The organism is Nostoc sp., assembly GCF_036918015.1.
Taxonomy (GTDB): Bacteria; Cyanobacteriota; Cyanobacteriia; order Cyanobacteriales; family Nostocaceae; genus Nostoc.
The window spans coordinates 1-57,671 of record NZ_JBALEO010000027.1; the positions used below are offsets into that span (position 1 = coordinate 1).

Annotated in this window: 39 protein-coding genes (1 of these 39 running past the window's edge); 15 read left to right on the forward strand and 24 right to left on the reverse strand. The window is 39.9% G+C overall.

What is annotated here, in order from left to right; genetic code table 11:
* Positions 1–263: 263 nt before the first annotated feature.
* A complete protein-coding gene (locus V7K61_RS06590) occupies positions 264–1,310 on the reverse strand; it encodes a serine/threonine protein kinase (RefSeq protein WP_335052027.1) in 1,047 nt (348 codons plus the stop codon).
* 324 nt (positions 1,311–1,634) lie between these two features.
* On the opposite strand from V7K61_RS06590, the gene V7K61_RS06595 reads away from it, so the two are divergent.
* Complete coding sequence (locus tag V7K61_RS06595; protein WP_335052028.1) at positions 1,635–2,954, forward strand: acetyl ornithine aminotransferase family protein; 1,320 nt, start codon at positions 1,635–1,637, stop codon at positions 2,952–2,954.
* 76 nt (positions 2,955–3,030) lie between these two features.
* The gene (locus V7K61_RS06600; RefSeq protein ID WP_335052030.1) at positions 3,031–3,945 is read left to right on the forward strand and encodes a DUF1338 domain-containing protein; all 915 of its coding nucleotides are present in this window, start codon (positions 3,031–3,033) and stop codon (positions 3,943–3,945) included.
* 170 nt (positions 3,946–4,115) lie between these two features.
* Here V7K61_RS06600 and V7K61_RS06605 read toward each other — a convergent pair whose 3' ends face one another.
* Both V7K61_RS06605 and nifJ read right to left on the reverse strand, forming a co-directional pair.
* Positions 4,116–6,623: a beta strand repeat-containing protein gene (locus V7K61_RS06605; protein ID WP_335052032.1), complete on the reverse strand. Its 2,508-nt coding sequence runs from the start codon at positions 6,621–6,623 to the stop codon at positions 4,116–4,118.
* A 548-nt stretch (positions 6,624–7,171) separates the two neighbouring features.
* The gene (nifJ, locus tag V7K61_RS06610) at positions 7,172–10,840 is read right to left on the reverse strand and encodes a pyruvate:ferredoxin (flavodoxin) oxidoreductase (RefSeq protein ID WP_335052034.1); all 3,669 of its coding nucleotides are present in this window, start codon (positions 10,838–10,840) and stop codon (positions 7,172–7,174) included.
* A 743-nt stretch (positions 10,841–11,583) separates the two neighbouring features.
* On the opposite strand from nifJ, the gene V7K61_RS06615 reads away from it, so the two are divergent.
* A complete protein-coding gene (locus tag V7K61_RS06615) occupies positions 11,584–12,741 on the forward strand; it encodes an endo-1,4-beta-xylanase (protein WP_335052036.1) in 1,158 nt (385 codons plus the stop codon).
* Positions 12,742–13,145: 404 nt separating this feature from the next.
* Here the strand turns inward: V7K61_RS06615 and V7K61_RS06620 are convergent, their stop codons facing one another.
* The 10 genes from V7K61_RS06620 to V7K61_RS06665 all read right to left on the reverse strand — a co-directional run bounded on the left by V7K61_RS06620 (position 13,146) and on the right by V7K61_RS06665 (position 25,545).
* Positions 13,146–13,970: a WecB/TagA/CpsF family glycosyltransferase gene (locus V7K61_RS06620; protein ID WP_335052038.1), complete on the reverse strand. Its 825-nt coding sequence runs from the start codon at positions 13,968–13,970 to the stop codon at positions 13,146–13,148.
* Positions 13,971–14,114: 144 nt separating this feature from the next.
* Positions 14,115–15,266, reverse strand: coding sequence for a glycosyltransferase family 4 protein (locus V7K61_RS06625; RefSeq protein ID WP_335052124.1), 1,152 nt, complete (start codon positions 15,264–15,266; stop codon positions 14,115–14,117).
* 107 nt (positions 15,267–15,373) lie between these two features.
* Positions 15,374–16,267 (reverse strand): glycosyltransferase family 2 protein, encoded by an 894-nt coding sequence (locus V7K61_RS06630; RefSeq protein WP_335052040.1) that lies wholly within the window; start codon positions 16,265–16,267, stop codon positions 15,374–15,376.
* 57 nt (positions 16,268–16,324) lie between these two features.
* Positions 16,325–17,341 (reverse strand): hypothetical protein, encoded by a 1,017-nt coding sequence (locus V7K61_RS06635; protein WP_335052042.1) that lies wholly within the window; start codon positions 17,339–17,341, stop codon positions 16,325–16,327.
* A 24-nt stretch (positions 17,342–17,365) separates the two neighbouring features.
* A complete protein-coding gene (locus V7K61_RS06640; RefSeq protein WP_335052044.1) occupies positions 17,366–18,637 on the reverse strand; it encodes a glycosyltransferase family 4 protein in 1,272 nt (423 codons plus the stop codon).
* A gap of 48 nt (positions 18,638–18,685) precedes the next feature.
* Entirely contained in the window at positions 18,686–19,915 is a 1,230-nt protein-coding gene (locus tag V7K61_RS06645) for an O-antigen ligase family protein (protein WP_335052046.1), read from the reverse strand.
* A gap of 18 nt (positions 19,916–19,933) precedes the next feature.
* A complete protein-coding gene (locus V7K61_RS06650; RefSeq protein WP_335052126.1) occupies positions 19,934–20,860 on the reverse strand; it encodes a glycosyltransferase family 2 protein in 927 nt (308 codons plus the stop codon).
* A gap of 24 nt (positions 20,861–20,884) precedes the next feature.
* Positions 20,885–22,207, reverse strand: a complete 1,323-nt coding sequence (locus tag V7K61_RS06655; RefSeq protein ID WP_335052048.1) for a flippase — start codon at positions 22,205–22,207, stop codon at positions 20,885–20,887.
* 112 nt (positions 22,208–22,319) lie between these two features.
* Positions 22,320–23,276, reverse strand: a complete 957-nt coding sequence (locus V7K61_RS06660; protein WP_335052050.1) for a glycosyltransferase family 2 protein — start codon at positions 23,274–23,276, stop codon at positions 22,320–22,322.
* A 61-nt stretch (positions 23,277–23,337) separates the two neighbouring features.
* The gene (locus V7K61_RS06665) at positions 23,338–25,545 is read right to left on the reverse strand and encodes a GumC family protein (protein WP_335052052.1); all 2,208 of its coding nucleotides are present in this window, start codon (positions 25,543–25,545) and stop codon (positions 23,338–23,340) included.
* Between the two features lie 1,166 nt (positions 25,546–26,711).
* Here V7K61_RS06665 and V7K61_RS06670 point away from each other — a divergent pair.
* The 6 genes from V7K61_RS06670 to V7K61_RS06695 all read left to right on the forward strand — a co-directional run bounded on the left by V7K61_RS06670 (position 26,712) and on the right by V7K61_RS06695 (position 31,249).
* Positions 26,712–27,095, forward strand: coding sequence for a hypothetical protein (locus tag V7K61_RS06670; RefSeq protein ID WP_334716438.1), 384 nt, complete (start codon positions 26,712–26,714; stop codon positions 27,093–27,095).
* Between the two features lie 72 nt (positions 27,096–27,167).
* Complete coding sequence (locus V7K61_RS06675) at positions 27,168–27,596, forward strand: bifunctional diaminohydroxyphosphoribosylaminopyrimidine deaminase/5-amino-6-(5-phosphoribosylamino)uracil reductase RibD (RefSeq protein ID WP_335052053.1); 429 nt, start codon at positions 27,168–27,170, stop codon at positions 27,594–27,596.
* 1,158 nt (positions 27,597–28,754) lie between these two features.
* The gene (locus V7K61_RS06680; protein ID WP_257235816.1) at positions 28,755–29,774 is read left to right on the forward strand and encodes an RpoD/SigA family RNA polymerase sigma factor; all 1,020 of its coding nucleotides are present in this window, start codon (positions 28,755–28,757) and stop codon (positions 29,772–29,774) included.
* 115 nt (positions 29,775–29,889) lie between these two features.
* Positions 29,890–30,384: an ureidoglycolate lyase gene (locus V7K61_RS06685; RefSeq protein ID WP_335052055.1), complete on the forward strand. Its 495-nt coding sequence runs from the start codon at positions 29,890–29,892 to the stop codon at positions 30,382–30,384.
* Between the two features lie 217 nt (positions 30,385–30,601).
* The gene (locus V7K61_RS06690) at positions 30,602–30,949 is read left to right on the forward strand and encodes a translation initiation factor (protein ID WP_289794806.1); all 348 of its coding nucleotides are present in this window, start codon (positions 30,602–30,604) and stop codon (positions 30,947–30,949) included.
* A 141-nt stretch (positions 30,950–31,090) separates the two neighbouring features.
* Positions 31,091–31,249, forward strand: coding sequence for a YqaE/Pmp3 family membrane protein (locus tag V7K61_RS06695; protein ID WP_069072139.1), 159 nt, complete (start codon positions 31,091–31,093; stop codon positions 31,247–31,249).
* Positions 31,250–31,521: 272 nt separating this feature from the next.
* Here the strand turns inward: V7K61_RS06695 and V7K61_RS06700 are convergent, their stop codons facing one another.
* The 4 genes from V7K61_RS06700 to lpdA form a co-directional block, all read right to left on the reverse strand.
* Positions 31,522–32,184, reverse strand: coding sequence for a carbonic anhydrase (locus V7K61_RS06700; RefSeq protein WP_335052058.1), 663 nt, complete (start codon positions 32,182–32,184; stop codon positions 31,522–31,524).
* Between the two features lie 112 nt (positions 32,185–32,296).
* Positions 32,297–32,548, reverse strand: coding sequence for a DUF5340 domain-containing protein (locus V7K61_RS06705; protein ID WP_094349807.1), 252 nt, complete (start codon positions 32,546–32,548; stop codon positions 32,297–32,299).
* A 243-nt stretch (positions 32,549–32,791) separates the two neighbouring features.
* Positions 32,792–33,682 carry an indole-3-glycerol phosphate synthase TrpC gene (trpC, locus tag V7K61_RS06710; RefSeq protein WP_335052060.1) on the reverse strand — a complete coding sequence of 297 codons (891 nt, stop codon included), beginning with the start codon at positions 33,680–33,682 and terminating at the stop codon, positions 32,792–32,794.
* Positions 33,683–33,810: 128 nt separating this feature from the next.
* Positions 33,811–35,241 (reverse strand): dihydrolipoyl dehydrogenase, encoded by a 1,431-nt coding sequence (gene lpdA / locus V7K61_RS06715; RefSeq protein WP_335052062.1) that lies wholly within the window; start codon positions 35,239–35,241, stop codon positions 33,811–33,813.
* A 428-nt stretch (positions 35,242–35,669) separates the two neighbouring features.
* Between lpdA and V7K61_RS06720 the strand changes: the two genes are divergently transcribed.
* On the forward strand, positions 35,670–37,445 hold the full coding sequence (locus V7K61_RS06720; RefSeq protein ID WP_335052128.1) for an SWIM zinc finger family protein: 1,776 nt from the start codon (positions 35,670–35,672) through the stop codon (positions 37,443–37,445).
* A gap of 473 nt (positions 37,446–37,918) precedes the next feature.
* On the forward strand, positions 37,919–39,664 hold the full coding sequence (locus V7K61_RS06725; RefSeq protein WP_442936296.1) for a ShlB/FhaC/HecB family hemolysin secretion/activation protein: 1,746 nt from the start codon (positions 37,919–37,921) through the stop codon (positions 39,662–39,664).
* A gap of 594 nt (positions 39,665–40,258) precedes the next feature.
* Here the strand turns inward: V7K61_RS06725 and V7K61_RS06730 are convergent.
* Complete coding sequence (locus V7K61_RS06730; protein WP_335052066.1) at positions 40,259–41,383, reverse strand: hybrid sensor histidine kinase/response regulator; 1,125 nt, start codon at positions 41,381–41,383, stop codon at positions 40,259–40,261.
* A 64-nt stretch (positions 41,384–41,447) separates the two neighbouring features.
* On the reverse strand, positions 41,448–42,755 hold the full coding sequence (locus V7K61_RS06735) for an ATP-binding response regulator (protein ID WP_335052068.1): 1,308 nt from the start codon (positions 42,753–42,755) through the stop codon (positions 41,448–41,450).
* A 1,260-nt stretch (positions 42,756–44,015) separates the two neighbouring features.
* On the opposite strand from V7K61_RS06735, the gene V7K61_RS06740 reads away from it, so the two are divergent.
* The gene (locus V7K61_RS06740) at positions 44,016–44,741 is read left to right on the forward strand and encodes a response regulator transcription factor (RefSeq protein WP_094349814.1); all 726 of its coding nucleotides are present in this window, start codon (positions 44,016–44,018) and stop codon (positions 44,739–44,741) included.
* 79 nt (positions 44,742–44,820) lie between these two features.
* Here V7K61_RS06740 and V7K61_RS06745 read toward each other — a convergent pair whose 3' ends face one another.
* A complete protein-coding gene (locus tag V7K61_RS06745; RefSeq protein WP_335052070.1) occupies positions 44,821–46,185 on the reverse strand; it encodes a lipid-A-disaccharide synthase-related protein in 1,365 nt (454 codons plus the stop codon).
* 139 nt (positions 46,186–46,324) lie between these two features.
* Here V7K61_RS06745 and V7K61_RS06750 point away from each other — a divergent pair, with 139 nt between their 5' ends.
* The 3 genes from V7K61_RS06750 to V7K61_RS06760 all read left to right on the forward strand — a co-directional run bounded on the left by V7K61_RS06750 (position 46,325) and on the right by V7K61_RS06760 (position 53,382).
* Positions 46,325–48,388: an outer membrane protein assembly factor gene (locus V7K61_RS06750; RefSeq protein ID WP_335052072.1), complete on the forward strand. Its 2,064-nt coding sequence runs from the start codon at positions 46,325–46,327 to the stop codon at positions 48,386–48,388.
* A gap of 433 nt (positions 48,389–48,821) precedes the next feature.
* On the forward strand, positions 48,822–51,056 hold the full coding sequence (locus tag V7K61_RS06755; protein WP_335052074.1) for a hypothetical protein: 2,235 nt from the start codon (positions 48,822–48,824) through the stop codon (positions 51,054–51,056).
* A gap of 13 nt (positions 51,057–51,069) precedes the next feature.
* Positions 51,070–53,382, forward strand: coding sequence for a COG1470 family protein (locus V7K61_RS06760; RefSeq protein WP_335052078.1), 2,313 nt, complete (start codon positions 51,070–51,072; stop codon positions 53,380–53,382).
* Positions 53,383–53,498: 116 nt separating this feature from the next.
* Here the strand turns inward: V7K61_RS06760 and V7K61_RS06765 are convergent, their stop codons facing one another.
* From V7K61_RS06765 to V7K61_RS06780, 4 genes are all read right to left on the reverse strand, one after another.
* Positions 53,499–54,701 (reverse strand): FtsW/RodA/SpoVE family cell cycle protein, encoded by a 1,203-nt coding sequence (locus V7K61_RS06765; RefSeq protein WP_335052080.1) that lies wholly within the window; start codon positions 54,699–54,701, stop codon positions 53,499–53,501.
* 241 nt (positions 54,702–54,942) lie between these two features.
* Complete coding sequence (locus V7K61_RS06770) at positions 54,943–56,391, reverse strand: sensor histidine kinase (protein ID WP_335052082.1); 1,449 nt, start codon at positions 56,389–56,391, stop codon at positions 54,943–54,945.
* 10 nt (positions 56,392–56,401) lie between these two features.
* The gene (locus tag V7K61_RS06775; protein WP_335052084.1) at positions 56,402–56,953 is read right to left on the reverse strand and encodes a heme NO-binding domain-containing protein; all 552 of its coding nucleotides are present in this window, start codon (positions 56,951–56,953) and stop codon (positions 56,402–56,404) included.
* Between the two features lie 304 nt (positions 56,954–57,257).
* On the reverse strand, positions 57,258–57,671 hold the 3' portion of the coding sequence (locus V7K61_RS06780) for a TenA family transcriptional regulator (protein WP_335052086.1). Its footprint extends 321 nt past the window's final position; only the last 414 of its 735 coding nucleotides appear in the window; its start codon lies off the right edge, out of view — the gene reads right to left on this strand; the stop codon is at positions 57,258–57,260.

The following is a 57,671-nucleotide window of genomic DNA, read 5'->3' on the forward strand; positions in this document are numbered from 1 at the left end:
TTCCGTTACTGGGGTGCTTGTGATTACAGGCATCCCTTTATTTTTTGCCCACCCTCTCACTTACTGATCGCTCACCTTTAGTCTAAAGTCCAGAACTAATGTGACTTGAAAACTAACTTTTGGAGTCGCAAAAGCAACTAATGTGACTTGAAAACTAACTTTTGGAGTCGCAAAAGCAACTAATGTGACTTGAAAACTAGCTTTTGGAGTCGCAAAAGCAACTAATGTGACTTGAAAACCAACTTTTGCGTAAGTCTAGCCTATTACCTATTTTGTGGTTTACCGGAAGATGATGGCGTTTGTTGTGTTGGGGGATTGGTAGGTGCTGATTTGTCTGGGAACCAATCTTTGAATAAATCTGTGCCGTCTTTGACTCCTGATATCAAGGCTGCGAATAATGCTAATACACCCATAATCTCTAATATCCACGCCCACAAGGGTTGTGTCCAAGGAAGTTTGGGAAGAGAAAAACCTGCTGTTTTGAAACCCAATTCTTTTAACCAGTCTTCCACTGTTTCGGGACGGTTGTCGGGTTGTAGTTCCATTGCGTGGAGAATGGCTTGATTGACGCGATCGCTAATCTTATCATTCAATTCTTTAGGTGGAATTAAACGCTTATTGTTATCTTGGCGCTCAATTGCACTTTCTGGCAGTTTTCCTGTTAATAAAAAATATAAAGTTGCCGCAAGAGAATAAATATCAGTCCAAGGTTTACGTCGCGCCTGTTGTCTAGGAGAGTTGGAATACAGTTCAATTGGTGTAAATTTGTCAACCAAGTTACCGCGACTTGACACTGGGTTATCAATAAATCTTCGTGCTAAATCGAAGTTTATCAAAACAACCTGATGCGTACCCGCCCGCAAAATGATATTTTCTGGTTTCACATTTCGATGTAAAAATCCTTGTTTATGCACTACTATGAGTGCTTTCCCAATTTGCTGGATATAGTTTAGGGCTTCTTTTTCAGGGAGAAATCCTCGCGGTTGGACAATCTTGGCTAAATTATCTCCTAGAATATGCTCCATGACCATGCATTTTAAATCACCTTCCTCGAAGGTATCAATGACTTGGACAATATTCGGATGTTTGCATATTGCTAGTTTACGGGATTCATCTGCAAAACCTGATTTTAAGCGATCGCGGTCTTCGTTACTTAATTGATTAAGCAAATTGGGATTCAATGTTTTAATCACAACATTCTTGCCATCCCGATCCTCAGCAAGATAAGTAATAGCGAAGTTCCCCTGTCCTAACTCTTGTTTAATTTCATACCGATCGCGGTGTAACTTTTGTCCAGATGCCCAAGTCATTGGTTGATTATCTCAGAGACTTTTATTAATTTTTGCATATAGTAATTCTCTGTGGATTTAATACACTTTCTTCCGTAAATCTTCTGTAGCTTCCACCCTGACATCTAATAGTGAAGCTGTTATGCTTGCTTCAAAAAATATAATATGACGCGATCGCAGAAGTTGTGTTATAAAAACGGGCAAAGTCTTACAAAATACGAAAATCTTGACTATGAAGCTTTTTCGTTAAATGCGTAATTTCCATACCAATGGCATCAAATGCTACTGTAACTAATCAAGCTTTAGCGTTTAATCATCAGTAATCTTTAAAAAATCGAAAAAATAATGTTAAGTATCCCTATTAACTTAAATTTACCTCGTACACCCAATTTAATAACTTCTTTACCTGGGCCTCGCGCTCAAGCAATTGTACAACGCGATCGCGCCGTAACTTCTCCTTCTTATACCCGTGATTACCCGTTAGTTGTATCTCGCGGTCAGGGCTGTATGGTAGAAGATGTGGATGGCAATGTATTTCTGGATATGACCGCAGGTATTGCCGTTACCGCCACCGGACACGCCCACCCGGAAGTCGTCAAAGCAATTCAAGAACAGTCGGCGCGTCTGTTGCACATGTCAGGGACAGATTTTTATTATGAGCCGATGGTGGAATTAGCGGAACAATTAGCAATTCGCGCTCCCTTTCCCCACCCACAGAGTAATGCTGTGTTTCCCGCAAAAATATTTTTCACCAATTCCGGGGCAGAATCTAACGAAGGAGCAATCAAACTAGCTCGATATTACACCAAGCGATCGCTAATCGTAGCCTTCTTAGGCGCATTTCACGGACGCACTTATGGGGCAATGTCTCTCACTGGTTCTAAAGTAGTGCAGCGAGCTAACTTTGGCCCTTTAGTTCCTGGGGTGACTCACATTCCCTACGGCACTCACGCTAGCTTAGATTACTTGGAACAACAGCTATTTACGACAATTTTACCACCGCAAGAAGTAGCAGCGATCGTTGTCGAACCGATTCAAGGAGAGGGTGGATATATCGTACCCGAAGATGGTTTTTTACAGCGAATTCGGGAGATATGCGATCGCCACGGTATTCTGATGGTAGTGGATGAAGTACAAGCAGGAATGGGGCGGACTGGTCGCTTATTTGCGATCGAGCATTGGGGTGTGATGCCTGATATCATTACCACTGCTAAAGGTATCGCCAGTGGTATGCCATTAGGAGCGATACTAGCTAGACCAGAGTTAATGACTTGGCCTCCTGGTTCTCACGCTACTACATTTGGTGGTAATCCCGTAGCTTGTGCGGCTGGTATTGCTACACTGCGACTGCTAGAAAGTGGTTTAATGACCAACGCTACCCAAATGGGAGAATTATTACAAGCTAGTCTTATCCAGTTGCATCAAAGATTTCCGAGAGTATCGCCGCCACGAGGTAAGGGTTTGATGGTAGCGGTAGATTTATTAGATGAACAGGGTAATCTCGATCATAAATTGCGCGATCGCATTATCCAAGAAGCTTTTTTACGCGGTTTATTATTGCTAGGTTGCGGTAAAGCAGCAATTCGTTTCTGTCCCCCTCTAGTTATCGACAGCGACCAAATTCAGATAGCCCTTCAGATTATCAGCGAGATTTTAAGTTCTTAAAATATTAGGGGAAGGGAGAAATAACCAGTGCTTAATGTCCAATGACAAATGACAAATGACAAATGACAAATGACAAATGACAAATAAAATAGCCCTTAATTTATGGAAATTACTTTGGCAAGAATACAGTGCCAGGGTAAATCATGCTCGTACCTACCAGCAAATGATTATTGCTGCGGGTGGAACTGTCGCCAACGACCACATCGCCTTTCGGTCTTTGCGTTTATTAGTAGATACTCCACAAGGTAAACTTAACTTAGGAATTGACTATCTTGGACAACTTGCAGAAGCTTTAGGTTATGTGGCGGCTGGAGAGTATACCTTTGCTCAAACTCATTTGTACGCCCGTCATTATCGTCATCCGCAGCAAGAGGAATTTAATTTACCCAAGCTGTTTATCAGCGAGTTGATTGTCGATGAATTGCCTAGCAATATTGCTCAACTCATCTTTAAAACAGTATCTTCAATCCCAAAGGAACTGACCTCACCCCTTACTCTTCTACAAAAAAACGCAGACTCAGAAACCATCGCCGAACAACTCCAACAAGTCTTCAGCCGCCCTTGGCAACCTCCCCAACGTTCTGTTGTTGAAGAGGTGAATCAGGCTACTCAGTATGGGGCTTGGGTGTTGCTGCACGGATATGCTGTCAACCACTTTACAGGCTACGTTAACGGCCAGAATACCCCAGAATATCCAGACATTGATACTACCGCTAGTGCTTTGGCTAACCTGGGTGTACCAATGAAAGCAGAGATAGAGGGAAATGTTGCTTGTGGTTTGCGGCAAACTGCAACTCAAGCAATAACAGAAATGGTGACAGTGTTAGATGATAACAGTGGTGCAGAAATTCAGATTCCTTGGACTTATGCCTATTATGAAATAGCCCAGCGCTATCTAATAGATGTGGAACCTGGAAAGCAGGTACTTTTTGATGCTTTTTTAGGAAGTAATGCCCAGCAATTGTTTGAAATGACTCGTCTATGTAAATAGCCGAGAGTTGTTATACCAATTAGAGAAAAGAATGCGACAAATAGATCATTTGTAGAGACGCGATTCATCGCGTCTCTACCCAAGTATGTGTTGCAATCATTAATTTAATTGGTATTAGTAAAGGATTCAATTTCAAAGTTCCGAGCTAGTAGTTTCGTGTTTTGGAAAAACTACGCTTGCAAGACAAAATCTGATGCTGTGACAGTTGGCGCACCAGTTAGAGTTGCAAATAAACCACCATTGCCAAAACCCGCCGCGCTGCCATTTTGGTTGTAGAACAACTGTCCACTCACAGGATCGTACACAATTTTCGCCGTGCTAGTCCCTGCTAAATGAGTGACTTGAAAATCACTGGCGTTACTAAAACCATTTCCTGGAACACAGGTAATGGTACTAAAGGAAGTTTTATCTAGTAAAATCTTGTCACCTTCAGAACTCTTAAAGTCACTAATGGTATCTACGCCAATTGCAGAGCCGTTAAAAGCAGCATTGGTGTTGTAAAGGAATATATCAGCACCAGCACCGCCAACGAGAGTATCATTACCTGCACTACCAATGAGGGTATCATTGCCAGCACCACCACGTAGATAATCGTTGCCACTCTTGCCATCGATGATGTCATCACCTCCCTGACCATTAATCACATCATTGGAATTGTAAAAACCCGTGATGTTATTGTTAAGGTCATTGAGGAATGTCACTGTGTTTTTGTTAAACAAATTGATTTGAGTGGAGTTAGCATCAAAGACATCAAAGCTGTCAGCGATGTTAGTCTGTCCATCAAACTCTATATTGCCTATAGCTGCTCTGCTATCTGACGCTGGTAAATTCTCCAGGTTTTCTAGTTGAAAGTTTTGTAGGATGACTTTGGTGTTGGCGATATCTTCAAAAGTGACTTCTAGATTGTCGCCATTTTGAGTTAATTGCAGATTTTTAGCAGTCAATCCACTACCTGTAAATTCCAACGTGTCCACTTGAGGAATTGCTGATACTGAAGCTTTTGAACCTTTGCCTACACCGCTAAAGTCGGTTATGGTGTCAATGCCATCGCCAGGGTGAAAGATAAATTTATCTTGACTACCGTTGCCTGTAAGGGTGTCATTACCAACATTGCCCTCAATAATGTTATTATTGGGCGTACCGATGAGAATATCTGCACCAGGCGTGCCCATTAAGATAGGCGTGACACCGATATTTTTACCGCCAAACAGCACGTAACTCTGCCCTGAAAATAAGCTGTTGGGGGAGGCAAATGGTGCCCCGATAATCAGGTCGTCGATGCCGTCGTCGTTGATGTCTCCTGCACTGCTGAGAGTGTAGCCTAAGTTGTCACCTGGATTGATGCCGTTGATAGCAAAGCCATTAGTGCCGTTAAGGTTGGAGAGGTCAAAACTGGCACTAAAACTGGACTTGCGGCCAAACAGCACATAGCTCTGCCCCGATCTGTTGCTGTTGGGGGAGGCAAAGGGTGCCCCGATAATTAGGTCGTCGATGCCGTCGCCGTTGATGTCTCCTGCACTGCTTACAGGATTACCTGACTTTTCATCTGGATTGATGCCATTGATGGCAAAGCCGTTAGTGCCGTTGAGGGTAGAGAGGTTGAATTGGGCACTAAAATCGGATTTGCTGCCAAATACTACGTAGCTTTGCCCTGAGAAGTCGCCGTTGGGGGAGGCATTAGATGCCCCGATAATCAAGTCGTCGATGCCGTCGCCGTTGATATCTCCCGCACTGCTTACAGAACTACCTGAAGTGTCATTTTCATTGATGCCGTTGATGGCAAAGCCATTAGTGCCGTTGAGGGTAGAAAGGTTAAATTGGGCACTAAAACCGGACTTGCTGCCAAACACCACGTAGGTCTGCCCTAATTGTTCGCCACTGGGGGCAATAGGTGCCCCGATAATCAGGTCGTCGATGCCGTCGCCGTTGATATCTCCCGCATTGTTGACAGAAGTGCCTGAGAAGTCATATCTATTTATGCCGTTGATCACAAAGCCGTTAATGCCGTTGAGGGTAGAGAGGTTGAGTTGGGCATCAAAACCACCTTTACTGCCAAACACCACGTAGCTTTGCCCTAAAGTATTGTTAGCAGGTGGTGCCCCGATAATCAGGTCGTCAATGCCGTCGCCGTTGATGTCTCCCGCACTGCTCACAGAACCGCTTGATAATTGGTCAATTGGATTGATGCCGTTGATGGCAAAGCCGTTAGTGCCGTTCAGTGTGGAGAGGTTAAATTGGGGACTAAAATCTTCTTTGCTACCAAACACCACGTAGCTCTGCCCTGAATACTTGCCGTTGGGGGAGGCAGTCGATGCCCCAATAATCAGGTCATCGATGCCGTCGCCGTTGATGTCTCCCGCACTGCTTACAGAATGGCCTGAGTCGTCACCTGGATTAATGCCGTTGATGGCAAAGCCGTTAGTGCCGTTGAGGGTGGAGAGGTTAAATTGGGGACTAAAACCATCCTTGCTGCCAAATACCACGTAACTCTGCCCTGAAGAAGGGGCGTTGGGGTCAGCATCTGGTGCCCCGATAATCAGGTCGTCGATGCCGTCGCCGTTGATGTCTCCCGCACTGCTTACAGAATTGCCTGAAGTGTCATATTTATTGATGCCGTTGATGGCAAAGCCGTTAGTGCCGTTGAGCGTAGATAAGTTGAAAACTGAATTTGCCATCATTTCTCCTGTATTAGTTTTTATGAGTTATTTGTCGTTAGTCACGATCAAAGATACAAGTACCGCAAGGACGAATTAAAAATTAAAAATCAATACAGCGTAAGCGTTTCATTAATTTGGAATAGGTGGTTTATTTATGCCGTGTTGTACTAGTACTTTGTTAAGCTAGTTTTGAAAGTTTGTAGTAAGCACTTCAGTGCTTAGAAAATACTTGTAGTGGATATTGCAATCTTCTTACAGATTATCTTGAAAAACCAAATTCAATATTTGCACGTTTATTGTCTAAAACTTAGGTTCAGCACAACTTAAACTACAGCGTTAGTATAAAAATAATGGTTTTACTAATCAGAATAATCATATTTGTAACGAAAATGATGATTTTACTAACCAAAATGGTGAGTTTGTAACGAAAATTACGATGTTTGTAACGAAAATAATGATTTTACTAACCAAAATGGTGAGTTTGTAACGAAAATAATGATGTTTGTAACAAAAATAACGACTTGAGTTACTCAAGTCGTTATTTTTATAACCAAAACTAGGGCTAATGTTCAGAGAATGTCGCGCTTTGCGAGATATTGGTACATTTGCCAACGTGCATCTACCTCAGCTTGCGCTTGTTCTAACAAGTGTTTGGCTACGTCTGGTTTACTCTTAGTGAGCATCTTGAAACGATTTTCTTGATACATCGAATGTTCTACAGATTGTGTAGGCGATCGCATATCCAATTGCAATGGATTCTTACCCTGGTTAAGCAACTCTGGATTATGCCGATACAGCAACCAACGACCTGATTCTACCAGAGTTTTTTGATGATTCATCCCTGTAGTCATGTTAATGCCGTGGGCGATGCAATGGCTGTAAGCAATAATCAGTGATGGGCCATCATAAGCTTCTGCTTCCAAAAATGCTTTGAGAGTATGTTCATCTCTGGCACCAAGGGCTACACTCGCTACGTAGACATTTCCGTAGGTCATGGCAATCATCCCTAAGTCTTTCTTTGGTGCGGGCTTACCACTGGCGGCATATTTGGCAACTGCGGCTCGTGGCGTGGCTTTAGAAGATTGACCGCCTGTATTAGAATACACTTCTGTATCCATCACCAAGATGTTGACATTGCGACCACTAGCAATTACATGATCGATACCGCCAAAATCGATATCATAAGCCCAACCATCACCGCCAACAATCCAGACGCTTTTTCTCACCAAGTAATCTGCAAGGGATTTGAGAGTTTGGATTTGAGATTTTAGCTTGGGATCGAAAGTGACAATTTCATCTAACTTCTGCTGCAACAGTTCTATCCTTTCCCGCTGTTCCCAAATGTCAGCTTCAGATTTTTGTTCAGCTTTCAGGATTGACTGGGTAAGGTTTTCATCTATTTCACTTCCCAACTGTTGCAACAATTCCGCCGCAAACTCAGCTTGTTTGTCGAGGGAGAGGCGAAAGCCAAAACCAAATTCGGCGTTATCTTCAAATAGATTATTAGACCACGCGGGGCCGCGTCCTTCGGTGTTGGTTGTCCAAGGAGTGGTAGGAAGATTACCACCATATATTGAAGAACAACCTGTAGCATTGGCGATGACGGCGCGATCGCCAAACAATTGTGTTAATAATTTTAGATAAGGTGTTTCCCCACAACCTGCACAAGCACCAGAGAATTCAAATAAAGGTTCTTGCAGTTGTTGTTGGCGAATCTGGTTTAATTTTAGCGATCGCCTGTCAGGATTAGGTAAACTCAAAAAGAAATCCCAGTTCTTCCGCTCTTGCTCTTGTAATGGCAACTGCTGCGCCATGTTAATTGCTTTCAGCGATGGCTCAGATTTATTTTTAGCAGGGCAAATATTTACACAAATAGTGCATCCCGTGCAATCTTCTGGGGCAACTTGAATGGTAAATTTTTGATTGGCAAAGTCTTTATCTTTTGCACCCGTTGACTTAAAGGTTGCTGGTGCATTAACTAACTCATCGGCTTGATAAGCCTTAGCACGGATGGCACTATGTGGACAAACCATCACGCACTTACCACATTGTACGCAGACATCCGGTTCCCATACAGGTATCTCTTCGGCTACGTTACGTTTTTCCCATTTGGCAGTACCTACAGGAAAAGTGCCATCAACAGGTAGTCTGCTAACAGGTAAGTCATCACCTTCCCAAATCATGATTTTGCCCAGAACTTCTCGTACAAATTCGGGAGCAGAATTAAGTGAGGAGTTAGGAGTTAGGAGTGAGGAGTTAGGAATGGGGATTGTTTGTGGGACATCTACTTTATGCAAGTTGTCTAAGGTGTTGTCTACAGCTTGCAAGTTCATGCGGACAACTTCTACGCCTTTTTTACCGTAAGTCTTATCAATCGCTTGTTTGATTTTAGCGATCGCTTCTTCTTGCGGCAAGACTCCCGCTAAGGCAAAGAAGCATACTTGCATAATAGTGTTAATTCTGCCACCCATGCCACTTTCACGGGCAACTTGACTAGCGTTAATTACGTATAACTTCAAATGCTTGTCGATAATTTGCTGTTGCACCTTCAACGGCAGATATTCCCAAGCGGTATCTGCATTGTATGGACTGTTAAGCAGCAAAGTTGCTCCAGGAATAGCAGACTTCAAAATATCTATGCGTTCTAGAAATCCCCAGTGATGACAACCAATAAAGTTAGCTTGGTCAATTAGGTAGGTGGAGCGAATTGGCTCTTTACCGAAGCGGAGATGCGAGACAGTCATTGAGCCAGATTTCTTGGAGTCAAAGACAAAGTAGCCTTGGGCGTAATTGTCAGTTTCCTCACCAATAATCTTGATGGAGTTTTTGTTAGCGCCAACTGTACCATCAGCGCCTAACCCATAGAACATTGCCCGAACAACATTATCCGATTCTGTAGAGAAACTAGGGTCAAAGCTCAAGGAAGTATGACTAACGTCGTCATTAATCCCAATCGTAAAATGATTCTTCGGTTTAGCTTCGGCAAGATTATCAAAGATGCCCTTCACCATCGCCGGAGTAAATTCCTTAGAAGAAAGACCATAACGACCACCCACAATTTTAGGCAGAGGGGCAGAGGGGGGGAGGGGCAGCACTTCGGCTACGCTCAGTGACCCAGGGGAAAGACTTACTAAAACTTCCTCTCTGCTCCCCTGCTCCCCTGCTCCCCTGCTCTCATCCCCCCACCCTTCATGAATAGCAGCCACAACATCTAAATACAAAGGCTCACCGGCGCTACCTGCTTCTTTGGTGCGATCAAGAACTGCGATCGCTTTTACACTAGTGGGTAATACTGCAACAAACCTTTGGACATCAAAGGGGCGGTAAAGTCGCACTTTCACTACACCAAGTTTTTCACCACGGGCGTTAAGGTAATCTACTGTTTCATGGACGGTTTCACAACCTGAACCCATAAGAACGATAACGCGATCGGCATCGTTGGCACCGTAATATTCATAGATTTTATAATGCCTTCCTGTGCGTTCTCCAAATTCATCCATGATCCGCTGGACAATTTCTGGACAGGCGTTGTAATAAGGGTTCGCCCCTTCACGTCCTTGGAAGTAGACATCGGGGTTTTGGGCAGTCCCCCGCAATACTGGACGGTCTGGGGTGAGGGCGCGGCTGCGGTGAGCGAGTATTAGGTTATCGTGGATTAGCGATCGCAAATCATCATCTGAAAGCAATTTGACTTTCTGCACTTCATGAGAGGTGCGGAAGCCGTCAAAGAAATGCATAAAAGAGACTCGCGCCTCTAAAGTAGCAGCATGGGCAATGAGAGCAAAATCTTGACTTTCCTGCACCGAAGCGGAACACAGCAGGGCGAAACCAGTTGCACGAGCTGCCATCACATCGCTATGGTCGCCAAAAATTGATAAAGCATGAGTAGCCAAAGAACGGGCGGCAACGTGAACCACAGCGCTAGTCAACTCACCAGCAATTTTGTAAAAATTGGGTATCATCAACAATAATCCCTGAGATGCCGTGAAGGTGGTACTCAGAGAACCTGTTTGTAATGCCCCATGCACAGCACCAGCCGCTCCCCCTTCGCTCTGCATCTGCACAACGCTGGGAATAGTCCCCCAGAGGTTAGGACGACTTTCGGCTGACCAAGCATCTGCCCATTCACCCATTGCTGAAGAGGGGGTGATGGGATAAATGGCAATCACTTCATTTAGTTTGTAAGCAACACGGGCGACAGCTTCATTCCCATCGATAGTTGCAAAGGTTTTGTTCATAACTTGATTTTTGTCCCCGCCTCAAAACTGCATTATCAGAACACGTGAATATAAGAATCAGAAATAGCCAGAATTAGAAAGTGAGTGTATTATATGCATTAAGATTTAGCGGTAGGATTTACTCCGCATTTAAAGGATAATTTATTGATGGTTTTAGGCTCTTAAATTAACTTTCAACCAATACTGCATCTATTAATTATCTCATTTGCAATACTGCATCTATTAATATGCATTAATAATGTACTCAGCAATCAAAGTCTCTGTTTGAACAGACTTTGAGGCAATTTATTATTTTTTGTGGGGTATAGGGTCGGGAATCTCTGATATATTTTACTTAAAGTTAGAGGTCACTTATCAAGTCAAAATACAATTACTCTAGTACAAACAGAATGAGCAGTAGCTTATTCTGCTTCTCTTACTTAAGATTACTAACGAAAATCAATGGCAATCGCATTACCATTGACAGCAAAGAAAGCACAATCTGTAAACATCATAATCTCGCCACTTTCCGGTGCTGATGTAGACAGAATTAATTATTTATTATCGAATTAATCGTTATATATTAGGGTAGTATGTTTACCGCTAGTATGTAAAAGCACAGTTAATTGATGTAAATCGAACATGTGTTATGGCTTAACAATTTTTATCTTGTGTAATGACTATATGAATTATCACTAAACCTCAAAAAGTATCAAAATTTATTTTGTAATATAATCTTATGTGTTTTTTATGAAATATGATTTATGCCTTATCGGAGAAATTTTTTAAGAAGAGCAGGATATACAACCCTTTCTGCCTTATTAACTATGGGGTTTTTACAAAAGGATAACCAAAAAGAAAATCAAGGTACGAATGCTATTGCAGGAAATTATACAAGTAAAAATTTAAATACTCCTCTTCGGCAATTAGCTGCTGCCAAAGGAAAGCGCTATGGCGCAGCAATTTCTAATGAATTTTTGCAAACAGAGGAAGATTATGCGAAGCTCATGGCTCGTGAATGTTCCATTGTGACACCGAATGGTGAATTAAAATGGAACGCTACTGAACCACAGCCAGGAAAATTTACCTTTGAGTCAGCAGATGCGATCGCTGATTTCTGCCAAAAACATAAGATAGAATTGCACGGGCATACCCTTTTCTGGCACATGGGAAACCCAGACTGGGTTCCTTACCCACCTACACCTACGATGATCGAACGCCATGTTACAGGAGTCATGGGGCATTATCGCAATAGTCCTGTTTTAAAGTCTTGGGATATTGCCAATGAAATCATCGCTGATAGTGAAAATGAAACTGATAACGCAACAACCGGTTTGCGTAAAGGGGTAAAACCAGAATTGATTCGAGATTTGTTTTTAATTGCCGCTTCAGTTGATAGCAGCAAGAAATTTTACCTAAACGATTTTGGCATCGAAGGCACCACATGGAAATCAGAACGTTTCTTAAGAATGGTCGAATATCTGAAGAATAGTGGTGTGAAAATTGACGGGGCAGGCATCCAATCGCATCTATGGTTTTCTACTGCCTATGGTTTTGACGAGAAAGGATTTAATTCCGTCTTAAAACGGCTTAACGATCTTGAAGTTAAACCAATAATCACAGAATTAGATATTATTATTGATATGCCATTGCCCGATAGTATTAAAAAGCTAGACCAGATGGTAGCCGATAGTTACAAGCGATATCTTGATCTATGCTTTGCAGCTAAAGTTGATACTGTGATTACATGGGGACTTACCGATCGTCATACCTGGATACGTCATCCCGAGTGGATGCCAAGAAAAACCTTTAGAAACAATCCAAGTCTCTGGAAATTTCTGCGTCCGCTTCCCTTCGATCAGAATCTGCAATCTAAACCAGCCCGTAATGCTATAGCCCAGGCTTTTCAGGAATCAACCTAATACTCCACCCAGGCTTAACAATTCAAAATTCAAAATTCAAAATTCAAAATAAAGACATTTTCAGACGGGGATTTAAACCCCGGCTGAAACTGGCGCTACCTGTAGAGGTAGGGGTCTTAAACCCTTTGATTTACGATAAATATAGCGTTTCCTTAGCAACTGAGGTACACCCAAATCTTGTTCACCAAGCTTAGTAGCTTTGAAAATGTACTTCACTATGCCGGGAACTGCTATAGCATTTTTAAATATTATTCCAAGCAAAATAGATGGAGATATTTTTAGTTATTCACGATTATGAAAGTTGAATAAGACTTACTGACTAATTAATCATTAAATCTTAGTACAACATTTCATAAATTCGTGACGAATTGAGCGACCTACTGGTAAGAGTCTGAAAGACTCGATCAAGCTACGAACTTTTGAAATTTCGTACTTAAAAATACCAGCAGATTATTTTTCTTTCGTTTACTTGAGATACTCCAAATTTCTCGCAAAAATAATGTCCCAACAAACCAAGGCTCAACTAAGTAACGTCTCCAAAGTCTTTTTGGTTCAGAGAACAAGCGATACAACCATTCCAACCCCACCTTTCCCATCCAGCGAGGAGGAGTAGGTATTGCTCCTGCTATATAGTCCATACAGGCTCCACTAGTCAAAATAGTGTTGGCATGAATATGTTCAAGATTTTCGTAAATCCAATACTCTTGGCGTGGCATACCCATCCCTACCATTAATATATGGGGTTTGTAAGCATTAATTGCAGCCACAGTGGCAAGATTTTCTTGACTATCTTTATCTATATCAATATAGCCATGAGCGCAAGCAATCTGTAAACCAGGAAATTTCTGGCATAAAATATTTGCTGCATTTTCAGCAACTCCTGGCTTTGAACCTAAATAGAATACACGCCAGCCTTTACTAGCAGCTTCTGCCATCAGAGGCCATACCCAATCAGCATAGGTTACTCTTTGTTCGCGTTTAAGTGGAAAACCCAACAGCTTTCCAAGAAACACTAGAGGCATACTATCAATATGGGTATATTCTGCTTTCGCATAAAAAGCTTGCATTTTTGGATCGTTATGGAAGAGATAAAGACTATGTAAGTTGTGATTAGCAATAATCCATTTTTCATCTCGATCAATAGATTCTTCAATCAATAAATTTAAGTCAAATATAGAGAGTGCATCCACTTGAGCACCAATAATTTTATAAGAAAATCGCTTTTTCATATCTTATTTTTCTTTTGATAAATATGAGATTTTATCTCAAGGTCAAGGTGAATATTGTAAAATTAATTAGCAACATTTAAATACTGAAGTACCTAAATATTTAAATGCCTAATTTTTTAGTTAAAAATTATTATCTAACTATAACTAAAAAGCACTTGTTTTTATGAGGATGTCAGCGATATTTTGTGCTCTTGCATTCCAGGAATACTTTTCTGTAATTAAAGTATATGCTGTGTCTACAATTGACTGATATTTATCAATATTTGAAGCAGCATCCAGTATTGTCTTAGCGATTTCTTCGCTAGAGTATCCTGTTACTAACAGATGTTCTAAATTGCGAAATTCTTCTAAACCTCGCAAGCCTTCTGGTGTTGATACAACTAATTTTCTACTAGCAAAATAATCTAATGCTTTATTGCGAGCACCACCTGCTACTGCTTGTTTTGAAAATGGCAACAAAGCAATATCTGCATATTTCAGATGGGCTACAAAATCTTCTCTTTTAGGTAAAAAGCCTAAAAAAGAAATATTAGAGGGTATTGGTTCTGAAATATCACTACTATCCCTACCAATAACAACAAAATGTACTTTTTCTTGATGACTTTCAAGGGATTTCGCGACCTCGATAGCCATTGATACAGACATATCATTAGTTGGAAATTGAAATGTTTTAGGAGCAATAATAACCACTATTTTAGCTGGTCTAAATGCTTGATAGGGGTCTTTATCTGGAAAAACTTCAGTATTGAGTAAGTCTTGAGTCACTCCATTCCCGATAGAATAAATTTGCTGTGGAGTTTTTCCATACCATTGGGAAATTAGTTTAGGAATTGATTCACCTGCTGCAATAATTGGACTACCAGAGAATATTAAAATTCCCTGAGCAATATATGTCTTAATACATTGTGCAAACTCTTTGAAGGGATTGGCAACTGAAAACAAGCGCATCCAGTATTCATAAGGCGAAAATGTATGAAAATCTAAGACAAGAGAGGAACTACTGTGTTTTCTAAGCTTTAGTGAAACTAAAGCAGCCAATCCAGGTAGTGTTTCTTGAGCATACACAATGTCTGGACAAAATTCGTCGATGCACTTTTCTATGGATTTAATATATGACCTCAAGCTTCTTGATCCAATAGAAAAAGAAGGTGCATAATTAACAGATGAACAATCTAAACCTAGCTGAAAAACATCAAAATGTTTAGTAAGATATTGTCCTAGATAAAAAGGTCTAGTAAATGCACCAAATGGCTGACTAGAATCAAGGGTTGAGACAATCAGTAAGCGTTTGCCCATAAAATTATTGCTGATTATTATTTTATAATTTGAAACTACATTTGTCAAATTCTTAAGATAGTCATAACTTATCCAAATATCATCCAAGAATGACTATCATGCAAGTCTTAAACTCCTGAGCTAGTTTGATTAATATCCTCAGAAAATGTGGGAGAGGTTGCCAAATCTTTGTAGCCAATAATTGCTCTAATATAGGGTAAGAACCAGTACAGTATCCAGAATGACCCAGAGTGTCTGCTACAAAATATAGTCCATGATTTCAATGGAAATCCTTTAATTTGCAGTACTTTTTTCAAGCGTTCTAATAGATTTAAATTGGTATCTGCCCAACTATTGTGGATAGAGTTTTTAGTACAAGTCCCAATATACCCAGGAGCTACCCATATTTCACAACCCAATTTACGTGCTCTCAGGGCATAATCTAAATCTCCTAGACTATGAACAAAAGCTGTATCAATATTGCCAACTTTGGCGGCAACACTTTTAGGAATTAGCACGCAGTTACCATACATAGCATCGCATTTTTGGATAACTGAACTTGGTTCTAAAAATTCAAATTTATTAGAATACCACTTTTTAGATTTTACCGCTCCTCCATAGGTTGCTTTTCCTGTAATTAAGTCTTTAGTTGAACCAACTACAATTGAGTCTGGATAACCAAGTTCCGTCAAATTTTGATGAACCTGCAACAGTTTAGTTACAGCATTGGCTTCCAGAAATGTGTCATCATTCAACCACAGATAATAATCATATTGATATTTTATTGCCTCGCCAAAGGCGAGATGCATTCCTCCCACCCAAAATAAATTGCCATTACCCTGAAGTATTTGTACTTCTGGATATTCTGCTTTAACAGCCTCTGTAGTCCCATCAGAACTCCCATCATCAGTTAAATAAACATCACAATGATTTTTTTGCTGATATAAAGCATTTAGACAGGCAAGAGTTGTATTCCGCCTGTTATGGCAGGTCATAATTACGGCTAGATTTGCTTGCTTCATATTATTATCCTCATATAACATCTACAAAAAAATTAATCCAGATCGTAAACTTACAGGTTAAAACTTAACCATTTTTTCTATCCAGCCACTGAAATTAATATCTAAATTGAAGTTCTTTAGTTTTTGTTCCATTTTTTTGGCTACCAAAATATATCGATGCCAAACTGATACACGAGGCATATTAAGTCTGACAACCTCTTGACATAACCATAGATATTTTTCTGAATTGATATTGAATCTTTTTAATCGTTTTATTTGTGCATTCCAATCGTTATAAAAAAATAAGTTGAAATAATGAATGGATATAATGTCATCCCAATGTTTAATTTGTATTTCTTTTGAGAAACGGTTATGTAAAGGTAATGGATAACTATAATTAGGAGGAAGGTGTTCGACGTTTTCTTCCAAGGCACATAAAGTTACAGACAAAACAGACTGCTCAACAAAATAAATACCCTGGGGAGGAGTAATATCCAAGCGCATTATTTTTTCAAAGTTCTCTTTCCAAGTTGTAAATATACCCGCACTCCTTCTTACAGCAATTAAACCAGAATTCCAGTAGGCTCTGATTCTTTTATTACCAATTGGTGTGTCAACAAATACCTCACGCTTTACTCCCAGTACTTCATATAGTTTTTGCCAATACCATTCTTGAGGATCTTGCAGACCTGTAGAACCAATTCCTTGACCATACTCAGGACGCATCCTTACATTACAATCTACGGGCAATAAAAATTCTTTTGGTTCAGAAAAAAAGCATTTGTCACTGTCTAAAAAAACCAATATTTCTGCATCGATATTTTTTTCTGCATAGGCACAAACTAGGGGCTTATTAGCTAAATAATATTCATGAAATTCTCGATTTATCGGGATTTGTTGATGAGTCACCTGCAATGCTTCAAATGCTTGTTGGGTTTGCTTTAATATCGGTTCACCTACTCTAGGATGAAAACTATATATAGGTGTATTTTTCAATTCGCCACAGAACTTACGAATACTTTCTGCAAGCATCAAAGATTGACCTTCTAAACGGCCAGGTTCTGTACAAATTATAAAAGCTATAGGTATTGACATATTATGAAGTATTGATTTACTAAGTTAATTACTCAATGAAGATTTCTTGGCTATCATCAATATTTCCTGAAACAAGGCTGAATAACGACGTGCTTGAAGTTCCAGCGTAAATTCTTGCTCGGCTTTATCGCGTGCATAAAATGACAGTTTTTGCAACCTCTGTTCATTTTCAAGTACCCAGGTAATTCCTTTGGCAAAATCCTCAACTTCATAAGGTTTAGCCAAATAGCCATTCTGCTGATGATCGACAATATCTTTTAAGCCAGTAGAATTAAACGCCACAACTGGAGTACCACAAGCGAATGATTCCGAAGCTGTCTGTCCAAAAGATTCTTGAAGAGACGGTACAAGCATCACATCAGCTGCTGAGTAAACAGTTGCTAAAGATATAGCATCGTGTAAATGTCCTAAATAGTGGGTTTTGAAGCCTAAATCAGGTGGATTTTCGGGTTGAGATGCTCCAAAAATCACAACTTCCAAGTCATCCTTCCAGCCAGATTTACTCAATTCTTGTAAAGCTGGTTGCAACAAATGAAATCCTTTATTTCTATCGCTTGTTGCTTCTATCGCTCCAAAGAGTATCAGCTTCTTATCTTGGGGTAGATTGAGTGCTTCTCGCGCAAAATGTTGATTAATCGGGCGATATTTTTGAGTATCTAATCCGTGGGGAATTACCTCGATTCGCAAATTCTGGAATAAAGAACTGGAACGAGCGCACTCTGCTAACCAAGAACTTGGTGAAACCAGAGTTAAATTTAAATTTTTCCAAGCTTTTGCTTTGCGTTGCCATACCCAACAGGATAAATCCCATTCATTACCACTGTTGAGTTGAGGGCAAGCCCCGCAGGATACTTTGTAGCGATCGCATTCTCCAGTTACGTGACAACCTCCAGTAAACCCCCACATATCATGGAGAGTCCAAACTAGAGGACGCTTCAGTTTAGCAAATGTTTCTATTTGCATAAAACCTCCGCTAATCCAATGCAGATTGATTATATCTGGATTAATCTGAGTAACTTTAGGAATAACTCTATCTGGTAACCATTGAGTAAAAAATGGAGTATTTTTCTTTTGGCGATAAAGCTTTAATGGTAAACTTTCAACTGTTAACTTTGCCTTAGCGATGCCTTGAAATAGTCTAATTTTAGGTGCAATTACTGTTTTATCATTGCTATATTTTTCCTGAACTAACATTTGTGACTGTAGTCCTATATCCTGTAAACCTGTGTGTAAACGATATGCAGCCCTCGCTGCACCGCCATTAATATCATGGGTACTAATATGTAAAATTTTCATTTTTATTAACTTAATAATCACTAAAACTATTTCTGACTGCCATAAAAACTAATTGACTAAAATATTTTTATGATTTCGTTGATATTCAACAGTTAAAGATAATGAGGTGGTGACATACATTAACCAATTCCAGCTAGGAGTTAATAATCTGGCTTCTGAAAAATTAACTATGACAATGATAATTAGTATCTGCATTGGCCAATAATCTTCCGGTTTTTTAGCGACAGAAATAATTCGAGTCAATGCCATTGCGAAAAACCGGACAAACCCTGCTGCAAAAGTCAAAAACCCTAAGAATCCCAATTCTAACAATAATTCTAAAAAACCATTATGGGCGTTACTTGCCCAATCGTAAGTAGCTCTTAATTTGGATGCAGCATTACTAGTCCAAAATCCCGAAAATCCATAACCTAACCAAGGTCTTTCCAAAATCTTAGAAATTACTAGCTCCCAGAGGTCAGAGCGTCCATTGAAGGTAAGGTCTTTACCAGAAGTACCAACTACAGTTTCGGCATTATTGAGAAGTAATATTGAAGAAATCATCAGGAAAATCAAAGTTGAAGTGATCGTAATAACTTGTAATTTATAATTAGTTTTCTTTAAGGATCTGTAGAAAGGTAAAAGTAATATCATTGTCAACAAAATAGTTAAAGATGTTGTTGAACGTGAGAGGATAATTAGACATACAGATACCCCACATAGTGCCCACATCAACCAGCGATATCGATGACCACTAAGAGCAAGGTGCAAAAAAACTCCTGCACTCCAAGCCATCATGTAACCTAATTCATTTTTATGACCATAAATTCCACTCCACATACCTAGTAATTCAGGTGATTCGTGAATATAACCTGGTACAAATGCAGAAAATAGCATAGATAATAATGCAGCTACCCCAAGTGCCCAAGCTATCAGCTTAATTTGTTCCTTAAGTGGATAACGCATTGCTAAATAGATGGCAAGAAAATATATTCGGATTAGACCTCTTAGATAAGTAAGACTAGAACTTAGGTCTTCTGACCATAAAAGAGAAAATATAACTATTGCTAGTAATAAAAACTGTAGTGGGCTGCTAATAATTACATAAATAAAACCTTTCCAGTATAAAATTAGGAAATAAAATAGGATTAAATATGAAACTATGTTGAACAAAGTATCTAGCTTATCACCTCCAAGTGTAGACATGGAAACTTCTTGTGCAGGGTGTATTGTTAATGCCCCTACAGCAATCAGTAATAGCAAGATAGTTAATATTTTTTCTGTTAATTTTACTTTCATTTTTGAGATTTTGTTTATCTATTTTTTTATTATTGAGTAATTCAATCTTTTCTTCACTTCCTCTTTAAAAATATCCAATGCAGTTGCTTTATAGACTGTTTTCTGTGTAAAATTATCTGCTTCTACATTCCTAACAATAAATGGTGGATGCTTTAAGGGAAATTCCATTGCTTGCATCGACATATTGATGAACGAAAATTCTTGATTGGAAGTGAAATGAGTTGCATCTGCACCAACACCAACATTAGAGATTAAATTGACATTGGGAATAATGCTTAAGCTTCCCTGCATCCAACAAGCAAATGTCCATTGGTAATCCCAGGTTATACCTGTAGGATTGTCATAAACAGACTGAAATATTCGTTGCCAAGAATTTACCGCTTTTTGGTCTATAAGAATGTCATATAAAAGGTTTTCTGCTTGCACATCTTTCCAGAGTTTGATAGTCAAATCATAATGTTGCCAAGCACGTCTCCAACTTGCCCAACCCCAGCAGTGATTGTAGCGAGAAAAATAGTAACTGTAATTTGTACGTTTTTGTTCAAGTTGAAGATTTTGGGCAGAGATTGTGGCGATTCTGGTATCATTTCTATATTTTTCCAACAGTTCTTGGCTAAACCTGAAAAAAGTTGGGTGAGGAATACAATCATCTTCTAAAATAATTGTCTCCTCAACATTATTAAAGACCCAATCTAAACCACTTGATACCCGTTTTGCGCAACCTAAGTTGATATCAGAATAATTCTTAATTACTTCACAATCCCAATCAACTCTCTCAATAATTGCCCTAGTCGCTTCGCATTTTTCTGCCTCACCTTCCCGGTCAGTGCGGGGTCCATCTGCAATTACAAAAAGTTTTGTTGGCTTGGCTTGGCGAATAGCTTCAAAAACTTTCTCTGTTGTTTGGGGGCGTTTAAAAATAATAAAAGTTACTGGTGTTTGCATCATATAAAGTTTAAATAATAACGATCAGTATTTGTAAAAATGAATAAGCGATCGCACCTGAATCTGAAATATTTTTTGTGTTCTTGAATCAAATGCGTTACATATAAAAGCAGCAGCAGCTTGAGATATTATTGTTGCGATCGCAGCCCCAAGTCCTGCATATTTAGGAATAAGTAATAAATTGAGAATGATGTTTAGTATCGCTCCAAATAAAGTCTTACCTAAAGAAACGTGGTTCAAGCCTTCAGCAATAAACCAAGGTGATGTTGCAAGACCCATAAATACAAACAAAGAAGTCCAAATATGAACTGCTAATATTGGTCCTGCTTCTGCATATCCACTTCCAAACATCACCATAATTATCTTGTCAGATAAAAAGGACATAGGAAGAGCAATTGCTAAAGATATACATGTCATAAGACTGAGTAATTGTCCTATTCGCTGATAGTAAAGACTTTCTGATTTTTCCTTGGCGGCATAAATTGCTGGAGCAACAGAAGAAACAATAGCCCCCGGAATAAAATACCAAACTTCAGAAACACGTACAGCCGCAGAATAAATACCAACCTCACTATCTCCGATCATTTGACCTAACATCACCTGATCTATTCTCATAAAAATCATGATGGCGAACCCCGAAAAAATTAGAGGTAAACTCTCTTTCAAAAGAGTTTTAACAGTCGCAACGCTCCAACGCCATAACCACAATGAAGAACCTTTGACTTGGTAAACAATCAGTAAGCCAATTGCACTCATTGCAAATTCTGCTAATGTTACCAAAGCAAAAGCTAGCAACGGTGCTTTTGTTAAAATCAGTGCGATTTTGATGAGAGTATTTAGCAGAAACGCCGTGTTTTTAGCGATTACAGTATATTTTGACTGCACCTGTGATTGAAACCACAGTTCAATAGTATCAGATGCCCTAAAAACTCCTGCTATTCCTAAAATTGCAACTAGCCATATCTTTAGTGTTTCATGCTCACCTAAGAAAAACATGGTACTAACTGCCAATAAAACAGAAGCAATTCCACCCAAAAATTTTAGCAAAAAAGTAGTTCCTAAAATTTCCTCTTTGTTTGATGATTGACGAACAAGATGGCGAACTACTACGTCGTCTAGTCCGAGAGTAAAAATTGGGCTAAATAAGGCAACAAAAGCTAAAGCATAGTTAAATAGACCATACTGTTTTACTCCTAAATAACGTGCTACCCATACTCCTACAATCAAGCTTGCACCCATACGTAGAATGCGATCGGCAAATAACCAACCTGTATTGGCAATAATTGCACGCAGTCCAGAACGAGATTTAAATTTCGATAAGTTTTTAATTTTTAATTTGCTTAACATTATTTTGATTAATTAATCATATGACATTATTTTTACCTATCAATCCATCTCGACCGTGCAATTTTTTCAAATACAAAATAAAGTGTATTTATACAGTAACTCACCTTATTTATCACCTACGATTTTTTAATTTACCACTAATCAAAATTTTCAAAAAATAGCTAATTAAGAAAATAATGCCCTTGATTTTCCAATATAAACTATGCTCAAATAAAAATATTATTTTCAAATAAGTAACAAAATCCTGATATTTTGGGCATGGTATTGTTTGTAACTCCTTGATAGATGTAAAAGCTAAGAGTAATGGGGAGCTAAAATTGTTTTTTTGCAGAATGTAATTAAACAAGGAATTGCGTTTCCAGAATCTTTTGTATTCATAATTTTTGTCTACATCTAAAAAGTTCTTATTATGATAATGATTATTTTCATGTATTCTATACATCACTAAAGGTTTAGACATATAAAACTTTTTAGCCCCCACCAAAGAAGCTCCCCATATCAAACAGTCATCAGCCCTTACACGCCAATCTTCTAAATTTGGAATAGGTAAAAATTTTCGGACTATTTCTCTACGTATTGATAATGTTGAAGTTATGGAACCAATCCATTCACCATTATATAAAGTTCTAATTACTGAATAACCCAAATCTAAATCAACTGCATCGTCTTGAAATGTGCCTTCTACTGCTCCAAATTTTTTATACGCACAAAATACAAAATCACATTCACTGCGTCTATTGTAAAAATTTAGGGCGTTTTCTAAATACTGAGGTTCATAAATATCATCGGCATCTAAAAAAAATAGAATGTCACCAGTAGCAGCTAACAAACCTTCATTAAAAGATGATAATTGCCCTTGATTTTGTTCTTTCAAGATAGATTTAACATTAGCTACTTGAGTAAAGTTCTTGATAATTTCCGCCGAATTATCTGTAGATGCATCATCAATAATGATAATCTCATCAAACTTAACTGTCTGATTTAAAGCGCTATCAATTGCCTCAGAGAGAAATTGAGCATAATTGTAATTATTAATTAAACAAGAAGTTCTGATTTTAGTTTTATCCATTATTACTACAGTCACAAAATTTGGTTTAGATGGTTGTAGCTTTCACCATTTTTAAGAGAACTTAACGCTCTTTGCGAAATTTAGTTAAGCTGCTAGAAGATACTAAATCTTGTTCTATTTGTCGTTTTTTATTGTCATAAAAATAATTATTAGGTTCATTTTTAGTATTCACACCATTGATGACTATCCCTAATACCTTCTGACCTGACTGAGTTAAAAACTCTTTAGCTGCATTTGCACTGTTCAAGTCAACCACTCCAGGACGAACAACTAATAAGATACCGTCAGTCAAGGTGCTTAAAACAGCAGCATCTGCTATTCCTGATAGTGGAGGAGTATCGAAGATTACAAGATCGTAATCTCTCCCAAAGTTACTAATTAATGCCGCCATGCGTTGAGAATCTAGCATTGCTACTGGATTTGGAGGCAAAACTCCAGAAGTAAGAACTTCCAAATTAGGCATTACTTCATGAACAACTGTATCTAAAGAAGCTTGGTTAATTATGATATTACTTAGTCCCATTGTATTTGTTAGCCCCCAGATATGATGCTGTATGGGATGACGCATATCTGCATCCACCAACAACACCCTACGCCCCGCCTGAGCCATAGTCACAGCTAAATTTGCAGATACGTCAGACTTTCCTTCTTTGGCAACGGAACTTGTAATTACAATGCTTTTGAGCGGTTTATCAGAACAGAGGAACTTCAAATTCACTTGTAGTATTTGATATGCATTACCAACAGGGAAGTAAGGAATATCTCTGCCAATAATTTTGGGAATAGGTCTATCAAGTCCTGGTATAGAAGAATGATCTTTACCATTTCTACCTTGTGTAGGAATCACTCCCAAAACACTGTATCTCAAGACTTCTTTGGCTTCTTTGACGGTCTTCACCGAGCGGTCTATCAAGTCTAAAGTAAAGGCGACAATGATACCTAAGAAAAAACCAACTCCTGCTCCACCAACAATAAACAGCATTTTTCGAGGACCTTCTGCTTTATCAGGGATTAAAGCATAGGAAATGACACGAGCATTTGGAATTTTTTGGTTCTGTGCAATATCAATCTCTTGGCGTTTCTTTAAGAGTGTTTCGTAAGTCGTTTGAGCTGCTTGCAGTTTCCGTTCTAGCTCTCGTTGACTTTGTTCTAGCCTTGGCAAATTATTTGCTCGTTTTATATAGGCATTTTGCTGTTGTTTAAGTGTGGCAATTTGTCTCTCTAGACCAACGCGTTCTGCCTGGGCACGAGTAATATCTGCAATTAGGCTTTGCCGCAGTTGTCCAACCTGTAAACTTCCCTGTGTTATCTGCGCTTCACCAGCTACTTGTCCTGTCCGCTCTTTTAGCAAGTTCTTAAGAGCTACGACTTTTTCTTCTAAGTTAGTAATTGTAGGGTGTTCAGGTGAAAAACGGGTACGCTCTATTGCTAGTTTGCTTTCTGTTTCTTGGAGTTCAGCAAGCACTTTCTGAACTCCAGGTGCTTGACTCAATTCAGATTCAATTACCCCTTGCCGTGAATCTACCTGAGCTTCACTGCTTAACTGTTCTAGACGACCCTTCACATCATCTAGTTGAGCTAAAGCTTGAGAAATTTGGTTTCCTAACTTAGAAATTGTATCGACTGCTGCGGCTGCTTCTTGTTCTAGGACAACAACTTTATTCGTTTCTTTAAATACCCGCAGTTTTGATTCGGCTCTTCTGACAACTTCCTCAGCTTTAGGTACTTCCGTTACAAGAACCTGTTTGGCTGTTCGCGCTTCATTCTGATTAGCCTTGATATTTAGATCGATATAACTGTCAATAACTTCATTGACGATTTTAGCAGCTAGCTTCGGATCGCCGCCTTTATAAGAAAGTTGTACAACATCAGTGCCTTTAATTCCTTCTATTTTTAGTTGTTTTGCCAAGTCGGGAATCGAGAGCAGTTTGCCTTGACTATCTTTAAGGTTGAGGGAATTAATCGTTTTCTCAATTACTGGATTTGATCCAATAACTCTCACTTGAGTTTCCAGAGGATTGTCGTTCACATTCAAAGCTTCTAGGCGTCCTATGTCATCCGGTAAGCCCGTGAGTGAAGAAGAGCGATTTGTTTTAATCATCAAACTTCCTTCTGCCTTGTATGAAGGTTTTAGCGAAAATGCATACAAGCATCCAAGGCTAACAGATATGGCGAAAATTCCAACTAGAGGTAGCCAACGCCGTTGAAAAACTTCTAAGTATTTCTGAATATTTACTTCTTCAAAATTTGGTAAAGATTCCATAGTCATATATGTAAACTTTTATAAAAAAGACTATTTACTTACAGCAGATTGTTCTCACAATTTGGAATACAGTAACACTGTAGTCTACCTTGTGATATGAATATTTGGGTTGATTGTTAGCTAATACCTTATTGCTAAGGTTCTTCAATATCTGAAGTTAACTAATAGTTTGTCAAGTCACTATTTTAACTTAGATTGATATTTTACTGACAGCAAAGCCAGGATAACTCATAATTTTATCCCTGATTTAGTTGCTTTCCATTTTTGAGGCTTAATTTTTGTTAACTTAGTTTTGTGTTACTACTAACGCAAGTATTGATTAGTAACCTAACAATCACTATCATATTATGTAAGAACACTGAATTTAATAACTTTACAAAAAATTCATACAAAATACTAATATATTCACTCTCGGTTTGCTGATTTTGAAAAGACAACAGGGGTTAATTCGTTCAGGTGAGGAATAGTTCAATTGTGCCAGTACATAAGCAATGTAAGCACTTCAAAGATAGGCTTTGGACAGTGAAAAAAGATACCTAGAAAGACTAGATGGATATTTACGTAAGCTACTTCAAAACTTTAACTAACAATGAATTATTGCTCTGAATAATAGTCAATGGGAATAATACGGAACTAGCAATCATAAAATTGCATGATTTGAGTATTGAACCTATAAGGACTCACAATCAGTTTAATCTTTACTGCTCCCTCCTGTCTGATCGCTTGCTACCTACGACAAATTTTTGTGCTGACCGACTTAGTACAGGTAATTAAGTCGGTACAAATGATTAGAAGACAAGTAGTAAGACAAAATTAATTTACACAAAATTTAATCTTCAACTCTATCCAGCTTGAATTTAACGTAGCCTAACAAAGGAGTATCAAATGACAGCGTGATTAGAGCAATAAATTAGTTTACATCAGACTAGTAAAAGACAGCGGAAATCCAGCTACTATCTAAATTGACCAGACAAATAGCTCAAGCAAATTGTTCAAGGTAGGTAAACTTCAATCATATTTTACTAGATTTCACTATATTTTTCATGAAGTTTTGCTATATTTATTATTACCTGTGTTAATCTGAAGTACTCAAGCTAGCCTCCTATTTCTTTGTTTTTGGATCTAGGCAATTGTAATTATTAAACTGACATTAAATGTTGAGAGATTGAATTATGAAATCCTCTTCTATTATTTTAGCCGTTGTGATTAGCGCACTCACTCTCAGTCAGAGAGCCTATGCTAACCAAGAGAATGTTCCTATAACAATAGGCGATCGCGATCGCGTTGGAGTTTTATTGACAGAACCAGCTACGATTAACGCTACATGGAGCAATTTTATCGGACAGACTAATAATCCAAAACAAACTGCTGAATCAATTTCGCTAATGCAAGAGCGAGGATGTCAAAAAATTAACCCGCTTGAGTTCATCAATAACCCAAGCGCTTTTTTTAAGCAATGTCAGGAGCCAACCAAGACTCAAAGTAGTGAACCAATTGAGTATCTCAAGGTTCCTAAACTGGATTCTGGTATTCGTGTGACAGTTACTAAATTTTGATATAGGAAATTTTTTAATAATAGATAGCTAATTCTTGGTAGTGTGATTTATCTAGATAATTTATGCTCAAATATGGATGAAATATTTATGCTGGCTGCTTTAGCTCAAAGCAGAAAAGCTTTGCCGGAATGTTTGCCGAACCCACCAGTAGGCTGTGCGATCGTAGATGGCCAAGAGATAGTAGCTCAAGGATACACGCAAGCACCAGGAAAATACCATGCTGAAGCTGACGCACTTAAACAGATTCAAGGCAAAGCTTTCAACTTGTTGAAAATGTATGTAACTCTTGAACCTTGTTCTTTTCATGGACGCACACCTGCATGTGCTTTAGCGATCGCTGAAGATTGTCGGATACATGAAATATATGTATCTATACTCGATCCCGACTCGCGCAATAATGGTAAAGGATTAGACATTCTCAAGAATTCAGGAAAAATAGTTAATGTTGGATTATGTGCCAATGAGGTGAATGCTTTTCTTAACCAATATCTACTAAAGTGATGGTTGAAGAGTTAGATTAAAACTTCAATATAGTACTATTTTCCCAGAAATCTTACACAAAAATCTTTTCGCTTCAAGAGGATATTAGGGCGATCGCGGGTGTTGCTGTCTTGCCAAGTATCATTCTTGATGTTAGTCTTACCACTGTTAGTCTTACCACTGTTAGTACTTTTAGTCCATTAAATTTCTTTAGGAGTAATCAAGTTGACAATACCGCATCCAGTGCAGATGTCTGCGTGCAATTATGACAAAAGTGCAATTGTCACAGATATCTGCGTCTTCTCGATCATCCTAAATCCTAGGAAAGAGATATGAGTAAGAATGAATATACAGAGCAGTCCTACGTCTGTGCAAGTGTTCTGGATACCGCATAATTAATTTCATTAGATGCCTAATTACTAAGTATTTGACCAGATTATTCAATAAAGCTGTTATTTAATAAAGAAGGGGAGCAGGAGAAGTTCTTTCTTTCGTGTTTAACGATAGCCTACTATGTAGCTGGCTTGATATGCTTAGATTTTCTTACAAGAAAAATGAGGTTAAAAATGGATATTTTCTATTTAAGGAGTTTTTTTTAATGAGATTACATCTATTGATAAGCGAACCATGAACACTTCAATAAAAGAATTTGTTGTGATATTTTAAGGGTTGCTATTAATAATTTATCTGTTAGATAATGGAATCGTTACTCTATATTTTTTACTTTTTCCATAAACCGCATTGGATAACTACACTAAATTTAATTGTTAATTGTATTTTAGAATATGCAAAAATCAATGATAAAAGAATGTAATTACTTCAAAGGATATGCTAATGATACTTTAGATAATTGATTTGTGACTGGTGATGATGTTATTATTAAGGGGTGGGTTGATTTTGGGTTTATTATCTCCAACAATTAACTTGTAATGTATCATAGACCAGAATTCATCAGTGTTGTAAATTGATTAGACCTCTTGCATAAATTACAAATTAAGAACCCCACCCCGTCAAAGCTACGCTTTGTCTCCCCTCCCCGAAAGCGGGAAGGAAATTAAGGGATGGGGTGTTAAGTACTTTTGCAAGATATCTATTGATTAGCAGTGTGAAATGGCTGTGGGTCTGAATATCTAGACTTGATACCAATAAATTGATGAGGTTACAGAGGAGCAAATAACCATGAGCAACTTAACATCTTTACATACCGAAGTTCAAAAAACGAAGAAAAAAAGTTTAGCCGCAGATAAAAAGCCTCGAGCTACAGATGATATTGTGCGTAGTTATCTGCAAGAGATCGGGCGTGTAGATTTGTTGACTCGCGAACAAGAGGTTATTTTTGCCCAACAAGTGCAGCAGATGATGAATTTATTAGCTGCTAAGGAAGAATTGGCTGTGAAATTAAACCATGAACCCACGCTGCAAGAATGGGCAGATCGGGTGGAGTTAAGTGTGGAGGTGCTGGAGCAACAGCTAAATTTAGGACACCAGTCCAAGCAGAAAATGATTCAGGCTAATCTCCGGTTAGTGGTAGCTGTGGCAAAGAAATACCAGCACCGGAACCTAGAATTTATGGATTTAATTCAAGAAGGTACTTTAGGTTTAGAACGGGGGGTGGATAAATTTGATCCCGCTCTTGGTTACAAGTTTTCTACTTATGCTTACTGGTGGATTCGTCAAGGAATCACACGAGCGATCGCTCAACAAGGACGTACAATTCGTTTACCGATCCACGTCTTTGAGAAACTGAACAAAATTAAACGGGTGCAGCGAGAATTATCTCAACAGTTAGGTCGCGTTCCTACCACTGCTGAAATTGCTACTGCCTTATCTTTGACAGCTAGCCAAGTTCGAGAGTGTTTGTACTTAGCCCGTCAACCCTTCTCTCTAGAGGCGAGAGTTGGCGAACAACAAGATACAGAATTGCAAGACATACTGGAGGATGATGGTCCTTCTCCTGAAGATTATGCCGTTGAAGAATCTCTCCACCAAGACTTACAAGACTTATTGGCAAAGCTGTCACCCCAGCAGCGAGAAATATTAACCCTGCGCTTTGGTCTAACTGATGGGTATGAACTTTCTTTAGCACAGATTGGCGATCGCATGGGTATTAGTCGAGAACGGGTGCGTCAAATAGAACAAAAAGCTCTCAGTCTCCTCCGACGCCAAAAGGAACAAGTACGTAGTTATCTAGCTAGCTGAGGTTATTTTTTGATAGTTTAGGGCATTTAAACTCAGGAAGTCACCATCATGACTGTGTAAAATTCAGTCATTTTGGGGGAAAATAAACCTAAATAATCTCTCTTAATGATTTGATATGAACACATCAAAGACAGTGCAACAATTGCAAGTAGAATGGGTGACTTCTGAAAACTTTCGGCGTTATGGACAGGTGATCTTTGCAAGTCTTGATGGCAAAACTTACGATGGGGAAGATGCCCAGTTAAACCTGCAAAATGGGATTGCACGATTTTATATTATGCGGTTGGAGAATATAGGGCGAAATTTCCACAAAATTACTCGCCATGTGCAATGCACTCAATGTCTGGGTTCTTTGGAAGGGAAGGATTGGTTAATTGCAGTTTGTCCTCCTCATAATGATGTGAATGAACCAGCATTAGAAGAGATTGCTGCTTTCCGCATTCCGGGGAATTGTTTTATCAAGCTACATGAGGGTACTTGGCACGCTGGCCCCCATTTTGACCATGAAGCTGTGGATTTTTATAATTTGGAACTAGCTGATACCAATATGGTGGATCATTTCACCCATGATTTTCTCAATAGTCATCAATTAGAGTTTGAGATGGTTTAGGTAAGATTACGTTTAATTCTAGATATAGACAAGCCATTTTCCTGAATCAGTTCAACCATTTGAATCTACTTTCCACAGAAGGAAAGATTAGTTCAAGTATTACGTCAGTTTGGTTATGATGTATAGATGTGTAATGTTAGCCTAGAAATTGTATCCCAGCAGAATGGTTGCATAGAAGCTTCCACTGCCTTTGAAATTTTTCTTAAACATTCATTTTATGTCTTCTTCCAAGTCTCAATCTTCTGACAAAGGCTTTGTCTACCGCGAATTTGGCAATGACAACTCCGCCGCCACAGAAAGACCAATTCCAGAACTACCCCCACAACAACAAAATCTGAAAGTACAAGCTTCTCGCAAAGGACGCAAAGGCAAAACCGTCACAGTCGTTAGCGGTTTTCAAGCCAAACCGGAAACCTTAGCAGATTTAGTGAAGCAGTTGAAAACCCAGTGTGGCACAGGTGGAACACTTAAAGACAACGAAATTGAAATTCAGGGCGAACACAAACAGAAAATTGTCGAGATTTTGACCAAGCTAGGTTACAAAGCCAAAATTAGCGGTGGCTAATCTTGAGTGCGGTTTACCGTATCTTAACCGCGATCTAGATTAAGAGAGGAAATGTTATCTTTGAAAGGTACAAATATGCTTGAACAGTGGTAAATTAGTTTGCCAACAAGCTGTCTTTTCTGAGATTAATAGGAGGTTTAAATGGATTTAGTTCGGATTCTGTGTGCCATTTTCGTACCGCCTTTGGGAGTTTTTTTACAAGTAGGTTTTGGTGTAGACTTTTGGATTAATATACTTTTGACGCTGTTTGGTTACATTCCTGGAATTATTCATGCAGTGTGGATAATTGCTAAGAAATAATTTTTTGTAGAAGTAGGTTAAGTGTAGCAATATCTGTGTTAATAATTCTTATAGAGGCAATTCATAAATTGCCTCTATAAAAATTTTTATGAAATTAACTACTTTGTATTCGTAACTTTAATTAAACAAAAATCTCTAAGAATACTACTTTATTTTTTAAATATACATAGACACTGCACAATAAAATCCGATATCTAAATAAAAGTTGTAAAAACAATATTTATCAAGTCTTAAATGTCAGCTTTTGTGTGGCGGTAAATACCGAATCAACTCTAATTTTTTAACATAGCATAGAGCCTAAACTCTAGAAGCAAGGGGCAGGTGTGCAATTGCCATTGCACAGTTGAAACGTTTAAATCTTTGATTAGGCCAGTGCGTATATCTAGTACCCAGCCATGAACCATAGGCGCTTTTCGCTCATGGAGTACCTGACGCATGATGGAAGTTTGGTAAAGATTTTTCACTTGCGCCACAACATTGATTTCCGCCAAGCGATTCAGACGTTCTTCTCTTGTTGGCAAGGTATCAATTTCTTCTTGTTTCTCTAAATACAGTTCCCGAATTGGATTGACCCAGTTATCAAGAATTCCGATAGTTCTCCCTTCTAAAGCTGCCTTAATTCCTCCGCAATCGTAGTGACCACAAACGATAATGTGTTCTACTTTCAGGTGTAAAATTGCGTATTCTAAAACGGCTAAAAAGTTTATATCCGTTAGAGAAACTTGATTGGCAATATTACGATGTACAAATAACTCTCCTGGTTCAGTACGGGTAAACTTTGTTAATGCCAGACGACTATCAGAACACCCAATGTATAGAAAAGGTGGTGTTTGTCCATTAGATAATTCTTGAAAGTAAGTTGGATCTAGAGCTAGCTTTTCGGCAACCCAAGCCTGATTATTTCTGAGTAGTTCATCAATGCTGTTGTATTTCATCTTTCGTCAAATTCGAGAGAGAATCTCATCAATATTTTAACTGATCTACAGTTTTGTCTAAATCAAGATGAACTTTCTCAAAACTAAAATTTTATAAAGATGACAATTTTTTTCAATCGGGGGCGACAACTTTGTTATCGTTATGATGGTTGATTGACCAACGGTGATCGATAGTTACAGAGGAAAACTCGCAAATTTCTTCTAGTCGCTTTTGCTGTACAGCAGCTTTACGAAGAGTAATAATTAACTGATTCACCTGATGCCGTAAATCTGGGTTATCATTTACTGCTAACATAGTTTGTCTTTCTAAGAGTTGAAGTATAAGTTCGTAGTGAATAGGCGAAGGTAGAGGAATTTGCTCCATGAAGTTAAATTTTGATTTCATATTTGGGATTTTGTATTAGTCACAGTTTGTTTCTTGTTAATAAATTGTTACATAATGAATAACTAGTTGCTTATGGCATTGATTTAATTAGCAATGAAGATTTGGCAAAGATATTAATGATATTTGATAGCAAATTGCTGCTTGTATATGCATAGTATGCCCAATTGCTCAACTATTATGTGCAGTTGCCCTGCGTCTTTTAGAGCATCTGGGGTGTTTCTTTCAAAAATTCCTTGGTAATATATGAGCGATCGCAGCACCGGGATCTGGTTGTTTTACCAAAGATTCTCCAATGAGTACAGCAGATGCACCTGCCGTCAGCACTAAACTCAAATCTTCTGGGTTGTGTAGTCCTGACTCGCTGACAACAAGGATATTTTTCTCTTGCAATTGTCTACCCCTTGCAGCCAAAAGTTGGCAAGTAGTTTGCAGATCAACAGAGAAATCTTCCAAATTGCGATTATTGATTCCTACTAAGGAGACCCCATCTAAAGCTAACACACGGTCAAGTTCTGCCAAACTATGGACTTCAACCAAGGTTGCCATTTTCAGGTTGTTAGCAATTTTAAGGAAGTATTTCAAATCTTGATCGCTCAAAATAGCCGCAATCAACAAAATAGCATCTGCACCCTGAACCCGCGCCAAGTATATCTGATAAGCATAAACGACAAACTCTTTGCACAGTAGGGGCAAATCTACAGCAGCCCGAACCTTGGCTAAGTTTTCAAAACTACCTTGAAAGAACTTGACATCTGTCAGCACAGAAAGACAACTAGCGCCACCTTGCTGATAAGACAGGGCGATCGCTACTGGGTCAAAATCTTCTCGTAAAACACCTTTACTAGGTGAAGCTTTTTTAACTTCGGCAATCAATGCTGGTTTAGTCTTACCTTGGCGTAAGGCGGCGACAAAATCACGGGTTGGCGGCGCAGTCAGTACCTGTTTCAGCAATTGTTGCAAAGGAACTTTTTCCCGCATTTGGTCATATTCTACTTCTTTCTGCCAGACAATTTCTTCCAAGATGTGGTTTGGTGCTGCATCAGGCACGACAGCCTGATAACGCAATATCGATACATCAATAGCTGGGTTAGGTGAACGGCGACGGATTTGCATGATTAGTGCTGAGTGCTGAGTGCTGAGTGCTGAGTTAGGAGTTAGGAGTTAGGAGTTAGGAGTTAGGAGTTAGGAGTTAGGAGTTATGAGTTATTAATTCCTCACTCCTAACTTTTCACTTCTAACTTTTAGCTGGTGATGGCTCGTTTGTAAGCTTCGTCTAGGACTTCCGAAAGTGTCGGGTGGGCGTGAACTAGATGTGCGAGACTTTGGACAGATTGACGGTTGGCGATCGCAGCTGACGCTTCATGAATTAAGTCTGAGGCGTGCAGTCCGAAAATGTGGACGCCCAAGACTTCTCCGGTGTCTTTGCGATATATCACCTTGGCAATACCGTCGGCTTCATTTTCTGCCAACGCTTTGGAATTTCCTTTGAAGTAACTCCTGCTTGTGGCGATTTCAAATCCTTCGGCTTGTCCCAACTCTTTAGCTGCTGTTTCAGTTAAGCCTACATAGCTGACTTCTGGGTGGGTAAAGGCCGCTGCGGGGATGCTGCGATAGTCTACTATTCTTTCCCTCCCAACGATATTTTCTACCGCGATAATGCCTTGAGCAGAAGCCGCATGGGCTAACATCATCTTCCCATTAGCATCGCCAATTGCCCACAAATGTGGCACGACTTCACCTGCTGAGAGTACTGCCATGCGATCGTCTACTGGAATAAAATTCCGCCGATCGACTTCCACACCCACAGACTCTAAACCGAGATTTTTAGTCGCTGGGATGCGTCCCGTAGCTACCAAGCAAGCATCTACTTCGATGACATCTACATCTTCTTTGGTTTTGAAATCTGCTAACTCAATCACCACAGGTGAACCTGGGATAACTTTTTTGGCGTATATCCCGACTTTCGTTTCAATATCGCGGGGAGTAATTAGCACCCGTTCGGCAAGTTTGGCAATATCGCGGTCAAATCCTGGCATTAACTGATCTAGGGCTTCAATCAAGGTGATTTCACAACCCAAAGCTGAGTAAATATCAGAAAATTCTAAGCCGATATAACCACTGCCAATAATTGCTACCCAGTCTGGTAACGACTCTAATTTGACACCTTGATCGCTGGTAAAGACAGTTTTGCCGTCTACTTCAATCCCTGGAGGCACAAAAGGAATTGAACCGGGCGAAAGGATAATGTCTTTGGCTGTGATGGTTTTTTCACCACCGTCTCCGACGATCGAGACTTTTTGCGCCCCAGCGATTTTTCCCCAACCTCTGATGATATCGACTTTTAGACGCTTGAGGCTGTTGGTTAAGTCGCCTTGAATTTTCGAGACGAGATCGTTAGCATGATTAGCGATCGCTTGGCGATCGAATTCCACGCTACCAATTTGAATTCCCAGTGACTTGAGGTGGTGGGCATTGCGTAACTCCCGCACACGTCCAGATGCTGCCAGCAGCGCTTTAGAAGGAATACAGCCCCGATTAACACAGGTTCCTCCCATATCAGCAGCTTCAATAATTGCTGTTTTCAAACCACAACTTACGGCGTGTAAGGCTGCGCCATGTCCGCCTACACCAGCGCCGATAATTACTAAATCGTAATCATATCCTTGACTCACGTTAGTTTCCCCGTCTGCTTCGCCTATTTATTCTCAACTTGACCGACAATCAGCGCAATCCTTTTAACAGTTATCAGTTATCAGTTTTATCGCTGAACTCTAAATCCCTTACCTTACATTACCCTGACTGTTTACTGTTGACTGTTCACTGATTTCAGGTTCGGGTATTGCTAACTCAACTTATGATTCACTCACTTCTGGCGAAAATATGGATATTTTCATTATATGGGTTGGTTTTCCCAGAAAAGCGACAAGAAATTAAGTGAGTATTTGCAGGTTAATGAAGCTGATTCTCAATTCTGTGCTAGTTAATGAATAGAAATTGCAGTCTCATTCAGAATCGCCACACCTTTTCCTTTACAGCGCGTTAGCGTAACACTAAGCTGGATTTAGGATTGATCCAGAAGATTTACGCAGGCGATCGCTCGATGTCTATTCCCCAAATTAGTGAATTTACTATCCGCCGTCATGCCAACGCCAAATCTTTCCAGCGGGGCGAGGCATATTATAACGCTGGTGCTGTTAATGCCGTTATCCAACGTGGTCATCTGGTTCAGGCAGATGTTGTAGGCACTGAAGCTAGACCTTATCATGTCAACCTGAATTTCGATAGCAGTGGGTTAACCTCAGTAAAATGCACCTGTGCCTACGACTATGAAGGATGGTGCAAACACATTGTGGCGACGATGCTCGTTTGTGTGCGTAACTCAGAAAATATTGAACAGCGCCCCACCCTAGAAGAACTACTAAATCGCCTGAATTATATCGAAACTCAAAGGCTGCTGCAAGAGTTGGTAGCAGAATACCCCCCTCTAATTGAGGCAATTGACCGCCATGTAAGTTGGATGACGAATCCTGCTGAGAACCAAACAACTATAAAATCCGTGCGCCACAGTACTATTGATCCGGCTGCGTTTCGGCGGCAAGTACGGCAGATTCTCAAGGATACCGTGCGCTACTTTGAGGAGGGATACGAAGAAGACCCGATTGGCGAAGATTTGCTGAGTGTAGTGCAAACTGCGGTTGATTTTAGCGAACGGGGAGAAGGTGAAAATGCGATCGCTATTTTGTCAGCGATTACCTCTACCTGCGCGGAAAATTGGGATGATGTTGCCGAATACGGCGCTGAAAATGATGAAGTTGTCGGGGAATTAAATAATGCTTGGTGTGAAGCAGTTCTGATTGCCGAACTTACTCCAGAAGAAAAAGTTGATATTCAAATAAATTTGGAAGCTTGGCAAGATGAGTGGAATGCTGATTTTGGTCTAGTTATGGAGGCTTTACGCCAAGGTTGGGATTATCCGCCACTGGTACAAGTTCTCCAAGGTAACATTACTGAAAGGGGAGCATGGGAAGAAGACGTACCAGATTATGCTGATGATTTGGCATTAATTCGCCTGAAAATTCTCGAACGTCAAGAACGTTATCAAGAATACCTGTATTTAGCAGAAGCGGAAGGGCAAACCCAGCAATATCTGACAATGTTGGGGCGTTTAGGCAGGGTGGAAGAAGCAATTGATGCTGCTCAAACCCAGATGAACTCAATGGAAGAAGCCTTTGCCCTAGCGAAAACACTCAGCGTTCAGGGGGCGTTACAGCAAGCACTAAATATAGCCCAGAGTGGATTCAACTTACCGGGTAATTGTCAGTATGAATTGGGAATTTGGACAAGTGATTTAGCTATTGAGTTGGGTAATAGTGAAGCTGCCTTATTAGCAATCAAGGCAGCTTTTCAAGTCAAGCCCTCCTTTGTGGATTACCAAAGGATGGCAGAATTAGCTGAGGAAAACTGGGAAAGTATCAAAACAGACCTGCTGAGAATTGTCCGTACTTCTAGTGGTTGGGGAACAGAATTAGCCAAGGTAGATATATTTTTGCATGAGGGGCTAATTGATGATGCAATTGCGATCGCTAGTGAACTAAGTTCCGATCGTTCAGAGTTAATTCACCGAGTCATGGATGCTGCTATCCCTCATAATCCTGGTTGGGTGATTGCTAATGCTCGTCGTCGTGCCGAAAAGATTATGGATGCAGGTAAAGCAGAATACTATTATTACGCGGTTGAATGGTTGAAAAAGGCGCGTAATGCCTACTTGGAATCTGGGAAGAAAGCTGACTGGTTAAGCTATCGGGAAAACTTGATGCAAACCCACGCTCGTAAACGTAAATTGATGGGAATGTTTCAGCAAAGCGGTATGGAGTGAAGAAGGCAGGGGGCAGCACTTCGGCTACGCTCAGTGACCAGGAGGCAGGGGGCAGGGGGCAGGAGGCAGAAGGCAGGAGGCAGGAGGGTGGAATTTAGATGAGGCTTCACTTCCATCTAAATCCAGTCCACCAAAATCTCCGATTTGGTGGGAGAATTAAACCCTTGCTCTCTTCGAGAGCAGCAGAAAACAGAGGTCAGTATTTCTTCTACCTCCTAACTCCTAACTCCTAACTCAAAACCCGTAGCTTTGTACCTCATACAAAAGAAAACTGCTGTAAGTCTGCAATCACCAGATGATTTAGCTTTTAAATTGAGATTTGCTCAAGATATCAACTTTAGCGACAAAAGATGAAGTAAGATTCACATCTGAAGCAGTCCCCGTATAATCCCATAGTTACTGACAAACAATAGTCCAGTGCGATGATTGATAAATACCCTCAGAATCTTATAGTGTCCTGCTTACCGCTGAGTATGCTTCTATTACTTAGCAGTACATCTTTAAGTTCACTGAAAGCTCAGGCTGTTGATACTACACAATTACCAACTAGTAATTTCACCCTATCACAACAAATTCCACCACCACAGGATATCCAACCACCCACACCTTCACCACTTCCCTCACCTGAAGTGCCACAGCCACTCCCCCCACCAGCAGAACTACTTCCACCCTCTGCTCCAACTCCCACACCTGATGCACCAGTCCCTGGTAACTTTCCTCAAACTATTGTTGTTGAACGCTTTGAAGTTGTTGGTAGCACAGTTTTCAGTGCCCAAGAATTAGCTGAAGTCACTGCTGAATTTACCAAACGACCGATCTCACTGACCGAAGTGTATCAAGCACGTTCTAAAATCACTGAGTTATATGTCAAAAATGGTTACATTACTTCTGGTGCCTATATTCCACCTCAAACAATCCAATCTGGTGTTCTCAAAATTCAGGTGGTAGAAGGTAAATTAGAAGATATTCAGGTAACTGGGACTCGGCGCCTGAATCCGAATTATGTCCGCAGCCGACTAGCAATCGCGACATCACCGCCTCTGAATCGCCAGCGTCTATTAGAAGCCCTGCAACTGCTGCAACTTAATCCTTTGATTCAAAACGTGACTGCTGAACTCTCAGCAGGATCGCGGACGGGTACGAGTCTTTTGGAAGTTAAAATCAGTGAGGCAAAAACCTTTAGTGGCCAAATAGTTCTTGATAATGGGCGATCGCCTAGTGTTGGCAGTTTTCGACGCGGGTTAAGATTGAATGAAGCCAACTTACTCGGATTGGGAGATGGTCTGAGTGTAGGCTACACCAATACTGATGGTAGCAACTCCTTTGACGCTAGTTACACATTGCCTCTTAATCCCCGCAACGGAACGCTTACCTTTAACTATGGCACTACGTCGAGCAATGTCATTGAGCCTCCTTTCGACTTCCTAGATATCGAATCGGCTTCTCGCTACTACGAACTGACATTCCGACAGCCAATAATCCAAACTCCTACACAAGAATTCGCTCTGGGGTTAACAGCTTCCCGACGCGAAAGTGATATCTCGTCCTTTTTACAGAGAGAAGGGGTTCCCGCCTCTGAACTTTCGCCTGGTGCTGATGATGAGGGACGCACTAGGGTATCGGCGTTGCGATTTTTTCAAGAATGGACGAGTCGTAACAGTCGGGAAGTCATCGCCCTACGCTCTCAATTCAGTTTGGGCATAGATGTGTTGAATGCCACAGTTAATCAAGATGCTCCCGATAGCCGTTTTTTTGCTTGGCAAGGGCAAGCGCAGTGGGCGCGCCTTTTAGCTCCTGAAACTTTATTGTTATTACGTTTAAATACGCAACTAGCATCTACAAAACTTCTGCCGATAGAGCAATTTGGCATCGGTGGGCAAGATAGCATTCGCGGCTACCGTCAAGATTACCTGCTGACAGATAATGGCACTTTTGTTTCTGCGGAAGTTCAAGTACCGATTCTGCGCTTACCGCAAATAAATAGCATCTTACAGGTTATCCCCTTTGTGGATTTTGGTGTTGGCTGGAATACTTCTGGTAAAGATAATCCTGAGCATAATACTTTAGCTGCTGTTGGTCTGGGGTTGCGTTGGGCACAGGGCGATCGCTTCACCGTTCGTCTTGACTGGGGTATTCCTTTGGTATCTGTTAACAACTCAAATGAGAGAACATTACAAGAAAACGGTCTGTATTTTAGTTTACTCTATAATCCTTTTTAACCGCTGTTCATGTCCACCCTCAACTCTGAATAGGGTGGATATAGACAGTAGTCAATGATGAAAATATAAACATTATCTAAGCTTTTATAAAAAAGACCCTGGGTTATGATTCCAGGGTTAATACACGTTTTTCAGGCATTAATAGATTGAATAATAACTTTGTAAAATAGTTATTTCTACTATCTATAGAATGATACAAAATTAGATTTAGTTATTTTAGTCGATCAACACATCTGCCATTGGGAGTATACAAATATCGGAAGAGGCAAGTTATCTGGCAGTATTATAGATTGGATTAACCTTCAAATGCTGCTGTAATTAATCCATATAATTTAAGCTAATTTAAACCCCATCTATGTTGAAACCTAGAGTTTTTTAAAAGATATATTTATGTAGGTTGGGTGGAGTGAAACGCAACCCAACATTACCAACTTATTTATGTTGGGTTACGTTATCGTTGCACCCAACCTACAAAACTACGGTTCTCAAGGTAGACGAGGTTTAAGTTTTGTTAGGGGCATAAAAACACATCAAAAATCAAATGTAATTTCTTGAGAGATATCCACAAAATAATCTGTGGTGAAGGAGAATAGCTTAAGTGTTTTTAGGTAGTTGCACAGTAAATAAACTACCTTTACCTAGTTCAGAAACTACCTGGATAGTTCCTGCGTGCCCTTCTATAATGCGATGGGATAGATGTAGTCCTAAGCCACTACCTGAGCGTTTATTTCTGCCTTGGCGAAATCGCTCGAAAATTGTTGCCCGATCTTCTGGCGCAATCCCATATCCTGTATCTTGTACCTCAATTATTACCGAATCTGGATTTCCTGGATTAGATGATGTTTCATAAATACGGATTGTTATGCCTCCCGTATCTGTAAATTTGATGGCATTTGCAATCAGGTTGTTTAACACTCGCCGTAATTCCAAACGATCGCCCATGATAATACCAGCGTTTTGACTCAGTGGATCTAATTCACGGGTATTAATTTCCAGAGTCAAGCCTTTTTCGTTAGTTAAAGGACTTAGTTCGCTGACTACTTCTTGAGATATCTCAGATAAATCGCATTCCTCCCAATTCAAAGTTTTTTTACCTGCCTCGAAGCGATAGACTTCTAAGAGCGTGTTCACCATTTCCATCAAATTTTGGTTACTGCGAATCATGACTGCGATCGCCTGTTTCATTTCCGGCGAAATTTTACAGAATGTTTCCATTTCAAACAAATTCAACATCCGATCGGCAGCTACTAGGGGAGTTCGCAAGTCATGAGTCAAACGAGAAACAAAATCTTCCCGTTGGCGGGCCATTTTTTGTTGTTCGTCCAGACTGTGCTTGAGACGTAATAGCGATCGCACTCTTGCCAGTAGTTCATCAGTATCAAATGGTTTACGAATAAAATCATCAGCACCAGCATCCAAACCTTCGACAACGCTGGATTGATGAAAGGCAGTAATTAACAGAATTGGAATATAAGAGATTGCAGGATTATTCCGAATCCGACGTGTGACTTCATAGCCATCTATCCCCGGCATCATTACATCTAACAGAACCAGATCGGGTGGAGATTGCTCAATTTTCCGTAAAGCCTTGATTCCATCTGAAGCCAAATCAATTTCATACCCCTCACTTTCTAAAATTGCTTGAACCAAAATGAGATTATCTTGAGTGTCGTCAACTGCTAAGATCCGATAAATTTTATTATTTTCAACTACAGACATGATTTATAAATTTTTATCAGTTTTTTTGGAAGTAATTTTTAAATTTAGGATATTCTATTGGTGCTTACCTAGCTTGAGAAGATGACTGATGAGGATTTTTCGCAGGGCAAAAAAAATCGTCGTTATCGTTATCTAACTGTGAAGCTGGAGCATGGGCTGCTACAGTCGGTAATCTAATTTGACGTGGCAATTCAATTTTAAACATTGAACCCACCCCCAATTTACTCTCCAGAAATATTTTACCGCCCATCATTCGCACTAGCGAATCTATAATTGCCAAACCCAGACCTGTACCTGGATATTTGCGAGTGATAGTTTGATCGACTTGCCGAAATGCTTCAAAAATATGCTTAAAATCTCTGGGGGCTATACCTATACCTGTATCTTGAACGATAATTACCACTCGATTTTCCGGTAGTTCCTTAAGCTCAACCCAAATTTCACCAGATTCTGTGAATTTAATGGCGTTGGAAAGCAGGTTAATCAAAATCTGTTTGACACGAATCGGATCGTTAAATACCAAAGGATTTTGCAAATCGGTTTGTACTAACAATGAAAGATTTTTAGCATCAGCTAGGGAACGCATTTCACTGACAACAAGATTGATTACCTTTGATATATCAAATCTTTCTGCCTTTAAATCTAATCCTCCTCCCTCCAGCTTGGAAAAGTCGAGAACTTCATTGAGTAGCATTAGTAAATGCTTTCCATTATTTAAAATGCGCTCAACCATATCTGCTTGCTGGCGCGTTAGTTGACCGAATTTAGGACGCAGCAGTATTTGCGAAAAACCAATAATCGCATTCATCGGCGTTCTAAGTTCGTGAGATATAGTTGCCAAAAAAAGTGATTTTAGACGTGATGCCTCCAATAGCTTGAAGTTTTGCATTTGAATTTGTTGTTGTTGTCTCTCCAATTCTTGGTTCTGACAAATGAGTTGTTCATGAGTTTCTCTGAGTTGCTGATTTGCCAAATTCACCTGCATTTCCGCCCGATAAATCCGAATCACATTCCGCAAAACCTGCGACAAAGTTTCTGGAGATATTCTAGATTTAGAGAGATAGTCTGTAGCACCAGCTTTCAATAATTGGAGAGTAATTTGTTCATCTCCTTGACCAGTTAGGACTACTAAAGGAACTTTAATTTCTGAAGAACCTAGCTGTTGAATCAAAGTTAGTGCATCCCGATCTGGTAAGGAATAGTCGAGGAAAACACAATCGTAAGCAGTAACGCTTAAGACAGAGAAAGCATCATTACCATTGCCTACTTCAGACAGTTGCATCTGAACACCTGCTGTAGTCAGGGCAGAACGGATTGCTATCCGGTCTACTTCGTCATCGTCTACAACCAAAATTTTCAGCGTCTCTTCCATCGGTTTTTATTTTCGCCGCCAAACATAGGTTGATGTATAATATTTCTCTTTTTCAGATTATTCAACTAAAGAATATAAGATTTTCGGATATCTAAAACCTGTAATTTGATTGATTAAGATATTTTGCATAAGATCCACTTTAATACTTGCTTGACATTCACCACATCAACTTCGTTATCCTCCATTAGTACTATGTCTATCGCTCTTTCGGCCCTTTCCTTGGGTTGAATTGAGTCTGTTGTATCTTCAATCTGGTTAATTTACCAGATTCTGGTAACTAAACTCCTAGCAAATGACCAATGTCCTGCAAAAAATTAGTAATTAACAAGCACACACCGCTGATATAAAGTAAAATAAAATACTTTACCAAGCTTAAAACAATTGTAGATGAGTGAGCAAGCCACCGTCGTCAGTCATTGGTGAGAGTTGATCCGATTATCGTGTACCATAAGCTTGAACAGTTTTATCTATCAGGTTAGTTAGACTAGGTAAATAAAAAAGTAATATCTATAGCTATTTGTGAATCTGAAGTAATTCTAGCTCCTGAAATTTCAACATTTTTCTTAGCGATCGCCACATCTGTGTTAGTATTTTCCCGGTTATATCGAACTTATAGATGTTCGCAAAATTACTAACCCTTAATGCCCAGGAAAGGTTCCCGACAAAAGTTAGGCAAAAATTCAAAACCTAAAAGGGGAGAGGTTTGCACAGAGGGTTTGTATTATATCCTGTGAAAAGTCAGACGAACAAGTTAGTCACCAAGAATTACGAATTACTTTGCTGTTCGTGATCCACAAAATTTTAACGCTGCCTGATTCCCTTCCATGAGGATCTCTATTGACTCTATCAATCGGACGAATCCAAAGGTTTGATTAAAAATTGCTCGCAACTATCGTTCACTTTCTCGTAAAACAACTTTCACACGGTGTAATTTTTTCATTTTCATAAGCTTTTTTTTAAGTTTGATTCAAAATAATACTAATTAACCAATTGAACATGGCAACTCAAAGCCGAATTATCAGCAAGGAGCAGCAATTTGGCATTCGTTTCAATATTTCATACTTTTTGTGTAAGTATCTATATATCTCCAGCTAGATTTGTCCTCTATCTAAATATGAAAATTTTGGGTACTTATTATTTCTCTCGGTGGATGCAGACAGGTTGAAATATCATCTATCTTGAGTTTGGGAAAATAATAGATAGTAGTTACAAAAAGGCAAGACTTTGAAAGATGCAAACAGCGCAAGAGTAAGTGTAGCGATGAATGAAATTAGTATTATTTTAATTGAAGATCATGACTTAACGCGAATGGGGCTACGAGCAGCATTACAGTCTCATAGCGCATTGAAAGTAATTGGGGAAGCGGCAAATGCTACCCAAGGGTTAAAACTTTTAGAAACGGCAAAGCCAGATGTCGCGGTAGTAGATATCGGCTTGCCTGACATGGATGGCATCGAGCTCACTCGCAAATTCAAACGCTCCCAGGCTGAAAATGGTGGGCAATCTACTACAAAGATTCTCATCTTGACAATGGATCATACAGAGGATGCTGTACTTGCAGCCTTCGCAGCTGGCGCTGATTCTTATTATATGAAAGAAACCAGCATCAGTAAATTAACTGAGGCAATTCAAGCAACTCACGGCGGTAACTCTTGGATCGATCCGGCAATTGCCAACGTGGTATTGCGGAAGATGCGCCAAGGTATTCCTGGAGAAAGTCAAGGTTCTGACAAGCCGAAGACTGTAAAAATTGAGGCGCTGGCGACAGAATACGAGCAAGTTTTGGAAACATACCCTCTGACTCAACGGGAACTGGAAATCCTAGAGTTGATTGTAGCTGGGTGTAGCAATGGGCAAATTGCCGAGAAACTCTACATTACAGTTGGTACTGTCAAAACCCATGTTCGTAATATTTTAAATAAACTATGTGCTGATGACCGTACCCAAGCTGCTGTGAGGGCCTTACGTTCGGGGTTGGTGGCGTAAGGGATTAGGGACAAGGGAGATGAGGGGACAAGGGGATAAGGAGAAGAACCTGCCACAATGCCCCATACCCACTGCCCCATTATCCCAATTTTTCCCGCAAGCAATTAGCAATACGTAGTGCGGCTCCCGGTTTGCCCATGCGTCGCGCACCATTTTCAGCGATAATTTGCAAATTATCAGGGTTTTTAAATAGGGATTGTACAACCTTCGCTACTTCTGCTGGTTGATCGATTAAAATCAAAGACGATCCGAGAAGACGACTTTGAGATTCAGCAAAGCCAGGGTTGTATTGTGGCCCATTACCGGGAATTGCGATCGCAGGTTTGCCTAAACCGATAAACTGTTCTGTGGCTGTACCTGCCATTGCGATCGCTATATCTCCCAAATGCAAGCAATCATTATAGGCTTGTTGGGTCAATAGCAGATAAGCATTTCTCTGTTTAAATATCAAGACATTTGGATCGCGAAGTTGGATAGGAGATGCTGATTCAGTGCGCCAGCCTTGGGATTGTACACTTTGGGATAAAATATTAGAGTCTAAACCAGGAGCGATCGCACCTAAAAATACTACTGTCTTAGAAGTATAGAAGATCGAATCTCGCTGTTGAAAACTTGCCATCAATGCAGATACGGCAATCATAATTGTTTCCCAGTTGGTGTATGCTTCTGGCGGACGAGAACCAGGAAGAAGTGTTACTACAAAAGGTCGAACAGTCTCTTGCTGTTGGATATTCTGACTATAAAATTGTTGGCGTGAAAACGTCGGTTCTAGACCATCCATCATGGGATTACCCAAATAGAAAGCTGGAATTGGCCATTGTTTTAATGTTTCCGTCGTCAGCGCATCTCTAAGGAACACAGCCTTACAACGGCGACGACTCATTAACCAACGTTCCCAAGGATGGTAAACTGAACCAGAAAAGTTTTCCCAACCTGGGTCTTTAGATTTTCGTGGTAATAATCCAGCTTCATCTCGCACATAATATTCAGATTTTGCCGTACCGACAAAAGCATAATTAGCGCCACTGAATGTTGCAAACAACAGCGGCAAAATATCTCCCACTGCTAAAATCGCCCTTCTATTACCTAATTTTTTTTGAGAACTCACCCAACGGCGGATAGCTTTAATTTGGCTGAGGGTAAGTTGCAATAAACCACCGCGTACATCCCGCGCTAATTGGCGGCCATCCATATAAATAAAGCCGCCAGAAGGCATATTCAGCACTGAACCGATAAAGGGGATATCCAACTGTTCATAAGCACGTCCTTCACCCACCAGAGGTAAAGCAAATATCTCTGGTGGGTTTGGTTGTCGTTGGAGTTCTTGCAAAATCCGAACTGCAATCATATCTTCCCCATGACCATTACTTAATACAAGTAATCGCAAAGGAGAAGTAGCAGATTGGGAGTTAGAAGCTAGAGATGACCGAGATAGATTACTCATGAGAAACAAAATATCAAAATTAACTGTCTGTTTGGGTAAGAGGTATAAATAGGGAAATCGACGAAGAAGCTGGAAGTTAGTATTATCCCTATTCGCTAGCGTCTCTACAACTAACTCCCAGTTAATTAGGTTAAATATTATGCGAGTTTCTACTACTGCTATTTTTACTTTAGCTACTTTAGCTGCTGGCAATGTTACTCAGCAAGCAACGGCTGCACCTGCTAAAACCGTTACTCCAACTGCAAAAGCTGGTAACTTGGTGGTGCCAATAATTGAAGACACTCCCGCACGGGTAGAGACAATTGCTTCCCCAGAAACTATAGTTGCACAACAATTTTCCCAAAATCCCGTCGTCGTGCAAACAAGTGCAAACAAAAATTCCCCAGTAGTCTTAAAATCAGCAGACAAGGGAAACTCTTCCGTAACACTCCCCATCATCTCTTCCTCTCCCTCATCCCCCGCGACTGAAAGCAATTTAGTCGTCACAGCTACAGATGTACAAGTGGTGGGAGCCAATCAAGAATTACAGCAAATCATTCGCCAGGTAATTAAAACCCAGGTGGGTGGAGAAACCAGTCAAAGCCAGCTACAAACAGATGTAACAGCAATTTTAAATACAGGTTTATTTAGTAGTGCCAGTGTGAATAGCTTTAGCACACAGACTGGATTGAATGTAGTATACCAAGTCCAACCGGTGATTGTGCGATCGCTGCAACTATCTGGTGCTAAAGTACTTACCTATCAAGTCGCCCAACAACGTTTGCAATCTCAGATTGGAACCACTATTAGTCCTAGTGGACTGCAACAAGCAGTAGCACAAATTAACAAGTGGTACGCCGACAATGGTTATAACTTGGCGCGGGTGCTATCAATTAAACCCAATTCTCAAGGCATTCTCACTGTGAATGTTGCTGAAGGTTTGGTGAGTGATATCAAGTTTCGCTTTGTCAACGATGAGGGTAAAACCGTTGATAGCAAGGGTAATCCCGTTGGAGGACGCACCAAAGCAGATTTCTTACAACAACAACTCAAGTTGAAATCAGGTCAAATTTTCCAAGAAAATGTCGTTAAGCAAGATATACAACAGCTATATCGTACTGGTTTATTTGAAACTGTGAATGTTGCCTTAGAAGGAGATGCGACAAAACTTGATTTAGTCTACCAACTCAAAGAAACTGGGGCGCGTGGTGTTAACTTGGGTGGTAGTTACAATGCCGATCAAGGATTGGTAGGTACAATCAACTATCAAGATCAAAATGTCGGTGGTGTTAATGATACTTTCGGTGTGAATGTTGGGGTAAGTAGTCGAGACTTGCAGTTTAATACCAAATTTACCAGTCCTTATCGGACAACTAACCCCGATCGCTTCGGCTACACTGTAAATGGTTTTCGTAGTCAGGAACTTTCGGAAACCTTTGATGACAAGATTAAGCTAGCTAACGGCGACAAAGTGCGAGAAGGTCAAATTGGCGGTGGTGTCAGCTTGCAGCGACCAATTGACGACTGGAATACCTCATTAGGATTAAACTATACCCGAACTAGTATTCGCGATCGCCAAGGTAATATTACCCCAACCGACGTTCAGGGCAATCCCCTCTCTGCGAGTGGAACTGGTATTGACGACCTAACTACCGTATCCTTCACGGCCACCAAAGACCAACGGGATAATCCCCTCAATCCAACTCAAGGTTCCGTTCTAAGTCTGAGTACAGAACAATCTATACCCATCGGCGAAGGGAATATTTCCCTAAATCGCCTCAAAGCCAACTACAGCCAATATTTACCAGTACAGCTATTTAACAGCAAACAGCCACAAGTATTTGCGGTGAATGTGCAAGCCGGTACCGTCCTTGGGAATTTACCGCCCTACGAAAGTTTTAACTTGGGTGGCTCCAACTCAGTGCGCGGTTACGATTCTGGAGAAGTTGGCAGTGGTCGCAGTTATGTGTTGGCTTCCGCAGAATATCGTTTTCCCGTCTTACCAATAGTAGGCGGTGTATTATTTGCCGACTTCGCCTCAGATTTAGGTTCTGGTGATACTGTATTAGGAGATCCGGCAGGTGTACGAGATAAACCAGGTTATGGTTTTGGTTATGGGGCGGGAGTGCGACTAAATTCACCACTAGGCTTAATTCGGGCTGACTATGGCATTAACGACCAGGGAGAAAGCAAAGTGCATCTGGGAATTGGGCAGCGATTTTAATTTGAGTTCAGGCGTTGCTGAGAGATCATATCATGTCCGCTTTATTGCTTATTAAACCCAAAGAACCCCACCCCGCCAAAGCTGCGCTTTGTCTCCCCTCCCCGCTTGCGGGGAGGGGGTTGGGGTGTAATGACTGTGGTTAGCATAACTAATTATGCGGACATGATATCATATCCAAAAACTAAATATGCGTTATCCAGAACCCTTGTAGAGAGGTAGCAGTGCTATGTCTCTACATTTTTTTCACTCATATCTCTATTAGCGATCGCCTTTGAAAATGACTTTTATAAATTGGCCAATTTATTACACAATATTTAATAGTATATAAATTTCAATAATCAAAGGAAAAAAGCTATTGTCACGTTTTCACGAGACATTAATTTTTTAATAGCGCTAGTTATGCAGAATATAAAAAAATATTATAAGTAATAGCATGGAAAAAAGTGTTATTAATGCCAGCCTTTCTACTCAGAACTTAACCTTTCGTCCAGGTGATACTCCTGTATCATTTGAGGTAACTGTCAATAATGACAGCGATCGCTTCGTCAATTTTCAAATAGAAATTACTGCGGCGGGAGAAATCCGCAACACAGGATATCGCTGGTATAGACTCGAACCAGAGGTAGCGGCAGCCAAGCCACCGGGGAGTAGTACCATCTTCCAAGTTTTCGTATTCAATACACCCATTCCGGGATTTGTTGGTACTGTCAACCTGATGGTAAATATTTTTTCACCGCAATTAGCACAACAGTCCAGACTTGTGCTACGCCTGAAAATTGAGCGAGACAATAGACCAACACATTTAAGTGTAGAATTACCTGTACGAGAGTTCCAAGTTTATCCCCGCAATTCTGTCGATATACCAGTACGGGTGCGAAACTTGGGGCAACAACCAACTGAGGTAATGCTACGTTTTACAGGCGTCGATCCGTCTTGGCTGGCTGGCAGTGCAGAACGCCGATTACCCTTAGATGCAGGTGGTTTAGCAGAAGCTACATTCCAATGCCAACCTCCTTCTGTAGTGCAAGCGCCCAGTCAAAATTACCCTTTTACTATTGAAGCTGTTAGCAATAATGGTTATCCAACTAACGCTGAAGGCAACATTGAAGTTTTACCAGTGGGTTTTATAGACTTTACTACCACCGAAAAACACCTGAAAATCCCCAATAAATCGGCATGGTTGCCTGACTGGAAATCTGATACAGCTTCCTTTGAATTACTATTTAAAAACGCTAGCAATCTCAACCAAGAAATTAATGTGCAGGTGCAGGGTAGAGACAGGCGAAAATGTAGTTTTAAAAAGCTTCCCGAAACCGCCAATCTTCATCTAGGAGAGACAAGTAAAGTCATTCTCGATGTTAAAACAAAACGTCCTTGGATTGGAATCGGCAAAACTTTGTTGCTGGAGGCTAAATCGGAATTATCCGACCAACGTTTAGGAAGTACAGACCCAGCCACGCAGACATTAGAAGTCAAGACTCTGCCAATTATACCTTTATGGCTACAATTAGCTGCGATCGCACTTTTAGCTGCACTCCTAGCATTAATCCTGCAACCAAGAGGTGTAATGCATACTCGTTCTGTCAACTCAGTGCGTTTTAGTGGCATTGGTTTATCTGTGGTCAGTGGTTCAGATGATTGCACCTTAAGACTTTGGAGAATTGGTGCTGATAGTTTAGACCCTGATGATACAGTAAGGTATGCTGGGCAACCTCTTGCTTGCGAGCAATTGCAACAGCCCAAAGGCTTGATGTCCATTACCGATGACGCTGTAGAAGTCTTGCGCTTCATGCCGTTACAAAATAATCGTGTTGCTGTTGGTTTAGATAATGGTGTCATTGAACTCAGAGATGTTCCTTCAGGTGCAAAGATTAGCCAACTTCAAGACCTTAAAGATCCTAAAGCAAAAGGCGATCGCGTTTTTGATTTAGCTTTCACCTCCAACTCACTTAACTTATTCAGTGGTTATGGCAGTGGTAAAGTGAGACTATGGTCAAGACCAGCGCCTAACAGTGATTTTCTACCAGAACCGCAAGTTATTGACGTACAAAGTAGATTGAAACTATCAGGTTTCCAAGTCCGGGCATTAAATCTCAGCCCAGATGCAAAAACTCTAGTAATTGCTGGAAACTTTAAGCGTTTTATATTGTGGCAGTGGAATCAAACTCAATCTGATAAACAATCCCCAAGTTTATCAGTGCAAAATCTAGAAAAACTAGACCCATTAGTTGGGCCTGAAGATTATATTTGGGGATTAGCTTTTGTTCCTGACTCAACAGGAAAAATCCTTGCAACTTCTGATTCTGCGGGATTTATTACCATTTGGGATTTAAATCAGTGTCAAACTATCAAAAATCCGAATCCGCTAGAAAAAATAAATGAGCTTAATTGTTCGCAACTAGATCGTTGGTCAGCATCAAAAACATCTGTGCGGACTCTAGCATTTAGTGACGATGGTAGTCTCTTAGTAAGTGGTGGCGATGATGGACGAGTCTTAGTTTGGTATTTAACTTCCGAACATAAGCTCGACAAAACAAAAGCAGCAGAAGGTAAACAAATTTACAAAAGCTCTAAAAAAATCAATAGTATCGACTTGAAAACTAATCAAGGAACCATGATTGTGAGTGGTGATGAAGATTTTCAGGTCAAATTACACCGCATCAAATAAGGGAATCAATGGCATGCAAGCTAAATTCAATCCACTGCAAGTTATTATCAACCCGCCTGGAATTCAATTTGGGATGCCAGGAGATACGATTGAACTATATATTGTTGTAATCAATCAGGGAAATCAAAGTGCGGTTATTGATTTATATTTTGTTTTTGACGAAGTATTTCAAAATTTAACTGGTTGGTCTAGTTCTCCTAGAGAAAGTTTAGCATTAGCTCCAGGGCAAAATAGTGACGAAGTAAGGTTTGAGTTTCAAATTGCCGCAAATGCTCTCCCAGGAACCTATGACTACACACTAGTCGTAGATTCTCCTCTACATTATCCACAAGATACTCCCATAACTTTCGCAAACCAAATTAAGGTTCTACTAAAAGAACAGACTGCAATTCGGGTGAACGACCCGACATTTTCCATCAGACCTAACACCAACCCCAACAAACCGTTAATTTTCAATTCTAGTGAGTATCTGCAAGTAGAGATAATAGTTGACAATCGCTCTTATCTTGTAGATAGATTCCGCTTGAGTTGCCCAGATTTAGACGATGATTGGTTCACAATTAATTATCCTGCAACTGGATTTGAGGGGCCAGGATTAGTGTCTGACGTAACTGCACTAGAACTCAATCCTGGTACTCAAGGTCAAATATTGTTGAAATTTCACCCACCTGGGGATACCCTTGCAGGAAGCTATTCGCCGACAATTCGCCTATATTCAGAAAACTCTCCAGACTTAGTACTGCTGGATTTGGTGTATATCCAAATTCCGACAAATTATCGCTTAGATATAGAACTTCATACCATCTTGGGACAAGTTAGCCGTAGTCTTGGCAAGTACGAATTCTCACTAGCTAACCAGGGCAATATTGTCCGCGAACTGATATTAAACTTAAAAAGTCGAGACGAAGAAGAACTATATACTTACAAATTTGATCCCACTGAAGTAAGATTATTACCTAATAGAGGTGCTGTGGCTAATTTGACCGTCAAACCCAAACCTTGGTGGCGACGACCGTGGTTTGGTGCAGGGCTAGTGATCAACTTTCAACTCGACATCAAAGACCAACAAAATTTAGCCCTACCGAACACACTGCCTCAAGGAACTTTGGTATGGAAACCGCGTCCTTGGTGGCAATTTATTCTGTTAATTTTGGCAATTTTGGGGTTATTGGGAGGGATAGGATTTATCATTTGGCGAATTTTAAACCCCGATCCTTTGAGATTAGAAAATTTTAGTGCAAATGACTCTCAAATTACTGAAGGTGATGAGGTAGCTTTAAACTGGGAAGTTCATCAATATAAACAGTTAAAAAAGTTAGTTTTGACGGCTAAAGGTTCCCAACCTATTCAGCCTATTACTTATGACTTTAGCAATGGCATTCCTGAAACACTAGGTAAAGGAAGTGCTAATGAAATCCCTCCTTGTCAGGTACAAGATAAACAAGAGTTAATTTGTAGCAACGTAAAAACTGGAGTGAAAACAAAAGGTAATTACACTTTTGAATTACAAGCCTTTTATCGCAATGGTATACAAATATTTTCTCCTAATAACAAAGTAGCTAGCCAAACAACCCAAGTAGAAATAGCTGAAAAACAAATTGCTGAAGTACTTAGTTTTCAACCAGATAAACCAGTGTACACAAAAGGTCAAAATATTCTTTTAAGCTGGGCAATTGCCCGTCCATTATTGTTAGCGCAAATTCAAATCGCTGGCAGCGCAGATGATGGTACATTATATAGTGAGCCAATTACTTATAAATTTAATCAAGGTAATATTACCGACCCGAAACTTAAAAAGCTATGTACACAACAGAATCAACAACTGCGATGTACAAATATTCCTCTTTTAGCAACTAAAGCTGGAAACTTTGGATTTGAAATCAAAGCCTTTCCTAACAATGGAAGTCAAAAAACTAGTTTTAAAAAGACTGAATCAAAAATTGGAATATTACCAAAACCATTTAAAATTGTCTCTTTTAGAATCAACGGTAGCGAACAACCAAATCTGGTTCTCAAGGAAGGTGAATCTGCTACCCTGAGTTGGAGTGTAGAGGGAGAAAATATTCAGGTTAAACTTCTACCATACGGCAATGACGTTTCAGCTGTTGGTTCAATGAAGCTTCCAGTCAATCAAGCCTTCCCCCCTCAAATCGGACTGCTAGTCAATGATATATCTGGTAAGCAACAACCCCAGCAAAGAGGATTTGCAATCACAGTACTCAAAAAAGTAGAGCCTACTCCTATACCTGTACCTGGCATTAACCCAATTCCACCTATTCTGCCACCTAGCAATAGCCCATTTAAGACTCCTTTACCTCAGAGATAACTTTTTAAGCGATGTGAAAAGCAGAGATATATGAAAGTTGCAGACTTTAAGTCTTCCATAATCTATTCAATTCCTGCAAAGAGCGTAAAACTTTGTCTATCGTAGCTTTTGCTAGCTCAATTCCTGGTTTTATGAAAAGCTCGGCGTCTGCGCCCATTTTCAAGCAGAGGTTTTCGCAACGGTACTACCTCAGCTTCACTGCTCTCACGTGCTACCCGAATCAACAACCCAGCAGCTATTAAGCTGGCAATCATAGAATTACCACCATAACTAAACATGGGTAAAGGTAAGCCAGTAGTAGGTAGAGAACCTGTAGCAACACCGATGTGGAGCAATGATTGTCCCACCATCAAAGTCGTCACACCGATCGCTACCAATCGATGTACTATATTTTTAGCCTTCAGTGCCACAACTAATCCGAGAGTAGCGAATGTAGCTAAAAGCACCAATAACACCATACTGCCAACAAAGCCAAACTCTTCAGCAAACACCGCAAAAATAAAATCGGTATCTTGAATTGGTAAATAAAACAGCTTTTGTTGAGAAAGCCCATATCCAGCTCCCCAAGTTTTACCAGAACCCACAGCTAGTAGACTTTGCACCAACTGGTAGCCATCTCCTGTAGCATCCGCCCAAGGATTGAGGAATGACATCACCCGCTTCCGCTGATACTCTTTAATACTAATACTGAGTACTGCCAACATCACTCCACCAATTGCTGTTCCTCCCAGATACTTGTAAGGTAAGCCAGCTGCTAGAGCAATTAGCCAGATAGTCATGCCGCAAAGTGCCGTTGTACTCAAGTTCGGCTGGGCAAGAATTCCTAAAAGTACCAAACCAAAAACACCCAACCAAGCGAAGCGAACCCGCCAACTAATTCGTTCCCACTGACCAAAAAGCCGCGCACTTTGCAACACCAAAAAGGGTTTAATTAGTTCTGAAGGTTGAATCGGAATTGGCCCGATCGCAATCCAACGCGCTGCATCAAAAGCTTTTCTTCCTAATCCTGGGATCAGTGTGACAAAAATTAACCCCAAAAACAGCAACAAAAACCAATGGGATAATCCCAAAATTTTCTGCAATGGCGAATTAACAATAATATTGAATCCGATTAAGGAAACTAAGACCCAAAGCAGTTGACGTTTAAAGTAGTACAAACCATCATTCTGACGGGCATCAGCGACAGGATATGATGCTGAAAATAGCATGACTAAGCCGACGAACAGCCAAATCAACGTTAACCAGCGCAACAACCGCGCTTCTAATGCCCAGTTGGAGACTGAACTATCAAAAATTGGAATCAGGCGGCGTAGATTCACGATCGGTACAGGTAAAAAGTTAGAAATTAGGAGTTAAAAATAAAACTCATAAATCATAACTTATAACTCATAAGTAGGCTTTACAACCATAAATCTTAGAGTTGTTAACTTCAATACACCACTATTTCAATATTTCTGACAAATTGCAATTTCTAATCTGTAACAAGAAAGTAGTATTTTATACCAACAAATTAGAATTGCTATAGTTAAGAGCGATCGCTCGAAAATTGACTGAAAGTATTTATTTTATTAAACTTAATGATTTGATGCAATTAAGTGATTGTTTGTTCATAGATAGGGGAATTTCAATCCAGAACTCAGTTCCTTGCCCAGGTTCTGATACGCATCGTAGTGTTCCCCCATGTTTTTCAACTATAATCTGATAGCTAATTGATAAACCTAATCCTGTACCCTTACCGACTGGCTTAGTTGTGAAAAATGGATCAAACAGTCGTTCCTTAACTGCTTCTGTTATTCCTGAACCATTATCAGCAATTCGGATTACACAGTTCGTTTCAATGATTTCCGTAGTAATTGTAATTATATTAGGATTAGCATGAATTTCTGCGATCGCGCGTCTACTATCATAATTATCGAGCGCATCGATTGCATTACTGATAATATTCATGAATACTTGATTGAGTTGGCCAGCGTAGCAATCTACTAAAGGTAAATCTCCATAATTTTTCACTACTCTGATTCCAGGACGATCGACACTATTCTTGAAGCGACTCTGTAAAATCAGTAAAGTACTATCCAGTCCCTGGTGAATATCAACTCTTTTCTTCTCTGCTTCATCAAGACGAGAGAAATTCCGCAGGGACAAAACAATTTCAGAAATCCGTTCGGCTCCTACTTCCATCGAATTTAGGATTTTTGGCAAATCATCTAGTAAAAAATCTAACTCAATTTCCTTAATGCATTCTTGAATTTCTGATACAGGATTGGTATAAACTTGCTGGTAAATATGCACAAGTTTTAGTAAACACTGTGTATAATCCTTTGTATATTTCAAATTACCGTAAATAAAATTAACCGGGTTGTTAATTTCGTGAGCAACTCCTGCAACTAACTGCCCTAAACTGGACATTTTCTCAGCTTGGACTAATTGTGCTTGAGTTTGTTGTAGCTCCCGGAGGGATTTTTCCAATTTTTTAGACTGAGCCTCAGCAATTTCTGCCAAATTCTCCTTGATTTGTAGCGCGCTCCGTAGTTGTGCTCTTTGCTGTTTCAGTTCATTTGTTAACTTTCTAGCATCAGCTAAAGCAGTATTCTGAGATTGTAGTAGAAACAAGAAATCAACAATAGGGTCGTGGATTGCAAAGTCTTTGAGTTTTATACCCAGAGGAGCCAGGCTAGTTGTATCTGTAATCCAGGGAGAACCTAAAAAAAATATCACTTCCTCCTCTGGTTGATACATCATCTGACCCTTGAGATGCATTCCATTGTGGAGAAACTCTAATATAAACAGGGCACGAGACTGTTTACTAATAACATCAAAATCGACCAAAATTTTTGGACGATTGATCTGAAAATGCTGCTCAATCAATTTACCAACTAATGGTTCAGGACAAATGCGCCCGTAGACATCACCAGCTTGTACAATTTCCCGATTACAGTTAAAGGCAAAGTGGAAAGGAAAAGCTTTCGCCAGCAACTCTGGCGAAAGTGTAAGGTGAGGAGGAGCCATGCTACTGCACTCAATTTGGTTTATAAATCACTAAAAATTCATCATGTTCAGCACCCTCATCTCGACTTTGGGTTTGGGTAATATGGACTTCTGTATCAAACCTGGTTCCCAATCCCTTGACTAGTCCAAGAATCATTGGCGTTAAACCTTCTCTATCAGAGCGATAATGTAAGCTCAGAGAATTTTCTTCCATATCACTACATTCAAATGATGGGGGTTGGAGTTTAGGAAAACTAACTCCTACACGAGCATGAAGATTATCAAGGTTTTCTAAAAACTCAGGGAGTTCATCTCCACTCATATCCATCAATTCGCCATAGCCTTCTTGAGCAGTGTACTGAACCCAAAATTCCCCAAAGGCTTGCATAATCTCTGAGGAAGATAAACCGAGAATGACACTAGCAGCTTTTACCAGGTTGTGGGTGATGTCATCGGGATAGCCTTCCATACTGAGGAAAACATCTACATCCACCTCTGCTTTCTGCTTGATTGTTTTCCAAGTATCTTCGCCAAAGCGACTGCACACCATGTCTTGAATCGCCTTGTTCACTAATCCGTACATGGAAGCCTCCTCTTGCTGAACCTAATTTTACTTTGTGAATTCGCCCAAGACTCGACAACTAATTTCTTAAAAGGCTTATTTAAATGACAAAACTTTCTGTAATCAAATCTTAAAATGTTTTATTACAGCTTTAAAAATCGAAAAAAGTAGGAAAAACTGTTCGCATTTTAATGCTACAAATACTCATTATTACAACCGTATTTTCACTTATTCGTTTTATCCAGATAGTTTTGAGTTTTTATAGTAAGGACTTTAGTCCTTACTACGAATTTCTTTACCCATCAATTTAACCTTGACAGATTAACTACAGGGATTCATCAAAAGGTAGCCATGAATCAGGATATAAGCTATATTTAGATATTTGACGCTGAATACCGTTAAAAAATTGGAGGCGGGCATCCATAGCTTCGGAAATAGCCAGCTTTATCTTAATATCTTCTTCATTCATGGTAATCTGAGGTTCAATCACTGCTGCTAGCTTCGCTGCATGACTGTCATCCACATCAATATGGACTTCAAAAAAGATCAGCGATTCTTTGGGTAAAGGAGTAGCGCCAACAATTCCTTTATATAGTTGCGTGTAGAGTGAGCTAACAATCCCTTCGGAAGCATAACAGACAGCACCGAGTGCAGCTAAATAGCCGTACTTATGTGGCATCTGCAAGTAGGTTTCAATAAGGGCGCGAGTTTCAGGTGCAGTGGGTAGTGATGCCAGAGT

What these genes read in the sequence shown, in the direction of transcription:
- V7K61_RS06590 (WP_335052027.1), bottom strand. Translation starts at nt 1,310, where the DNA reads ATGACTTGGGCATCTGGACAAAAGTTACACCGCGATCGGTATGAAATT.
- V7K61_RS06595 (WP_335052028.1), top strand. Translation starts at nt 1,635, where the DNA reads ATGTTAAGTATCCCTATTAACTTAAATTTACCTCGTACACCCAATTTA.
- V7K61_RS06600 (WP_335052030.1), top strand. Translation starts at nt 3,031, where the DNA reads ATGACAAATAAAATAGCCCTTAATTTATGGAAATTACTTTGGCAAGAA.
- V7K61_RS06605 (WP_335052032.1), bottom strand. Translation starts at nt 6,623, where the DNA reads ATGATGGCAAATTCAGTTTTCAACTTATCTACGCTCAACGGCACTAAC.
- nifJ (WP_335052034.1), bottom strand. Translation starts at nt 10,840, where the DNA reads ATGAACAAAACCTTTGCAACTATCGATGGGAATGAAGCTGTCGCCCGT.
- V7K61_RS06615 (WP_335052036.1), top strand. Translation starts at nt 11,584, where the DNA reads ATGCCTTATCGGAGAAATTTTTTAAGAAGAGCAGGATATACAACCCTT.
- V7K61_RS06620 (WP_335052038.1), bottom strand. Translation starts at nt 13,970, where the DNA reads ATGAAAAAGCGATTTTCTTATAAAATTATTGGTGCTCAAGTGGATGCA.
- V7K61_RS06625 (WP_335052124.1), bottom strand. Translation starts at nt 15,266, where the DNA reads ATGGGCAAACGCTTACTGATTGTCTCAACCCTTGATTCTAGTCAGCCA.
- V7K61_RS06630 (WP_335052040.1), bottom strand. Translation starts at nt 16,267, where the DNA reads ATGAAGCAAGCAAATCTAGCCGTAATTATGACCTGCCATAACAGGCGG.
- V7K61_RS06635 (WP_335052042.1), bottom strand. Translation starts at nt 17,341, where the DNA reads ATGTCAATACCTATAGCTTTTATAATTTGTACAGAACCTGGCCGTTTA.
- V7K61_RS06640 (WP_335052044.1), bottom strand. Translation starts at nt 18,637, where the DNA reads ATGAAAATTTTACATATTAGTACCCATGATATTAATGGCGGTGCAGCG.
- V7K61_RS06645 (WP_335052046.1), bottom strand. Translation starts at nt 19,915, where the DNA reads ATGAAAGTAAAATTAACAGAAAAAATATTAACTATCTTGCTATTACTG.
- V7K61_RS06650 (WP_335052126.1), bottom strand. Translation starts at nt 20,860, where the DNA reads ATGCAAACACCAGTAACTTTTATTATTTTTAAACGCCCCCAAACAACA.
- V7K61_RS06655 (WP_335052048.1), bottom strand. Translation starts at nt 22,207, where the DNA reads ATGTTAAGCAAATTAAAAATTAAAAACTTATCGAAATTTAAATCTCGT.
- V7K61_RS06660 (WP_335052050.1), bottom strand. Translation starts at nt 23,276, where the DNA reads ATGGATAAAACTAAAATCAGAACTTCTTGTTTAATTAATAATTACAAT.
- V7K61_RS06665 (WP_335052052.1), bottom strand. Translation starts at nt 25,545, where the DNA reads ATGACTATGGAATCTTTACCAAATTTTGAAGAAGTAAATATTCAGAAA.
- V7K61_RS06670 (WP_334716438.1), top strand. Translation starts at nt 26,712, where the DNA reads ATGAAATCCTCTTCTATTATTTTAGCCGTTGTGATTAGCGCACTCACT.
- V7K61_RS06675 (WP_335052053.1), top strand. Translation starts at nt 27,168, where the DNA reads ATGGATGAAATATTTATGCTGGCTGCTTTAGCTCAAAGCAGAAAAGCT.
- V7K61_RS06680 (WP_257235816.1), top strand. Translation starts at nt 28,755, where the DNA reads ATGAGCAACTTAACATCTTTACATACCGAAGTTCAAAAAACGAAGAAA.
- V7K61_RS06685 (WP_335052055.1), top strand. Translation starts at nt 29,890, where the DNA reads ATGAACACATCAAAGACAGTGCAACAATTGCAAGTAGAATGGGTGACT.
- V7K61_RS06690 (WP_289794806.1), top strand. Translation starts at nt 30,602, where the DNA reads ATGTCTTCTTCCAAGTCTCAATCTTCTGACAAAGGCTTTGTCTACCGC.
- V7K61_RS06695 (WP_069072139.1), top strand. Translation starts at nt 31,091, where the DNA reads ATGGATTTAGTTCGGATTCTGTGTGCCATTTTCGTACCGCCTTTGGGA.
- V7K61_RS06700 (WP_335052058.1), bottom strand. Translation starts at nt 32,184, where the DNA reads ATGAAATACAACAGCATTGATGAACTACTCAGAAATAATCAGGCTTGG.
- V7K61_RS06705 (WP_094349807.1), bottom strand. Translation starts at nt 32,548, where the DNA reads ATGGAGCAAATTCCTCTACCTTCGCCTATTCACTACGAACTTATACTT.
- trpC (WP_335052060.1), bottom strand. Translation starts at nt 33,682, where the DNA reads ATGCAAATCCGTCGCCGTTCACCTAACCCAGCTATTGATGTATCGATA.
- V7K61_RS06720 (WP_335052128.1), top strand. Translation starts at nt 35,670, where the DNA reads ATGTCTATTCCCCAAATTAGTGAATTTACTATCCGCCGTCATGCCAAC.
- V7K61_RS06725 (WP_442936296.1), top strand. Translation starts at nt 37,919, where the DNA reads ATGCTTCTATTACTTAGCAGTACATCTTTAAGTTCACTGAAAGCTCAG.
- V7K61_RS06730 (WP_335052066.1), bottom strand. Translation starts at nt 41,383, where the DNA reads ATGTCTGTAGTTGAAAATAATAAAATTTATCGGATCTTAGCAGTTGAC.
- V7K61_RS06735 (WP_335052068.1), bottom strand. Translation starts at nt 42,755, where the DNA reads ATGGAAGAGACGCTGAAAATTTTGGTTGTAGACGATGACGAAGTAGAC.
- V7K61_RS06740 (WP_094349814.1), top strand. Translation starts at nt 44,016, where the DNA reads ATGAATGAAATTAGTATTATTTTAATTGAAGATCATGACTTAACGCGA.
- V7K61_RS06745 (WP_335052070.1), bottom strand. Translation starts at nt 46,185, where the DNA reads ATGAGTAATCTATCTCGGTCATCTCTAGCTTCTAACTCCCAATCTGCT.
- V7K61_RS06750 (WP_335052072.1), top strand. Translation starts at nt 46,325, where the DNA reads ATGCGAGTTTCTACTACTGCTATTTTTACTTTAGCTACTTTAGCTGCT.
- V7K61_RS06755 (WP_335052074.1), top strand. Translation starts at nt 48,822, where the DNA reads ATGGAAAAAAGTGTTATTAATGCCAGCCTTTCTACTCAGAACTTAACC.
- V7K61_RS06760 (WP_335052078.1), top strand. Translation starts at nt 51,070, where the DNA reads ATGCAAGCTAAATTCAATCCACTGCAAGTTATTATCAACCCGCCTGGA.
- V7K61_RS06770 (WP_335052082.1), bottom strand. Translation starts at nt 56,391, where the DNA reads ATGGCTCCTCCTCACCTTACACTTTCGCCAGAGTTGCTGGCGAAAGCT.
- V7K61_RS06775 (WP_335052084.1), bottom strand. Translation starts at nt 56,953, where the DNA reads ATGTACGGATTAGTGAACAAGGCGATTCAAGACATGGTGTGCAGTCGC.